This window comes from Thermomonas sp. LB-4 (assembly GCF_036409385.1).
In the GTDB taxonomy this organism is placed as follows: Bacteria; Pseudomonadota; Gammaproteobacteria; order Xanthomonadales; family Xanthomonadaceae; genus Thermomonas.
In genome coordinates, this window is sequence record NZ_JAXOFT010000003.1 from 1 (window position 1) to 56577 (window position 56577).

The 56577-nt window shown below is 71.0% G+C and carries 48 protein-coding genes and 1 other RNA gene (1 of these 49 only partly in view); 23 read left to right on the plus strand and 26 right to left on the minus strand.

Annotation, left to right across the window (positions count from 1 at the left end; genetic code table 11):
• Positions 1-173 precede the first annotated feature (173 nt).
• Positions 174-1781, plus strand: coding sequence for an NAD(P)/FAD-dependent oxidoreductase (locus SPK54_RS03295; protein ID WP_330946505.1), 1608 nt, complete (start codon positions 174-176; stop codon positions 1779-1781).
• Between the two features lie 194 nt (positions 1782-1975).
• Here the strand turns inward: SPK54_RS03295 and SPK54_RS03300 are convergent, their stop codons facing one another.
• Complete coding sequence (locus SPK54_RS03300) at positions 1976-3463, minus strand: AAA family ATPase (RefSeq protein WP_330946506.1); 1488 nt, start codon at positions 3461-3463, stop codon at positions 1976-1978.
• A gap of 44 nt (positions 3464-3507) precedes the next feature.
• On the opposite strand from SPK54_RS03300, the gene glnE reads away from it, so the two are divergent.
• Positions 3508-6291, plus strand: a complete 2784-nt coding sequence (gene glnE, locus SPK54_RS03305) for a bifunctional [glutamate--ammonia ligase]-adenylyl-L-tyrosine phosphorylase/[glutamate--ammonia-ligase] adenylyltransferase (RefSeq protein ID WP_330946507.1) — start codon at positions 3508-3510, stop codon at positions 6289-6291.
• A gap of 100 nt (positions 6292-6391) precedes the next feature.
• Here glnE and SPK54_RS03310 read toward each other — a convergent pair whose 3' ends face one another.
• Complete coding sequence (locus SPK54_RS03310; protein ID WP_330946508.1) at positions 6392-7360, minus strand: mitochondrial fission ELM1 family protein; 969 nt, start codon at positions 7358-7360, stop codon at positions 6392-6394.
• Positions 7361-7452: 92 nt separating this feature from the next.
• On the opposite strand from SPK54_RS03310, the gene SPK54_RS03315 reads away from it, so the two are divergent.
• The 6 genes from SPK54_RS03315 to SPK54_RS03340 all read left to right on the plus strand — a co-directional run bounded on the left by SPK54_RS03315 (position 7453) and on the right by SPK54_RS03340 (position 12236).
• Positions 7453-8043 carry a malonic semialdehyde reductase gene (locus SPK54_RS03315; protein WP_330946509.1) on the plus strand — a complete coding sequence of 197 codons (591 nt, stop codon included), beginning with the start codon at positions 7453-7455 and terminating at the stop codon, positions 8041-8043.
• 40 nt (positions 8044-8083) lie between these two features.
• Positions 8084-8794 carry a YceI family protein gene (locus tag SPK54_RS03320; RefSeq protein ID WP_330946510.1) on the plus strand — a complete coding sequence of 237 codons (711 nt, stop codon included), beginning with the start codon at positions 8084-8086 and terminating at the stop codon, positions 8792-8794.
• 4 nt (positions 8795-8798) lie between these two features.
• Positions 8799-9506, plus strand: a complete 708-nt coding sequence (locus tag SPK54_RS03325) for a pirin family protein (protein ID WP_330946511.1) — start codon at positions 8799-8801, stop codon at positions 9504-9506.
• 81 nt (positions 9507-9587) lie between these two features.
• Positions 9588-9791, plus strand: coding sequence for a zinc-finger domain-containing protein (locus tag SPK54_RS03330; protein WP_330946512.1), 204 nt, complete (start codon positions 9588-9590; stop codon positions 9789-9791).
• Positions 9792-9807: 16 nt separating this feature from the next.
• On the plus strand, positions 9808-10917 hold the full coding sequence (locus SPK54_RS03335; RefSeq protein ID WP_330946513.1) for a glycosyltransferase: 1110 nt from the start codon (positions 9808-9810) through the stop codon (positions 10915-10917).
• Entirely contained in the window at positions 10914-12236 is a 1323-nt protein-coding gene (locus SPK54_RS03340; RefSeq protein ID WP_330946514.1) for an O-antigen ligase, read from the plus strand. The genes SPK54_RS03335 and SPK54_RS03340 overlap by 4 nt, the downstream gene beginning before the upstream one ends.
• On the opposite strand, the gene lpxL is transcribed toward SPK54_RS03340, so the two are convergent.
• A complete protein-coding gene (lpxL, locus tag SPK54_RS03345; protein ID WP_330946515.1) occupies positions 12227-13135 on the minus strand; it encodes an LpxL/LpxP family Kdo(2)-lipid IV(A) lauroyl/palmitoleoyl acyltransferase in 909 nt (302 codons plus the stop codon). The two genes, SPK54_RS03340 and lpxL, sit on opposite strands and share 10 nt — an antisense overlap.
• 198 nt (positions 13136-13333) lie before the next feature.
• Here lpxL and waaA point away from each other — a divergent pair, with 198 nt between their 5' ends.
• Positions 13334-14632, plus strand: a complete 1299-nt coding sequence (waaA, locus tag SPK54_RS03350; protein WP_330946516.1) for a lipid IV(A) 3-deoxy-D-manno-octulosonic acid transferase — start codon at positions 13334-13336, stop codon at positions 14630-14632.
• A gap of 263 nt (positions 14633-14895) precedes the next feature.
• Here the strand turns inward: waaA and SPK54_RS03355 are convergent, their stop codons facing one another.
• From SPK54_RS03355 to SPK54_RS03365, 3 genes are all read right to left on the minus strand, one after another.
• Complete coding sequence (locus tag SPK54_RS03355; RefSeq protein WP_330946517.1) at positions 14896-16227, minus strand: TolC family outer membrane protein; 1332 nt, start codon at positions 16225-16227, stop codon at positions 14896-14898.
• A gap of 19 nt (positions 16228-16246) precedes the next feature.
• A complete protein-coding gene (locus SPK54_RS03360) occupies positions 16247-16900 on the minus strand; it encodes a protein-L-isoaspartate O-methyltransferase (RefSeq protein ID WP_330946518.1) in 654 nt (217 codons plus the stop codon).
• Positions 16901-17047: 147 nt separating this feature from the next.
• On the minus strand, positions 17048-17692 hold the full coding sequence (locus SPK54_RS03365; protein ID WP_330946519.1) for a TetR/AcrR family transcriptional regulator: 645 nt from the start codon (positions 17690-17692) through the stop codon (positions 17048-17050).
• 147 nt (positions 17693-17839) lie between these two features.
• Here SPK54_RS03365 and SPK54_RS03370 point away from each other — a divergent pair, with 147 nt between their 5' ends.
• The 3 genes from SPK54_RS03370 (at position 17840) to SPK54_RS03380 (ending at position 25011) form a co-directional block, all read left to right on the plus strand.
• Positions 17840-18862: an efflux RND transporter periplasmic adaptor subunit gene (locus SPK54_RS03370; protein WP_330946764.1), complete on the plus strand. Its 1023-nt coding sequence runs from the start codon at positions 17840-17842 to the stop codon at positions 18860-18862.
• 3 nt (positions 18863-18865) lie between these two features.
• Positions 18866-21991, plus strand: a complete 3126-nt coding sequence (locus tag SPK54_RS03375) for an efflux RND transporter permease subunit (protein ID WP_330946520.1) — start codon at positions 18866-18868, stop codon at positions 21989-21991.
• A gap of 80 nt (positions 21992-22071) precedes the next feature.
• Positions 22072-25011: a diguanylate cyclase gene (locus tag SPK54_RS03380; protein ID WP_330946521.1), complete on the plus strand. Its 2940-nt coding sequence runs from the start codon at positions 22072-22074 to the stop codon at positions 25009-25011.
• Here the strand turns inward: SPK54_RS03380 and SPK54_RS03385 are convergent.
• Positions 25008-25892, minus strand: coding sequence for a LysR family transcriptional regulator (locus SPK54_RS03385; protein ID WP_330946522.1), 885 nt, complete (start codon positions 25890-25892; stop codon positions 25008-25010). The genes SPK54_RS03380 and SPK54_RS03385 overlap by 4 nt on opposite strands.
• Positions 25893-25989: 97 nt before the next feature.
• Between SPK54_RS03385 and leuC the strand changes: the two genes are divergently transcribed.
• Together leuC and leuD are read left to right on the plus strand one after the other, a co-directional pair.
• Entirely contained in the window at positions 25990-27411 is a 1422-nt protein-coding gene (gene leuC, locus SPK54_RS03390) for a 3-isopropylmalate dehydratase large subunit (RefSeq protein ID WP_330946523.1), read from the plus strand.
• Positions 27408-28052: a 3-isopropylmalate dehydratase small subunit gene (leuD, locus tag SPK54_RS03395; RefSeq protein WP_330946524.1), complete on the plus strand. Its 645-nt coding sequence runs from the start codon at positions 27408-27410 to the stop codon at positions 28050-28052. Before leuC ends, leuD begins: the two co-directional genes overlap by 4 nt.
• Before the next feature lie 85 nt (positions 28053-28137).
• Here leuD and leuB read toward each other — a convergent pair whose 3' ends face one another.
• The 6 genes from leuB to ilvC are packed head-to-tail and all read right to left on the minus strand — an operon-like array spanning position 28138 to position 34848.
• On the minus strand, positions 28138-29229 hold the full coding sequence (gene leuB, locus SPK54_RS03400) for a 3-isopropylmalate dehydrogenase (RefSeq protein WP_330946525.1): 1092 nt from the start codon (positions 29227-29229) through the stop codon (positions 28138-28140).
• Positions 29230-29261: 32 nt separating this feature from the next.
• A complete protein-coding gene (locus SPK54_RS03405; RefSeq protein ID WP_330946526.1) occupies positions 29262-30803 on the minus strand; it encodes a 2-isopropylmalate synthase in 1542 nt (513 codons plus the stop codon).
• On the minus strand, positions 30800-31903 hold the full coding sequence (locus SPK54_RS03410) for a threonine dehydratase (RefSeq protein ID WP_330946527.1): 1104 nt from the start codon (positions 31901-31903) through the stop codon (positions 30800-30802). The genes SPK54_RS03405 and SPK54_RS03410 overlap by 4 nt, the downstream gene beginning before the upstream one ends.
• Positions 31900-32133, minus strand: coding sequence for an ACT domain-containing protein (locus tag SPK54_RS03415; protein ID WP_330946528.1), 234 nt, complete (start codon positions 32131-32133; stop codon positions 31900-31902). Before SPK54_RS03415 ends, SPK54_RS03410 begins: the two co-directional genes overlap by 4 nt.
• Positions 32117-33856, minus strand: a complete 1740-nt coding sequence (gene ilvG / locus SPK54_RS03420) for an acetolactate synthase 2 catalytic subunit (RefSeq protein ID WP_330946529.1) — start codon at positions 33854-33856, stop codon at positions 32117-32119. Before ilvG ends, SPK54_RS03415 begins: the two co-directional genes overlap by 17 nt.
• The gene (gene ilvC, locus SPK54_RS03425) at positions 33856-34848 is read right to left on the minus strand and encodes a ketol-acid reductoisomerase (RefSeq protein WP_330946530.1); all 993 of its coding nucleotides are present in this window, start codon (positions 34846-34848) and stop codon (positions 33856-33858) included. Before ilvC ends, ilvG begins: the two co-directional genes overlap by 1 nt.
• Positions 34849-35221: 373 nt before the next feature.
• Between ilvC and ilvD the strand changes: the two genes are divergently transcribed.
• A complete protein-coding gene (gene ilvD, locus SPK54_RS03430; protein ID WP_330946531.1) occupies positions 35222-37063 on the plus strand; it encodes a dihydroxy-acid dehydratase in 1842 nt (613 codons plus the stop codon).
• A gap of 9 nt (positions 37064-37072) precedes the next feature.
• Here ilvD and rpiA read toward each other — a convergent pair whose 3' ends face one another.
• From rpiA to SPK54_RS03465, 7 genes are all read right to left on the minus strand, one after another.
• On the minus strand, positions 37073-37720 hold the full coding sequence (gene rpiA, locus SPK54_RS03435; RefSeq protein WP_330946532.1) for a ribose-5-phosphate isomerase RpiA: 648 nt from the start codon (positions 37718-37720) through the stop codon (positions 37073-37075).
• Between the two features lie 158 nt (positions 37721-37878).
• On the minus strand, positions 37879-38349 hold the full coding sequence (locus tag SPK54_RS03440) for an EVE domain-containing protein (protein ID WP_330946533.1): 471 nt from the start codon (positions 38347-38349) through the stop codon (positions 37879-37881).
• A 10-nt stretch (positions 38350-38359) separates the two neighbouring features.
• Positions 38360-38965: a 5-formyltetrahydrofolate cyclo-ligase gene (locus tag SPK54_RS03445; protein WP_330946534.1), complete on the minus strand. Its 606-nt coding sequence runs from the start codon at positions 38963-38965 to the stop codon at positions 38360-38362.
• A 39-nt stretch (positions 38966-39004) separates the two neighbouring features.
• Positions 39005-39187: non-coding RNA, 6S RNA (ssrS, locus tag SPK54_RS03450), on the minus strand.
• A 62-nt stretch (positions 39188-39249) separates the two neighbouring features.
• The gene (locus SPK54_RS03455; RefSeq protein ID WP_330946535.1) at positions 39250-39546 is read right to left on the minus strand and encodes a cell division protein ZapA; all 297 of its coding nucleotides are present in this window, start codon (positions 39544-39546) and stop codon (positions 39250-39252) included.
• Complete coding sequence (locus tag SPK54_RS03460) at positions 39543-39764, minus strand: TIGR02449 family protein (RefSeq protein WP_330946536.1); 222 nt, start codon at positions 39762-39764, stop codon at positions 39543-39545. Before SPK54_RS03460 ends, SPK54_RS03455 begins: the two co-directional genes overlap by 4 nt.
• Positions 39765-39773: 9 nt before the next feature.
• Entirely contained in the window at positions 39774-42074 is a 2301-nt protein-coding gene (locus SPK54_RS03465) for an EAL domain-containing protein (RefSeq protein ID WP_330946537.1), read from the minus strand.
• 86 nt (positions 42075-42160) lie between these two features.
• On the opposite strand from SPK54_RS03465, the gene SPK54_RS03470 reads away from it, so the two are divergent.
• Entirely contained in the window at positions 42161-42703 is a 543-nt protein-coding gene (locus SPK54_RS03470) for a UPF0149 family protein (protein WP_330946538.1), read from the plus strand.
• Between the two features lie 5 nt (positions 42704-42708).
• Positions 42709-44031, plus strand: coding sequence for an aminopeptidase P N-terminal domain-containing protein (locus tag SPK54_RS03475; RefSeq protein WP_330946539.1), 1323 nt, complete (start codon positions 42709-42711; stop codon positions 44029-44031).
• Between the two features lie 127 nt (positions 44032-44158).
• Here the strand turns inward: SPK54_RS03475 and pepQ are convergent, their stop codons facing one another.
• The 6 genes from pepQ to rph form a co-directional block, all read right to left on the minus strand.
• Positions 44159-45478, minus strand: a complete 1320-nt coding sequence (pepQ, locus tag SPK54_RS03480) for a Xaa-Pro dipeptidase (RefSeq protein WP_330946540.1) — start codon at positions 45476-45478, stop codon at positions 44159-44161.
• Between the two features lie 54 nt (positions 45479-45532).
• On the minus strand, positions 45533-45877 hold the full coding sequence (locus SPK54_RS03485; protein WP_330946541.1) for a PilZ domain-containing protein: 345 nt from the start codon (positions 45875-45877) through the stop codon (positions 45533-45535).
• The gene (locus SPK54_RS03490) at positions 45867-48095 is read right to left on the minus strand and encodes a DUF1631 family protein (protein ID WP_330946542.1); all 2229 of its coding nucleotides are present in this window, start codon (positions 48093-48095) and stop codon (positions 45867-45869) included. Before SPK54_RS03490 ends, SPK54_RS03485 begins: the two co-directional genes overlap by 11 nt.
• A 104-nt stretch (positions 48096-48199) precedes the next feature.
• Positions 48200-49351 carry a radical SAM family heme chaperone HemW gene (gene hemW / locus SPK54_RS03495; protein WP_330946765.1) on the minus strand — a complete coding sequence of 384 codons (1152 nt, stop codon included), beginning with the start codon at positions 49349-49351 and terminating at the stop codon, positions 48200-48202.
• Between the two features lie 85 nt (positions 49352-49436).
• Positions 49437-50018 (minus strand): RdgB/HAM1 family non-canonical purine NTP pyrophosphatase, encoded by a 582-nt coding sequence (gene rdgB, locus SPK54_RS03500; protein ID WP_330946543.1) that lies wholly within the window; start codon positions 50016-50018, stop codon positions 49437-49439.
• 92 nt (positions 50019-50110) lie between these two features.
• Positions 50111-50851 carry a ribonuclease PH gene (gene rph / locus SPK54_RS03505; RefSeq protein ID WP_330946544.1) on the minus strand — a complete coding sequence of 247 codons (741 nt, stop codon included), beginning with the start codon at positions 50849-50851 and terminating at the stop codon, positions 50111-50113.
• 66 nt (positions 50852-50917) lie between these two features.
• Here rph and SPK54_RS03510 point away from each other — a divergent pair, with 66 nt between their 5' ends.
• From SPK54_RS03510 to recG, 6 genes are all read left to right on the plus strand, one after another.
• Positions 50918-51781, plus strand: a complete 864-nt coding sequence (locus SPK54_RS03510; RefSeq protein ID WP_330946545.1) for a YicC/YloC family endoribonuclease — start codon at positions 50918-50920, stop codon at positions 51779-51781.
• Positions 51782-51787: 6 nt separating this feature from the next.
• The gene (gene gmk, locus SPK54_RS03515) at positions 51788-52405 is read left to right on the plus strand and encodes a guanylate kinase (protein ID WP_330946546.1); all 618 of its coding nucleotides are present in this window, start codon (positions 51788-51790) and stop codon (positions 52403-52405) included.
• 207 nt (positions 52406-52612) lie between these two features.
• Complete coding sequence (rpoZ, locus tag SPK54_RS03520) at positions 52613-52912, plus strand: DNA-directed RNA polymerase subunit omega (RefSeq protein WP_330946547.1); 300 nt, start codon at positions 52613-52615, stop codon at positions 52910-52912.
• 101 nt (positions 52913-53013) lie between these two features.
• Positions 53014-55185: a bifunctional (p)ppGpp synthetase/guanosine-3',5'-bis(diphosphate) 3'-pyrophosphohydrolase gene (locus SPK54_RS03525; RefSeq protein WP_330946548.1), complete on the plus strand. Its 2172-nt coding sequence runs from the start codon at positions 53014-53016 to the stop codon at positions 55183-55185.
• 77 nt (positions 55186-55262) lie between these two features.
• Positions 55263-55643, plus strand: coding sequence for a RidA family protein (locus SPK54_RS03530; protein ID WP_330946549.1), 381 nt, complete (start codon positions 55263-55265; stop codon positions 55641-55643).
• A 110-nt stretch (positions 55644-55753) separates the two neighbouring features.
• A protein-coding gene (recG, locus tag SPK54_RS03535) for an ATP-dependent DNA helicase RecG (RefSeq protein WP_330946550.1) crosses the window boundary here: on the plus strand, positions 55754-56577 show its start. Its footprint extends 1267 nt past the window's final position; only the first 824 of its 2091 coding nucleotides appear in the window; its start codon is at positions 55754-55756; its stop codon lies beyond the right edge, outside the window.

The window sequence follows — 56577 nt, forward strand, 5'->3', positions numbered from 1 at the left end:
GAGCCGGCAATGCCGGGCGGCGGCGGCATGGGCGGCATGGGCGGCATGGATTTCTGATCCGTCCCAACTGCACCAGTGCACCGGAAGGCCCGCGAAAGCGGGCCTTCCGTTTTTCCGGCCGGGCGCGGATCATCGGCGGATCGTTCCGGATCCGGTGGGTGCTCGTGCGCGACATGCAGCAGGACGTTCTCATCATCGGCGGCGGCCACAACGGCCTGGTCTGCGCCGCCTACCTCGCCGGCGCCGGCCTGAAGGTGCGCGTGCTGGAGCGCCGCCACCTCGTCGGTGGCGCGGCGGTCACCGAGGAGTTCCATCCCGGTTTCCGCAATTCCGTGGCCAGCTATACGGTCAGCCTGCTCAACCCGGCCGTGATCCGCGAGCTGCGCCTGCACGAACACGGGTTGCGCGTGGTCGAGCGCCCGTATTCGAACTTCCTGCCGCTGCCGGACGGGCGCAGTTTCCGGCTGGGCGGCGAGCACACCCAGGCGGAAGTGGCGCGGTGGTCGGCGCGCGATGCGCAGCGGCTGCCCGGGTACTACGCGATGCTCGACCGCATCGTGGTGGTACTGCGCGAGCTGATGCGCCGCACGCCGCCGAACGTGTCTGATCGCTTCGTGCTGGCGGACTGGCTCCACTCCGCAGCGGTGGCGAAACAGCTGAAGTCGCTGGACATGCGCGGCCGGCGCGACCTGCTGGACCTGTTCACCAAGTCCGCCGGCGAGCTGCTGGACGACTGGTTCGAGGGCGAGCCGCTCAAAGCGGCGCTGGGCTGGGATTCGGTGGTCGGCAATTTCGCCAGCCCGTACACGCCGGGCAGCGCCTACGTGCTGCTGCACCACGTGTTCGGCGAGGTCAACGGCAAGTCCGGCACCTGGGGTCACGCCATCGGCGGGATGGGGGCGATCACCCAGGCCATGCGCAAGGAATGCGAGGCGCGCGGCGTCGTCGTCGAAACAGACGCCGAAGTCGCGCGGCTGCTGGTGGAAGGTGGCAAGGCGGTCGGCGTGGCGCTGGCCGACGGGCGCGAGCTGCGCGCGGCGACCGTTGCCAGCAACCTCAACCCGAAGCTGCTCTACACGAAGCTGCTGGAACCGGGCCAGCTCGACGACGACACCGCCCAGCGCATCCGCCGCTACCGCTGCGGCTCCGGCACCTTCCGCATGAACGTGGCGCTGTCCGAGCTCCCGGATTTCAGCGCGATGCCGGGAACGCAGCTGCAGCCGCACCATCAGAGCGGCATCCTGATCGGGCCGTCGCTTCAATATTTCGAGCAAGCGTATTTCGATGCGAAGTCGAAGGCGCACAACGCCGGGTGGGCGCGCAAGCCCATCGTCGAAGTCGTCATTTCCTCGACGCTGGACGACACGCTCGCGCCGCCCGGACAGCATGTCGCCAGCCTGTTCTGCCAGCAGGTGAACCCGGAGGCTGACGGCGGCTGGGACGCGCACCGCGATACGGTGGCGAAGCTGATGATCGATACAGTGAACGAGTACGCGCCCAACTTCGCCCGCAGCGTGCTGGGCTATGAGGCGTTGAGCCCGCTCGACCTGGAGCGGCGCATCGGCCTGGTCGGCGGCGACATCTTCCACGGCGCGCTGGGGCTGGACCAGATGTTCAGCGCGCGCCCGCTGCTGGGGCAGGGTGCCTACCGCGGCGCGTTCCGCGGGCTGTACCTGTGCGGCTCTGGCAGCCATCCCGGCGGCGGCGTGACCGGCCTGCCGGGGCGCAACGCCGCACGTGAAATCCTCAAGGATCTGGGCCGGTCGCCGCGCCCCGATTGACGGGGGATTCGTGAACCGGTTGGTTCTCTTTTGCAGTGCAGCGTGCAACACCCCTCACGAATCCTTCACGATCGGCTCGCGTCCCGACGTGGGGGAGGGAGCAGGCCCGCAGAGACTCCGGTCGAAGCGGGCTTTTTTATGCCTGCGATTCGGCCAGGGGCCGCCTGCGCCCTCGCGTGGAGGTGACGGGTGGCTCAATCCGCCGGCACGGTGCGCGGCAGCGCCCATTCGCGCAGCGCCTGCACCTGCTCGGCCATCAGCACCGACAGCGGGCGGGTATCGCGGATCGCCTGCATCAGCGCGTGCGTATCCAGCCCGGCCTGGGCGGCATGCGCCGCGTACAACGCGCTGACGATGACCTGTTCGATTTCGGCACCGGAATAACCATCCGCCGCCGCGGCCAGCGCCGACAGGTCGATGTGCTCGCGGGCCAGCTGGCGCCGGTCCAGGTGCAAGGCGAAGATCTCGGCGCGGGTCGCGGCATCCGGCAGGTCGACGAAGAAGATTTCGTCGAAGCGGCCCTTGCGCAGCAGTTCCGCCGGCAGCTGCTGCACCTGGTTGGCGGTGGCGACCAGGAACACGCGCGCCTTGCGCTCGGCCATCCAGGTCAGGAGGTAGCCCAGCACCCGCCGCGACAGCCCGCCGTCGCCGTCGCCGCCGTCGGTCGCCAGGGCCTTCTCGATCTCGTCGATCCACAGCACGCAGGGCGCGAGCTGTTCGGTGGACGCGAGCGCGGTGCGCAGGTTCTTCTCGGTTTCGCCGTGGAACTTGTCGTACAGGGTGCCGAAGTCCAGCCGCACCAGCGGTACGCCGAAGCCGCCGGCCACCGCCTTGGCCAGCAGCGACTTGCCGCAGCCCTGCACGCCCAGCAGCAGCACGCCGCGCGGCGGCGGCAGCCCGGCCGGGGGCGGGTCCTGCACGAAGGCGGCGCGCCGTTGTTCCACCCAGCGCTTCAGGCGCGCTGCGCCGCCCACGTCGGAAAAGCGCGCGGTGTCGTACTCGTAGTGCAGGTGGCCGCTCTTGTTGAGCAGCTCGAACTTCAGCCGCGCCAGCTCCGGCAGGTCGTCGGCGCCCAGCGCGCCGTCGCGCCAGATCAGGTGGCGGGCGATCCGGCGCGCGTCGGTCAGGGTCAGGCCGTGCAGGTTGCGCACGATCTGCCGGACCGCGTCGGCGTCGGCTTCCACCCGGCGGCCGCCGTTCTGCGCGGCATAGTCGCGGGCCTCGTCCTTGACCAGCTTGAGCAGGGCGTTGGCGTCCGGCAGGCGCAGCGAGAAGCGCGCGGCGAACGGCGCCAGCGCTTCCGGCAGTTCGATCTTCGTGCCCACCAGCACGATCACGTGCGGCTGGCTGCCGCGGCGCTGGATGAGGTCGCGCAGCGCGCGCTGGTAGCTGGCGTAGCCGAGGTAGGGGGTGGCGTCCATCAGCAGGTAGACGCCGCGCTGGCTGGCCTCGCGCATCGCGTTGAGGGTGGCGCTGAGGTCGGGCGCAAGCCCGCTTTCGTCCTCGCCGTCCATGTCCACCCGGCGCAGGCCTTCGGTCACGCTCCAGCGGTACAGCGCGCGCCAGACGTGCATCAGCGACTGCCGGAACAGCTCCATCACCCGCGCTTCGTCGGGCGTTTCGATCACCAGCAGCGGTGTTTCCGCGCGGATCAGCGCGGCCAGGTCCAGCAGTTCACTCATGGATCGGCACGATAGCGGCGCGTCGGCGATGCCACAATCGGCGCATGGACTACGTGTATTCCGCCGAGCTGCAGGCCCTGTCCGCGCGCGCCCTGCAGCGCCTGCGCGCGGCCGGCTGCGCGATTGCCGACGAAACGGCGCTGGCGCGACTGGCGCTGGCCAGCGACTTCGCCATCGATGCGCTGGTCCGGCAGCCCGAGCTGCTGGGCCAGCTGCAGGCCGATGCGTCGGCGCCGGTGGCGGTGCCGATGCTGGAGGCGGCCAATCAAGCGGAGTGGGCGCGCCTGCTGCGTCGCTACCGGCAGGCGGAATCGACCCGGTTGGTCTGGCGCGACGTGGTCGAGGGCGCTGACGTCGACGAGATCCTCGCAGGCAGCAGCGCGCTGGCGGAAACCTGCCTGCGGTTGGCGCTGGATGCGCTGGAGGCGGACTTCGCGCGGCGATTCGGGGTGGTGCGCGATGCCGCCGGCGCAATCCAGCGGCTGGTGGTGTTCGGCCTCGGCAAGCTGGGCGGACGGGAACTGAATTTCAGCTCCGACATCGACCTGGTCTATGCCTACGAGCACGAAGGCGAATCCGACGGTGCGCGCAGCCTGCACGCGCAGGACTATTTCGCGCGGCTGGGCCAGCAGCTGGCGAAGCTGCTGGACGAGGTGACCGCGGACGGCTTCTGCCATCGGGTGGACCTGCGCCTGCGCCCGTTCGGCAACGCCGGGCGGGTGGCGCTGTCGTTCGCGGCGATGGAGCTGTATTTCCAGCGCGAGGGCCGCGACTGGGAGCGCTATGCCTGGCAGAAGGCGCGCTGCGTGGCCGGCGATGTCGCCGCCGGCGAACGCTTCCTCGAGACGCTGCGGCCGTTCGTGTACCGCCGCTACCTCGACTATGGCGCGCTGGACGGGCTGCGCGCGATGAAGGCGATGATCGCCGCCGAAGTGGCGCGCAAGGACATGGCCGGCGACATCAAGCGCGGGCCGGGCGGCATCCGCGAGATCGAGTTCCTGGCGCAGGCGCTGCAGCTGATCCGCGGTGGCCGCGAGCCGGCGCTGCGCCGCCGACACCTGCTGGCGACGCTGCAGGCGCTGGCGCAGGCGGGGCACATGGAAACCGACGCGGCATCGGCACTGGCGGTGGCATACCGTTTCCTGCGCCGGCTCGAGAACCGCCTGCAGATGCTGGCCGATGCGCAGACCTATGCGCTGCCCGAGGACGGGCTGGCGCGCGCGCGCCTCGCCGCCGGGCTGGGTTATGCGGACTGGCAGGCGCTGGATGTCGCGCTGGCGGCGCAGCGGGCGAAGGTGGCGGAGGAGTTCGGCGCGTTGCTGGCGCCGCGCCGTCGCCGCATCTCCGGTGGCGACGAACTCGCCAGTTACTGGCGGGCGCTGCCCGAGCACGGCGAAGCCGCGCAGCTGGAGGCGGTCGGCTTCGAGCATGCCGCCGAGCTGCACGCCAGCCTCTGCGATTTCGCCCGCACGCCCGGCGTGCGCGACCTCTCCGACGCCGCGCGCGCGCGCCTGGATCGGGTGCTGCCGGCGCTGCTGCAGCACGCCGCCGCTTCCGATACGCCCGATGCGGTGTTGCGCCGGGTGCTGCCGCTGCTGCACACCATCCTGCGCCGTGCCAGCTACTTGGCGCTGCTGGACGAGCAGCCGGCGGCACTGGCGCGGCTGGCCAGCGCGCTGGCGCGCAGCGCCCTGCTGGGCGAGCGCCTGGCCGCCTATCCGCTGCTGCTGGACGAACTGCTGGACGTGCGCGTGGGCGGCGAACTGCCGGATCGCGCGACCATGCAGGCCCAGTGCGCGGCGGCGCTGCGCGACAACGACATGGAGGCGTCGCTGGATGCGCTCAACGAAGTGCGGCAGGCGCTGAGCTTCCGCTTCGCGCTGGCGCTGCTGGATGGCCGCATCGATGCGCAGGATTGCGCCCGCCACCTGGCGTGGCTGGCCGATGCGGTGGTCGCCTGCGTGCTGCAGCTGGCCGACGACGAACTGCGCGGCGCGCACGGCCGCGTCGACGGCGGCCGCTTCGCCGTGCTCGGCTACGGCACGCTGGGCGGCGAAGAGCTGGGTTTCGGCTCCGACCTCGACCTGGTGTTCCTGTTCGATGCGCCCGCGGACGCCACGTCCAACAGCGCGCGGCCGCTGGATGCGCCGCGCTGGTACGCGCGGCTGGGGCAGAAGATCGTCTCGCTGCTGGGCGTGCGCACCGGCGCCGGCCGGTTGTTCGACGTCGACGTGCGGCTGCGTCCCGACGGTGCCAAGGGGTTGCTGGTATCGAGCTTGGCCAGTTTCACCGACTACCAGCGCAACCGCGCGTGGACATGGGAACATCAGGCGCTGGTGCGCGCCCGTGCGATCGCCGGCGACGCCGCGCTGGCGGGGGCCTTCGACGCCCTGCGCGCGCAGGTGCTGGCGCAGCCGCGCGATGGCGGCAAGCTGGCCGAGGATGTTTCCGCGATGCGCCGCAAGATGCGCGCCGAACTGGACCGCAGTGATGCTGCCATGCTCGATCTCAAGCAGGGCGACGGCGCGCTGGTCGATCTGGAGTTCCTGCTGCAGTTCCTGGTGCTGCGCGATGCGGGTGCGAGCCCCGGATTGCTGGCGCCGCGGGCCACCAGCGCCCTGCTGGAAGCCGCGCTGCAGGGGGGCATTCTGGACGCGGCTACCCACGCCGCGCTGCGCGAGGCGCATGCCGCGCTGCTGGACACCGGCCTGCGCTGCACCCTCGACCGCCGTCCCCGCCGCGCCGCGCGCGACGAACGCATCGAGCGCGCCTGCGCTGCGATCGTGGCGGCGGTGCAGGCGCAGGGGCTGGCGTTCGACGCGGCGTAAACCGAATCCATCCCCCAGATTCGTGGGAGCGCACTGAAAGGGCATGACCGCTCTCGCGGGATCGGAATCGTGCAAGGCGCGTCGCGCCCCTGCGGTGCGCCTACATGCCCAGACGCTGGCGGATCTCCCGCGCGACGCGCGCGGTTTCCCGCAGCGGCTCGGCGGCGAACGGTGCCAGCGCATCGTCCAGCGCGCGCGCGCGCGCGCTTCCGATGAGTGCATCGAGGAAGGCCCGCGGGCGCCCCTGCAACGCCTGCGGCGACCACACGTACAGCGGCGCGCGGGTGGCCGCGGCTTCGCTGAGCATGTTCACCGAGTCCGGCGTGCAGACGATGCGGTCGGCGCAGGCCAGCAGCCCGGCGTAGGGATTGGCGCCGTCGCCGGTGTCGCGCCAGCGCAGGCCGGGCAGGTGCGGATCCACGCCCGCCAGCGCGTGGCGCCAGGCCACGGGCGTGCGCCGCGAGGCGACAGCGCTGAAGCTGCCGCCTTCGGCCCGTGCCTGCGCGGCCAGCCGCTGCAGCAGCGCCGCGAAGTCGGCATCGTCCAGCGGCGCGTGGCGGGTCGGGCCGCCCACCAGCAGCACGCTGTGCGGGGTGGGCAGCGCGGCCAGCGCGGGAAAGGCGGCTATCGCGCACAGCAGGTAGTCGTCATCGACCGGATGCAGGCTGCCGAGCGTGGCGATGACGTTGGCCCCGTGGAGGCCATCGTGCGCGGGCGCCACCACGATGTCCCAGTGCCGGCTGGCGATGCGCGGATCGAGGATCTGCACCGCCTTCGCGCCGCGTGCGCGCAGCAGGCGGGTGGCCAGCGCCGCCTGCCGGCCGCAGCCGATCGCCAGCGTCGGTGGCGCGCTGCAGGCGCCATGGAGCCCGGAGCCGAACGCGGCCGTTGCAGCGGGCAGTCGTCGCGGCGCCAGCCAGCGCCAGGGCGCGCGTGGGGCCAGCAGGAGTTCGCCGGGGCGGCTGTCCAGCGCATGCGCCAGCGCCAGCGCCTGGCGCGCGTTGCCGGCGCGGCCGTCGTGGATCGCCAGCGTGGCCGATGGGATTGGCGCGGCGGGGAGTCGTTGCATGGTTGGCATCTATTCGTTCCGAATATGCTGCATTACATGCGCCCGTGGAACCATACACTGTGCGCCATCACCTTCACGATACAGAGATTGCCATGTCCCAGCCGCTCCCCGGTACCGCGCTCGACCAGCTGTTCCGCACCGCCCGTACCTACAACGCCTTCAGCGGCGAGGTGTCGGACGACACCCTGCACCAGCTCTACGAGTTGCTGAAATTCGGACCGACCGAGGCCAACACCACGCCGGCGCGGATCGTGTTCGTGAAGTCGGCCGAGGCCAAGGCCAAGCTGGCCCCGGCGCTGTCGGAAGGCAACCTCAAGAAGACCATGAGCGCGCCGGTGGTGGCCATCGTCGGCTACGACATGCGCTTCTTCGACAAGCTGCCGGTGCTGTTCCCGCATACCGACGCCAAGCCGTGGTTCGAGCACCGCGACGAGGCCAACCTGGCCTGGGTGGCGATGCGCAGCAGCGCGTTGCAGACCGCCTACCTGATCCTGGCGGCGCGCGCGCTGGGCCTGGACTGCGGCCCGATGACCGGCTTCGACAACGCCAAGGTCGACGAGGCCTTCTTCGCCGGCACCCCGATCCGCTCCGGCATCCTGGTCAACCTCGGCCATGGCGATCCCGACAGCATCTTCCCGCGTTCCCCGCGCCTGGGCTTCGACGAAGCCTGCCGCATCGCCTGACCGACATCTGCCGCCGCCCTTTCCCCACCGGAACCCCGCCATGAAGACCACCCTCCGCACCCTGCTGTTGCCGCTCGCCATCGCTGCCGCCGTCGCCGCCTGCAGCCAGCCGGCCGAATCTGCCGCCAGCGCCGCAGCGCCGGCCGATGCCGCGGTCGCGGCGCCGGCCGAAGCCGCGCCTGCCGTCGCCGCGATCACCGCGGTGTCCGGCACCTACCAGCTGGACCCCACCCACACCGACGTGCTGGCGCAGTGGACCCATTTCGGCTTCTCCCAGCCCAGCGCGCATTTCGGCATCAGCGAGGGCACCCTCGTCTTCGACGCCGCCGACGTGGCCAAGTCCAGCGTGCAGGTCACCATGCCGCTCACCGCCATGAACAGCTTCGTCGACAAGCTGGACGAGCATCTGGCCAGTGGCGATTTCTTCGACGCCGCCAAGTTCCCGAATGCCACCTTCAAGAGCACCAGCGTGGCCGCCGCGGGCACCAACAAGCTGACCGTCACCGGCGACCTGACCATCAAGGACATCACCAGGCCGGTGACCCTGGACGTGACCCTCAACGGCGCCGGTGAATACCCGATGCTGAAGAAGCAGGCGATCGGTTTCTCCGCCACCGCCACCATCAAGCGCAGCGACTTCGGCGTGGGCGCCTATGCGCCGAACGTCAGCGACGAGGTGCAGCTGCGCATCACCACCGAAGGCACGCTGGCCGATGCGCCGGCGGCCGATGCCGCGCCCGCGCAGGGCTGATGCCATGATCGTCGAACGCCCTGCCGGCGCCCGCGGCGAAGTGGACATGGGGTGGCTGCACAGCCGCCACACGTTCTCGTTCGGGCATTACTACGACCCGGCGTGGATGGGCTTCGGCGTCCTGCGCGTGATCAACGACGACACCGTCGCCCCCGGCGGCGGGTTCGCCCCGCACCGCCACGCCAACATGGAGATCATCAGCGTGGTGCTGGACGGGGCGCTGGCGCACAAGGACAGCGCCGGCAACGAAGGCGTGATCCGCGCCGGCGACGTGCAGTGGATGAGCGCCGGCCACGGCATCGAGCACAGCGAATACAACGGCTCGGACGCCGCGCCGGTGCATTTCCTGCAGGTCTGGATCCAGCCGGCCCGGCTCAACCACGCTCCGGCCTACGACCAGAAGCATTTCGCCCCGGACGCACGCCGCGGGCGCTGGGTGCTGCTGGCGTCGCCGGATGGCGCCGACGGCAGCATCGGCATCCGCCAGGACGCCAGCCTGCGCGCCACCCGGCTGCTGCCGGGCGATGCGCTGGACGCGGCGCTGGACCCGGCCCGCCGCTACTGGCTGCACGTGGCCACCGGCGAGGTCGCGGTGGGCAAACGCGTGCTGGCCGCCGGCGATGCGCTGGGACTCTCCGGTGAAGGCGCTGTCCTGGCGCTGCGTGGCATCGGCGCCGCCAGCGACGTGCTGCTGTTCGACCTTCCTGCCTGACCGTGCCCGCCATTCCCGCGACAGCGGGGATGGCGGATGCGCGCTAAACTGGCGGGGTTCCCGCAACCCGTTGCATTCGCCATGGCACAGTCCGCTTCGCCCGCCCCCGCGTCCGCCCGCGCCCAGCAGACCTACGAGGTGCATCGCGCCGAGTTGCCGCTGAGCTGCCCGCTGCCGTCGATGGCGGTGTGGAACGAGCATCCGCGGGTGTACCTGTCGATCGTCGAGGATGGCGGGCGCAGCCAGTGCCCGTACTGCGGCAGCGTCTACGTCCTCGTCGACTGAGCCCGCGGCGCCCGCGATGCGCCGCCTGACCGTGGTGCAGCTGTTGCCGGCGCTGGAGGCCGGCGGCGTCGAACGTTCCACCCTGGAGATCGCCGACGCGCTGGTGCGCGCCGGCCATCGCGCCGTGGTCGTATCCGCCGGCGGCCGGCTGCTGCCGCAGCTGCAGGCGCTGGGCGCCGAGCACATCGCGCTCGCCATCGGCAGCAAATCCCCATTGAGCCTCAGTCACCTGCCGGCGCTGCGCCGCGTGCTCGCGGGCGCCGACATCGTGCATGCGCGCTCGCGGTTGCCGGCATGGCTGGGCTGGCTGGCGCTGCGCGCGCTGCCGGCCGCGGCGCGCCCCCGTTTCGTCACCACCGCGCATGGCCTCAATTCGCCCTCGCGCTACAGCGCGATCATGACCCGCGGCGAGCGCGTGGTCTGCGTATCGCGCACGGTGCGCGACTACCTGCTGCGCCACTATCGCGGGATCGATCCGGCGCGGCTGGTGGTGATCCCGCGCGGCATCGATCCCGCCGCGTTTCCGCGCGCGCCCGCGCCGGACCGCGCCGCGCGTGCGCAGGTCGCCGCGCTGCATCCGCAGCTGGGCGGCGCGGGCCCGCTGCTGCTGCTGCCGGGGCGCGGTACGCGGCTGAAGGGCCATGCCGATGCGATCGCGCTGCTGGCGGCGCTGCGCGCCGATGGGGTGGATGCGCGGCTGTGGATGCCCGGCGCGCTGCAGGCCGGGCGCGAGGCGTACATCGCGGGTTTGATGGCGCAGGCGCGCGCCGCCGGGGTGGATGCGGCGCTGGCGATGAGCGCGCCGACCGCGGCGATCGCCCAGGCCTACGCGGCCTGCGACCTGGTGCTGCAGCTGTCGCGCAAGCCGGAGTCGTTCGGGCGCACCGTGATCGAGGCGCTGTCGGTGGGCCGGCCGGTGCTGGGCTGGGCGCACGGCGGCGTCGGCGAGCTGCTGGCCGAGCTGCAGCCGGCAGGGGCGGCTGCGGCATTCGAAGCCGACGCGCTGGCGATGCGCGCGCGCGCGCTGCTGGCGGCGCCCCCATCGCCGCCGGCGACGATGCCCTATACGCTGCAGGCGATGCAGGAGGCGACCTTGACGCTGTACCGGACGATGGTGGACGCATGAACGCACGGACGATGCCGCCCGGCGGCGTGGCCGAATGGCGCTGGGCGCCCGCCTGGGTGCTGACGTTCGTCGCCCTGTGGCCCGCGCGCGGAATTGCCGAGACCGTGCTGGTGCTGGGGGCGCTGGCGGGGCTGGTGCGGCTGGTCGGCAGCCGCTTCCGCGGCGGCGGCGCGCTGCTCAGCGGCCCGGCGTGGGCGCTGACCTCGGTGCTGTTCGCCGCCTACTGGCTGCCCGAACTCATCGCCGCGATCGATGCGCGCGAGCGCCTGCATGCCTTCGGCGAGGTGCTGGCCGACCTGCGCTACCTGCCGTTCCTGTGGGTGGCAGCGGCGGCGGTCGCCAGCGATGCCGGCCGCCGCCGCACGTTCGGCGGGCTGGCGGTCATCGCGCTGGCGTGGACGCTGGATGCGCTGATCGAGGCAGCCATCGGCACCAGCCCGCTGTTCTGGATGCTGGACCAGGCCAAGCATGCGGTCAGCGGCCACGGCATGTGCACGGCCAGCGAAGTGGAGGCGGCCGACCGCTTGGCCGGCGTGCTCGGCCCCTGCAACCTCAAGTTGGGCATCGTGCTGGCCAGCCTGTCGCCGTTCGCGCTGGCGGCAGCGCGGCAGCGGCTGGGCCAGCTGGGCTGGTTGGCCGCGGCGTCTGCCATCGGGCTGGCGGTGATCCTGGCCGGGTCGCGGGCGTCCTGGTTGACCTATGGGCTGGTGCTGCTGTGGACCGGCTGCCGCGCGCTGGGCTGGCGCAAGCTGATGGCGGTGTTCGTGGCCGGCGCCCTGATGCTGGCGACGGCCAACGCGCTGTCGCCGCAGGTGCATGAGCGCGTGCAGCGCACCACGCTGGCGCTGACCGCGCAGCCGGGTGGCATGGACGCGGCGCTGTCCGGACGCGGCCGGATCTGGTCGGCGGCGCTGTGCATGGCGCGCGAGCACCCGTTCAACGGGGTGGGCCCGCGCGCTTTCCGCGACCAATTCCCCGCCTGCGATCCGCAGCCCGGCACGCAGGCGGCGTGGGGAACGGGTGTTGCCCTCCATGCCCACCAGATCGTGCTGGAGATACTCAGCGAAACCGGCGTCATCGGCCTGCTGCTGTGGCTGGCCGGTTCCGCGCTGGGCTGGCGGGCCTGGCGCTACGCCGACGCCGGGGCGCGCGAACGCGCACGCCCGGCGATGCTGGCGCTGGCAGTGAGCGTGTTCCCGCTCAATACCCACCTGGCCGCGTATTCGACCTTCTGGGGCAGCGTGCTGCTGCTGCTGGCGGCCCTGTACGCCGGCAGCCTGTGGGGCCGCGAGACCCCGGCTGCGCCGCCTCAGTCGTAGCGCGAACGGCCGTCCGGCTGGCGCTTGAAGCGCCGGTGCAGCCACAGGTACTGGCTGGGCGCCTGCCGCACCATCGCCTCGATCGCCGCGTTGACCGCGGCGGAGTCGGCCACCGCGTCGTGGCTGGGGAACGGCGCCAGCGGCTGGCCCACCTGCAGGACGTAATGCGCGCCTTCGCGGCGGTGGAAGAACGGCACCACCGCACAGCCGGTCATGCGCGCGAACTGGTGGGTGGCGGTGATGGTGGCGGCGGGGATGCCGAAGAACGGCGCGAACACCGTGTCCTTGCCGCGCATGTCCTGGTCCGGTGCGTACCACAGCACGCCGCCGCGCTTGAGGTGGCGGATCGCCGCGCGGGTGTCGCCATTGCCGAACATCGCGCTGGCGTAGCGCAGGCGCCCGCGCAGCACCGCCCATTCCATCACCGGGCTGCGGTGCCTGCGGTACATGCCGGCCAGCGGCACGTGGTCGCACAGCAGGCGTCCGCACATCTCCAGGGTCATGAAATGCCCCGACACCAGCAGCACGCCGCGGCCTTCCGCCTGCAGGCGCTGCAGGACGTCCACGCCCTCGATGCGGGCGGAGGCACGCATCGGCGCGACATCGCCCCACCACGCGCGGGCGAACTCGAACAGGCCGATGCCGACATCGCGGAAATTGGCGCGCAGCAGCGCCTCGCGCGCGCCGGCGTCCAGCTCCGGCAGGCACAGTGCGAGGTTGGTGCGCGCGGCCTCGCGCCGGTCCGGCAGCAGCCGCAGCGCCAGCCAGCCGACCGCGGCACCCAAGCTGCGCTGCACGTGCCAGGGCAGGCGCGCCAGCGCCATGCACAGGCCTACGCCCAGCCAGACCGGCCAGTGGCGCGGGGCGAACGACGGGCGGTCTGGGGAAGCGGAGGCCATGCGCGGATTCTACCGGGCGCTGCCGCTACGGCCCGCAATGCCCGGCGCTGAGCCTTGGAGACTGGGCTGTGTTGCCGCGTTCGCGTCTGCGAAATCAAGGAGGAGATGCCGGCCGCAGGACGGCATCGGGGGACATTCGCGGACGCGAACGCGGCAACACGGCGCGCGCGGAGTCTCCGCCATGGCTATCCTGTGCGCATGCAGGCCGATCTCACCGAACGCGTGCTGCGCGGCCTGTATTCGGCCGCGCTGTACCTGCTTGTGCCGGTCACGCTGTACCACCTGGTCTGGCGCGGCTTCCGCCAGCGCGCCTACCTGCAGCGCTGGGACGAGCGCTACGCCAGTTATCCGCAGGCGGTGCCGGTGGCGCCGCTGTGGCTGCACGCGGTGTCGGTGGGCGAAGTCAACGCCGCGGCGCCGCTGGTGAACCGGCTGCGCGCGCTGCGCCCCGACCTGCAGCTGGTGGTCACCACCATCACCCCGACCGGCTCGGAGCGCGTGCGCGCGCTGTGGGGCGACGCGGTCACCCACGTGTACCTGCCGTATGACCTGCCCGGTGCGGTGGGGCGCTTCCTCGACCGCTTCCAGCCGGTGATGGCGCTGATCGTGGAGACCGAGCTGTGGCCGAACCTGCTGTTCGGCTGCCGCGACCGCGGTATTCCCACCTACATCCTCAATGCGCGCCTGTCGGCGCGTTCGCTGCGCGGCTATCGCGTGCTGGGGCCGCTGATCCGCCGCGCACTGGGCAGCGTGCACCGGGTGGCCGCGCAGTCGGAGGACGATGCGCGCCGCTTCCTCGAACTGGGCGCGCTGCCCGAGCGCATGCAGGTCACCGGCAACCTGAAGTTCGACATGGCGGCGGTGGATACCGGCGCCTTCGTCGAAGGATTCCGTACCGCGCTCGGGGCGGCGCGGCCGGTATGGATTGCGGCCAGCACCCACGAAGACGAGGAAGCGGCCGTGCTCGACGCCCATCGTGCGCTGCGTGAAACCCATCCGGACGCGCTGCTGCTGTGGGCGCCACGGCACCCGGAACGCTTCCGCGCTGCCGTCCAGGGCGCGCGCGAGGCCGGCTTCGCGGCGGCTTCGCGCAGCGAGGACGGCTGGCCGGGGGCGGATACCGGGGTGTTCGTGATCGACACCCTGGGCGAACTGCTGCGCTTCTATGCCTGTGCGCAGGTGGCCTTCGTCGGCGGCAGCCTGCAGGCGATCGGCGGGCACAACCTGCTGGAGCCTGCGGCCACCGGCACCGCCATCCTCAGCGGCCCGCACCTGCACAACTTCGCGGACATCGCGCGGCGCCTGCGCGAGGCCGGGGCGATGCGCATCGTGACCGATGCCGGGACGCTGGCCGCGGCGCTGCGCGTGCTGTTCGACGACGAGGATGTGCGCCGGCGGCTGGCCGACAATGCGGCGCGGCTGCTCGAGGATGGACGCGGCGCGCTGGCGCGCACGCTGGCGCTGATCGAACCGACGCTGCCGGCCCGGATTCCGTAGGCGCACGGAACGGGCGCGAACGCTCTGTGCGGGATCACGCTAAAAGCATCGCGCCCTTTCAGTGCGCTCCTGCAAAAACAACCGCCGGCAACGCGCCTCTGTAGGCGCACCGCAGGGGCGCAACGCATTTGGCGTGGTGTCGCGAACGCGTTCGCGCCGGTTCCGTGTCCTCCTGGGAGGAGTGCGCACATGCGAAGAGCGGGGACATGCCCCGCTCTCCGGATTTCAACGCAGGGCTGCGGGCTTGGCCCGCCACGGATCGCTCAGCGCGCCGCCAGCGTCTGGTCGAGGGCCTTGTCGGTGGTCAGCAGGCGGTTGATGTCCTCCACGTCGGAGACATCGAGGGTGCCGGCGGACTGCTCCAGCAGCAGCCGGCTCTGCAGGAAGTTGTACTTGGCCTGCGCATAGGCCTGCTGCGCGGAGAACAGGGTGCGCTGGTTGTTCAGCACGTCCAGCACGGTGCGCGTGCCCACTTCCAGGCCGACCTGCGAGGCGTCGTAGGCGCTCTGCGCGGACACCAGCGCCAGCCGGCGCGCTTCCACTTCGCTGATGCCGGCCACCACCGCCTGGTAGGCGCCACGGGTGCTGCGCTCGATCGCGCGGCGGCTCTGCTCCACCGCGTCGGCGGCGCCGTCGCGCTGGGCCAGCGCGGTGCGCACGCCGGACTGGGTGGCGAAGCCTGCGAAAATCGGGATGTTCAGGGTCACGCCGACGCTGGTATTGGCGTTGTTGGCGCCGGTGAAGGCCGGGTTGTCGTACAGGCCGGGGATCGCCTTGCCGTAGCTCGCCTGCAGGCCGAGCGTGGGGTAGTGGCCGGCGCGCGCGGTCTTGACGCCGGCCTCGGCCGCTTCCAGGTTGGCTTCCTGCGCCTTCAGCGACGGGTTGTTGGACAGCGCGTCGCCGACGAAGGCATCCACGCCCTTTTCCGCCGGCAGCACCGGCTTGAAGTCGTCCGGCAGGCCCTTGAGGTTGGCGACCGGGGTGCCGGTGATTTCCACCAGCGCCTGGTAGGCGTCGCGCACCGCGTTGCGGGCGAGGATGCTGCTGGCGCGCGCGCCGTCGTACTGGGCGCGGGCTTCGTGCACGTCGGTGATCGGCGCCAGGCCCACTTCCAGGCGCTTGCTGGCGAAGTCGAACTGCTTCTTCAGCGCGGCTTCGGCGGCTTCCGCGGCGGCCAGCGTTTCCAGCTGCACCAGCACGTTGAAGTAGGCTGCGGAGGTGCGGGTGATCAGGTTCTGGCCCGCGGCTTCCAGGTTGTAGCCGCCGGCGCGGTCCTGCGCCTTGGCGCCCTGCAGGGCGCTGTAGTTGCCGAAGTTGAACAGCGACTGGTTGAGGCTGAGGCCCCAGCTGCCATTGCTGGAGTCGCCGTTGCCGCGGTCGACCCGGTTGCTGCTGACCGAGCCGCCGATGCCCGGCAGCAGGTTGGCGCGGGCCTGCACCGGCCGCTCGGCGGCGACGGCGCGGGTGGATTCCGCGGCGGCGTACTGGGGGTCGCTGCTGCGCGCGTTCTGGTAGCTCTGGAGCAGGTCGTCGGCCTGCGCCGCGGCGGGCAGCAGGACGAGGGCAAGGGCGAGGGCGAGCGGGCGACGCAGCATGGCGGGGTCCTTGGCGGCTTTACAGGGTGAACGCGGGCACCGGTTCGGCGCCTGCAAGGTAGGGGAGGTCGGTTTCGAACAACGATTCGACGCGGCTGCCGTTGACCGTGCGATGCACCAGCGCCGCTTCCATCGCGGGCGAGCGGCCGTGCACCACGAACATGCGGCCGCCCGGGTTGAGCCATTCGACGAACCGCGCCGGGATCGTCGCCACCGCGGCGCCGACGCAGATCACGTCGAAGCTGCGGCCGGGGTTCCAGTCGAAGGCGTCGGCGGCGCGCACCGTGGCGTTGCCGAAGCCGTGCGCCGCCAGCCGCGCCTGCGCGGCTTCGGCGAGGTCGGGGTGGCGTTCGATCGCCACCACCTCGCGCGCCAGCCGGGCCAGGCAGGCGGTCAGGTAGCCGCTGCCGGCGCCGACGTCCAGCACGCTCTCGGTCGCGGTGGGCAGCAGGGCCTGCAGGATCCGGCCTTCCAGCACCGGCTTCAGCATGGTTTCGCCGTGGCCCAGCGGCAGCGCGGTATCGGCATAGGCCAGCCCGCGCAGCGATTCGGCGACGAACGCCTCGCGGGGCATCCGGGCAAGGGTGTCGAGCACGCGCACGTCCAGCACGTCCCAGGGACGGATCTGCTGTTCCACCATGTTTTCACGGGCGCGGGCGAAGTCGATGCTCATGCGGGGATAAATCCGTTGCGGGGAACCGTGCATTGTAGTACCGCCAGCCCCGGTCTGGCGGGCAGTCTGGCCGTACCGGTACACCAGCACGCAGTGCCGGAAGTCACCGCCACCAAGGGCAGGGCGGCGTTGCGTTCAGGCGGCCGGTCAGCGTTTTGCATAGGCGCGCAGGAACATGTCCACCACGCCCGCCACGTGCGCCTGCGGCGTGTCGTGCCGCGCGCCGCAGCTGTAGCCGAACACGGCCTGGGCGTGCGGTTCGCCCTTGAGCAGGGTGAAGAACTGGCTGGCGGCGCGGGCAGGGTCCTCGATCTCCAGCTCGCCGGCGGCGATGCGCCGCTCCAGCAGTGCGGTGAAGCCGTTCTGCACGCGCTGCGGCCCCGCCTCCCAGAACATCGCCGGCATGTGGCTGCCGGTGATCTGCGGCGAGCACAGGATGCGGTGCCCGACGATCGCCTCGGGGGTCATGATCATGGCGAAGAACGCCTCGCCGATATCGGTCAGGCGCTCGCGCAGCGGCACATCCGGATCCGGCTCGAACAGGCGGGTGGGCATGCCCAGTTCGCAGTGCGCGCGCACCGCCTCCGCGAACAGGCCGTCCTTGTCGCCGAAGTGGCTGTAGACGGTGAGTTTGGACACCCCCGCTTCGGCCGCGATCTGGTCCATGCTGACGCCGTCGAACCCCTGCAGCACGAACAGGCGCTTGGCGGCATCGAGGATCGCCGCGCGCTTGGCCAGGTCCTTCGGCCGGCCGGGACCGGCGGGCTTGCACTGGGGAATGTTGCGGATCATGCCTTGGATAGTGGACTGCAGAGTTCGGCAACTATACCATACCCGCCAGTTCAATATAGGGCGCAAGCCGACGGAGCGGGCATGGAGCTGAACGGGAAGAAGCTGCGCGACAGCCGGACGCTGCGTTCGCTGGCCACCGGCGCACTGATGGCGCTGACCCTGGGCGCCTGCGGGCGCGACCCGCAGCCTGCGGAGGCGGTGCGCACGGTGCTGGTGGTACAGCCCGGCGCTGCGGCCGGGATGGCGGCGGAGGCGTTCGCCGGCGAGGTGCATGCGCGCCAGGAAAGTGCGCTGGCGTTCCGCGTCGGCGGCAATCTGGTGCGGCGCCTGGTCGACGCCGGCGAGGAGGTGAAGCGGGGCCAGCTGCTGGCCGAGCTGGACCCCGGCGATGCGCGCCTGCAGGCCAGCGCCGCGCAGGCCGACATGGTGCGGCTGGGCGGCGATCTGGAGCGTTACCGCACCCTGCTGGCGCAGAAGCTGATCAGCCAGTCGGCCTTCGATGCCCAGCAGGCGGCCTACCGCGCGGCCCGCGCCAAGTACGAGTTGATGCGCAACCAGGACGATTACACCCGCCTGCGGGCGCCGCGCGACGGCGTGATCGCCAGCCGCCAGGCCGAGGCCGGGCAGGTGGTGGCGGCCGGGCAGCCGATCTTCCTGCTGGCCGCCGACGGCGGCCGCGAGGTCGCCATCGGCCTGCCGGAAGCGCGCATCCGCGATTTCCATACCGGCCAGCCGGCAGTGGTGGAACTGTGGAGTGCGCCCGGCAGGCGCCTGCCGGGGCATCTCCGCGAGATCGCCGCGGCCGCCGATCCGCAGACCCGCACCTACGCCGCGCGCGTCGCCCTGGATGGCGCGATGGCTGCGGACGCCGGGCTCGGCCAGAGCGCGCGGGTGTTCATCACCGACGCCCCGGGCGGCGGCCTGCGCCTGCCGCTGGCGGCGGTGCAGCGCGGCGACGGCGGCGCCACCGCGGTGTGGGTAGTGAAGGACGGCAAGGCCCACCAGCGCCCGGTGCGGCTGGGCGGCTACGGCGAGGACAGCGTGCCGGTGCTGGAGGGCGTCGGCGTCGGCGACTGGGTGGTGGCCGCCGGCGGCCATCTGCTGCGCGAAGGCGAGGCGGTGAAACCGGTGGACCGGCGCAATCGCCCGGTCGCGGCCGGGACGCGCTGAGCCATGGGCGGCTTCAACCTGTCGGAATGGGCGCTGCGCAACCGCGCGCTGGTGCTGTTCCTGATGATCGTGCTGGGCCTGGTCGGGGCCTGGTCGTACCGCCAGCTGGGCCAGTCGGAAGACCCGCCGTTCACCTTCAAGGCGATGGTGGTGCGCACGCTGTGGCCGGGCGCCACCGCCGAGCAGGTGTCCAGGCAGGTCACCGAGCGGGTGGAGAAGGCGGTGATGGGCACCGGCAAGTACGAGTTCGTGCGCTCGTACTCGCGGCCGGGCGAATCCCAGGTCATCGTGATGGCGCGCGACTCGATGAAGTCGAAGGACGTGCCCGAGCTCTGGTACCAGGTGCGCAAGAAGGTCGGCGACATCCGCGCCACCCTGCCCGCCGAGGCCATCGGGCCGTTCTTCAACGACGAGTTCGGCGACACCTTCGGCAACATCTACGCGCTGACCGCGCCGGGTTTCGACTATGCGCTGATGAAGGACTACGCCGACCGCATCCAGCTGGAGCTGCAGCGGGTGCCGGACGTCGGCAAGGTCGAGCTGGTCGGGCTGCAGGACGAGAAGATCTGGATCGAACTGTCCAACACCAAGCTGGCCACGTTGGGGATCCCGCTGGCGGCGGTGAAGCAGGCGCTGGACGAACAGAACGCGGTGGCGCAGGCCGGCTTCTTCGAGACCGGCAGCGACCGCGTGCGCCTGCGCGTGGACGGGCAGTTCGATTCGGTGGAGCAGATCCGCGCGTTCCCGATCCGCGCCGGCGACCGCACCCTGCGGCTGGGCGACATCGCCAGCGTCCAGCGCGGCTTCGCCGATCCGGCCGCGCCGAAGATGCGCTTCATGGGCCAGGACGCGCTGGGCATCGCGGTGGCGATGCGCGACGGCGGCGACATCATCCGCCTGGGCCGTACCCTGGAGGCGGAGTTCCAGCGCCTGCAGAAGACCCTGCCGGTGGGCATGCAGCTGGGCAAGGTGTCGGACCAGCCGCAGAGCGTGCACGAGGCGATCGGCGAATTCGTGCGGGTGCTGGCCGAAGCGGTCGCGATCGTGCTGCTGGTCAGCTTCTTCTCGCTGGGCCTGCGCACCGGCATGGTGGTGGCGGTCAGCATCCCGCTGGTGTTGGCGATGACCTTCGCCGCCATGCACGTGTTCGGCATCGGCCTGCACAAGATCTCGCTGGGCGCGCTGGTGCTGGCGCTGGGCCTGCTGGTGGACGACGCGATCATCGCGGTGGAGATGATGGCGATCAAGATGGAGCAGGGCTATTCGCGGCTGAAGGCGGCCAGCTTCGCCTGGCAGTCCACCGCCTTCCCGATGCTGACCGGCACGCTGGTGACCGCGGCCGGCTTCCTGCCGATCGCCACCGCGGCGTCGAGCACCGGCGAATACACCCGGTCGCTGTTCCAGGTGGTGGCGATCGCGCTGTGCGTGTCGTGGGTGGCGGCGGTGCTGTTCATCCCGTGGCTGGGCGACAGGATGCTGCCGGACCTGCACGACGCGCACCTGCGCCCGACCCTGGTGCAGCGCCTACGGCAGCGTTTCGGCGGCGCGCCGTTCGAACCCGCCGCCGCGCATGCGCACGATCCTTACGACAGCGGCTTCTATCGCCGCCTGCGCGGCTGGCTGGAGTTCTGCCTGCGCCACCGCTGGCTGGTGATCGGTGCCACCGTGGCTGCGTTCGCGGCCTCGATCGCGTTGTTCCGCTTCGTGCCGCAGCAGTTCTTCCCGGATTCGGTGCGGCCGGAGCTCATGGTGGATCTGGAGCTGGCCGAAGGCAGCTCGCTGCGGTCCACCGATGCGCAGGCGCGCAAGCTCGAGGCGCTGCTGCAATCGCGCGAGGGCATCGCGAACTACGTGGCCTACGTCGGGACCGGCTCGCCGCGCTTCTACCTGCCGCTGGACCAGCAGCTGCCGGCCGCCAACTTCAGCCAGTTCGTGGTGCTGGCCCGGGACCTGAAGGCGCGCGAAGCAACCCGCAGCTGGCTGATCGAAGAGGTCGCGCCGCAGTTCCCGGAACTGCAGCTGCGCGTCACCCGGCTGGAGAACGGCCCGCCGGTGGGCTACCCGGTGCAGTTCCGCGTGTCCGGCGAGGACATCGGCCAGGTGCAGGCCATCGCCCGCCAGGTGGCCGGCAAGGTGCGCGCGGACCCGGACGTGGCCAATGTCAACCTGGACTGGGGCGAGCCCAGCAAGGTGGTGCGGCTGCGCATCGACCAGGACCGCGCCCGCGCGCTGGGCGTGAGCAGCGCGCAGCTGGCGCACTTCCTGTCCGGCTCGCTGTCGGGGTTGCCGGTCAGCACCTACCGCGAGGACAACGAGCTGATCGAGATCCTGCTGCGCGGGACCCGCGACGAGCGCGTGCATCCCGAGTTGCTGGGCAGCCTGGCGGTGCCCACGCCCGGCGGCAGCGTGCCGCTGGCGCAGATCGCCACGCTGGAGTACGGCTTCGAGGACGGCATCATCTGGCATCGCAATCGCCTGCCCACGGTGACCGTGCGCGCCGACATCCGCACCGACGCGCTGACCCCGCCGACGGTGGTGGCGCGGATCCTGCCCACCCTGGCCGGCATCCGCGCCGCTCTGCCGGAGGGCTACCTGCTGGAGACCGGCGGCACGGTGGAGGATTCCGCGCGCGGGCAGAACTCGATCAAGGCCGGCCTGCCGCTGTTCCTGCTGGTGGTGACCGCGCTGCTGATGCTGCAGCTGCGCAGCTTCCCGCGCACCGCGCTGGTGCTGCTGACCGCGCCGCTGGGGCTGATCGGGGTGGTGCTGGCGCTGCTGCTGTTCCGGGTCCCGTTCGGCTTCGTGACGATGCTGGGCACGATCGCGCTGGCCGGCATGATCATGCGCAACTCGGTCATCCTGGTCGACCAGATCCAGCAGGACATCGATGCCGGCCACGACCGCTGGCACGCGATCATCGACGCCACCGTGCGCCGCTTCCGCCCGATCGTGCTGACCGCGCTGGCGGCGATCCTGGCGATGATCCCGCTCTCGCGCAGCGCCTTCTATGGCTCCATGGCGGTGGCGATCATGGGCGGCCTGACCGTGGCCACCCTGCTCACCCTGTTCTTCCTGCCGGCGCTGTACGCCGCCTGGTTCAAGGTGCGCGCGGACGAAGCCCGGTCCTGAGGCCGGCCGTTGCGGCCGTCGCGATGCTAGATTGGCAGCGGGCAGGCGCAGGCCTGCCCGTTGCCGCAACAGGGGGAAGCTTGCCGATCCGACATGCCGGAAACCGCGGCATCAACATGCTGCGCGCGTGGCTGCAGCGCCTGCTGCCGGGGTTGCTGTGGCTGCTGGTGCAGCCGGTGGCCTGGGCGACGCCGGGCGCGCCTCACTACACGGTCAGCGGCTGGACCATGGAAGACGGCCTGCCGCATCCGCTGGTGCATGTGGTGGCGCAGGACCGGGAGGGCTTCCTGTGGGCGGGGACCTGGGAAGGGGCGGTGCGCTTCAACGGCCGCGACTTCACCCTGTTCGATCGCCAGAACACGCGGGGCATGGAGCTGGCGGGCGTTTACAGCATCCTGCCGGAGGCCGACGGCGGCGTGTTGTTCGGCACTGCCCGCAACGGCATCGTCCGCTACCACCAGGGCGCCTGGCAGCGCGTGGGCGGCGAGGCGACGCGCACGCTGGCGGTTTCGGCGCTGCGGCGCGGCAGCGACGGCGCGCTGTGGTTCGCGTCCGGCCGGCGCCTGATGCGGCTGGACGGCCACGGCCTGCAGGACGCCGGCAGGCTGGCGGGCCTGCCGGTGGGGGAAGTGCTTGCGTTGGCGCAAGACCGCGACGGCGCGCTGCTGGTGGCGGGCGAAGCCGGGCTGCACCGCATCGTGCACGGGCGCGCGCAGCGCTGGGGCGCGGATTGGGTGGCGCCCGGTGCGGTGACCGCGTTGCTTGCCGATGGCCGCGGCGGCTGGCTGGCGGCGCACCACCGTGGCGTGCATTGGCGGCATGCCGATGGCCGGTTGGAACGCATCGACGTGGGCAGGCGGGTCAGCGCGATGGTGCTGGACGAGCGCGGCGCGCTGTGGATGAATCTGTCCGACGGCCAGCTGCTGCGCCGCGACGGCGACGGCAGCCAGTGGCCGATGGAGGTTCCCGGTACGGTCAACAAGGCCCTGCTGTTGGACCGGGAGGGCCTGGTCTGGGCCGGCAGCAGCGACGGCCTGTTCCGGGTTGCCGACGGCCAGGCCAGCGGGCTGACCCGGCGGGACGGGTTGGGCAGCGACTATGTCCGCACGGTGCTGGAGGACGACGCCGGTGCCTACTGGATCGGCCATGCCGACGGCCTGTCCCGCTGGTCGCAGGGAAAGATGCAGGGCATCCGGCTGGGCGAGGGCAACGGGGCGCATGACACTTCGGTGCTGTCGCTGGCCCGGCACCAGGGCCGGCTATGGGTTGGCACCTACGACCTGGGCGTGCTGCAGCTCGATCCCCAAGGGCGGGTGCTGCAGCGCCTGCGCCTGGGCAACGGCCTCCAACCGGTGGTGCGTGCGCTGCTGCCGGAAGCCGATGGCAGCCTCTGGATCGGCGGCAACCATGGCCTGGTGCACTGGCGCAATGGCCAGCCGCAGCCGTATCTGGGCGGCGCGGGCCAGCCTGACCTGGTCGTGCAGGCGCTGTATCGCGACCCGGTCGGCCCGCTCTGGATCGGCACCAACCACGGCATGGCCATGCTCGATGCGCACGGCCGGCTGCGCCGCTGGGAGCCCGATCGCGACGTGCCCGCGCAGTATTTCTTCGACTTCCTGCGCGACCCCGGCGGCGACCTGTGGATCGCAAGCGACCGTGGCCTGCTGCGGCTGCGCAACGGCCGCTTCACGGTCTACGACCACCGGCGGGGACTGCCCCGCGACAAGCTGTTCCGGATCCTCGACGACGGCGCCGGCAGCCTGTGGCTGTCCAGCAACATGGGCATCTTCCAGGTGGCGCGGCGCGAACTGGACGAGATCGATGCCGGCACCCGCAGGCAGCTGGCCGTGCAGGTGCTCGACCGCAGCGACGGCATGCCGGGCAACCAGAGCAACGGCGCCAGCCAGCCCGCCGGCTGGTTGACCCGGCAGGGGCGGCTGCTGTTCCCGACCTCGGGCGGCCTGGCGGTGATCGAGCCCGGCGAGGCGGCGGGCGGCCGGGCCGGCGCGCCGCCGGTGGCATTCGAGCGGGTGACCGTGGATGGGCAGGCACAGCCGCTGCGGCCGCTGCTGACCCTGCGGCCGGGGGCCAACCGGTTGGCCGTCGGCTACGCGGGAATGAGCTTCCGCGCGCTGGACAAGCTGCGCTACCGCTATCGCCTGCACGGCTACGACCAGGACTGGGTGGGCGCCACCGCCGGCAACGAGGCGGTCTACACGCGCCTGCCGCCGGGCGACTACCGGCTGGAAGTGCAGGCGATGGCGATGCCGGTGGACTGGTCGCGCAGCGACCGCGTCGGCAGCGCGCAGATGCGGATCGAAGTGGTGCCCGCGGCCTGGCAGCGCCCATGGGTGCGGGCCCTGGTCGCGCTGGGCGTGGTGGCTGTGGCGGCGATGCTGGGCTGGTGGCACACCGCAAGCCTGCGCCGTCGCCAGCACCAGCTGAACCGGATCATCGCCGAGCGTACCGAGGAGCTCAGCGAGAAGAATCGCCAGCTGGAGGTCGCCGGCTACCGGCTGCAGCACCTGGCCACCCACGACGCGCTGACCGGGCTGCCGAACCGCCGCGCCGGCGATGCCCAGCTGGTCGCCGCGGTGGCGCAGGCGCTGGGCGAAGCCAGGCTGCTCAGCGTCGCCCTGCTCGACATCGACCACTTCAAGCAGATCAACGACCGCCACGGCCACGCTGCGGGCGACGCGGTGCTGCAGGCGGTCGGCGCCGCGCTGGCCGAATTCGTGGCGGAGTGGGGCCTGTTCGCGGCGCGCTACGGGGGCGAGGAATTCATGGTCTGCATGGAAGAGCTGCCGCTGGCGGACGGCGCGGCGCGGATGCGCGAGCTGCTGGCGCGCATCCGCGCGCTGCCGGTGGCAACCGAGGAGGGCGGCGAGCTGCACTGCACGTTCAGCGCCGGCGTGGCCGAACTGGTGCCCGGGCAGACGCCGCACGCCCTGCTGGCACTGGCCGATGACCGTTTGCGGGAGGCCAAGCAGCAGGGCCGCAACCGCGTCGTCGCCGGCTAGGACTTCGCCGCCCGTCCGGCGCCGGCATCCAGCAGGGAGATGAACGCCTGCGCCGCGCGCGACGGCGTGCGCCCGGCGTGGGTGACGCAGCCCAGCTGGCGCGACAGCTGCACGCCGCCGACCGGCAGGACGCGCAGGCTGCGGTCCAGCATGGTCCGCGGCAGCACGCCCCAGGCCAGCCCCACCGAGGCGAGCATCTTCAGCGTCTCCATGTAGTTGCTGGTCATCCGCAGCCGCAGCGGCAGGCCGCGGCGGGCGAAGGCGTCGGCGACGATGCGATGGGTGAAGGTATGCGGTTCCGGCAGCACCGCCGGATGCGCCGACAGCTCGGCCAGCGTGGGGCGCGCCCGCTGCGCAAGCGGATGCCCGGGTGCGGCCACGAAGCACAGCGGGTCGTCCCACAGCGCCGTTGCCCGCAGCGGCGGCGTGGCCGGCCCGAGGGTGGTCAGCGCCAGTTCGATCCGGCCCTGCAGCACCTCGCTCCAGGCCTGTTCGGAATCCAGGAAGCGGAGATCCAGCTCCACCTGCGGGTGCCGGGCCACGAACCTGCGCAGCAGCGGCGGCAGCCGGTGCAGCCCGATGTGGTGGCTGGTGCCCAGGCGCAGCAAACCGCCCACGCCCTCGCTCACTTCGCGCAGCGCCCGCCGCGCGTCGTCGGCGGCGTCCAGCAGCCGGCGCGCGCGTGGCAGCAGCGTGCGCCCGGCCTCGGTGGTCACCACCTGCCGGCCCAGTCGGTCGAACAGGCGGGCGTCCAGCGATGCCTCCAGCTGGGCGATGCGCTTGCTCACCGCCGGCTGGGTCAGGTGCAGCTGCTCGGCCGCGGCGGAAAAGCCGCCGTGCTCGGCCACGGCGACGAAGGCGGCAAGACTGGCGAGATCCATGGCATTCCCTATAGGAATCGAATGGATGAAAAATATCCATTTGAGTCATCGAAGGAAAGCCGGCAGTCTGGCCGCAGATACGCCGCGAGACGCGCCGATGGCCGGCAAGACCCTGTACGACAAGCTGTGGGAGATGCACGAGGTCAGCCGCCGCGACGACGGTTCCTCGCTGCTCTACATCGACCGCCACATCCTGCATGAGGTGACCTCGCCGCAGGCGTTCGAGGGCCTGCGCCTTGCCGGGCGCACGCCGTGGCGTGTGGGAGCCAACATCGCCACGCCCGACCACAACGTGCCGACCACCCGGGCCGAGCGGGCTGGCGGCATCGACGCCATCGCCGACGCCATCTCGCGCACCCAGGTGCGCACGCTGGACGAGAACTGCGCGGATTTCGGCATCCTGCAGTTCCCGATGAACGATGCGCGCCAAGGCATCGTCCACGTGGTCGGCCCCGAGCAGGGCGCGACGCTGCCGGGGATGACCGTGGTCTGCGGCGATTCGCACACCTCCACCCACGGCGCGTTCGGCGCGCTGGCGCACGGCATCGGCACCTCGGAAGTCGAGCACGTGCTGGCCACCCAGTGCCTGGTCGCGCAGAAGATGAAGAACATGCGCGTGCGCGTGGAGGGCGAGCTGCCGCCGGGCGTGACCGCCAAGGACGTGGTGCTGGCCATCATCGGCCGCATCGGTACCGCCGGCGGAACCGGCCATGCGCTGGAGTTCGCCGGCAGCGCGATCCGCGCGCTGTCGATGGAGGGCCGGATGACGGTCTGCAACATGGCGATCGAAGCCGGCGCGCGCGTGGGCATGGTGGCCGTCGATGACAAGACCATCGACTACGTGCAAGGCCGCCCGTTCGCGCCGAAGGGCGAGCAGTGGAAGGCGGCGGTGGCGCTGTGGCGCACGCTGGTCTCGGATGACGACGCGGGTTTCGACGCCGACATCGAACTGCAAGCCGCCGACATCAAGCCGCAGGTGAGCTGGGGCACCTCGCCGGAAATGGTGCTGGCGGTGGATCGCAACGTGCCCGACCCGGCGAACGAATCCGATCCGGTCAGGAAGGATTCGATCGAGCGCGCGCTGAAGTACATGGGCCTGCGCGCCAACCAGCCGATCACCGACATCCGGCTGGATCGGGTCTTCATCGGCTCCTGCACCAATGCGCGGATCGAGGACCTGCGCGCTGCGGCGGCGGTGGCCAAGGGGCGCAAGGTCGCGGCGACGGTGAAGCAGGCGCTGGTGGTGCCGGGCTCGGGGCTGGTGAAGGCGCAGGCCGAACGCGAGGGGCTGGATCGCATCTTCCTCGACGCCGGCTTCGAATGGCGCGAGCCCGGCTGCTCGATGTGCCTGGCGATGAATCCGGATCGGCTGGAACCCGGCGAACACTGCGCCTCCACCTCCAACCGCAATTTCGAGGGCCGGCAGGGCGCGGGCGGCCGCACCCACCTGGTCAGCCCCGCGATGGCCGCCGCCGCTGCGATTGCCGGCCATTTCATCGACGTGCGGGAGTTGCAATGACGCCTTTCACCACGCATACGGGGCTGGCCGCGCCGCTGGACCGCGCCAACGTCGACACCGACCAGATCATCCCCAAGCAGTTCCTGAAGTCGATCAAGCGCAGCGGCTTCGGGCCCAACCTGTTCGACGAGTGGCGCTACCTCGACGTCGGCCAGCCGGGCCAGGATTGCGGCGCGCGACCGCGAAACCCCGACTTCGTGCTCAACCAGCCGCGCTACGCCGGCGCCAGCGTGCTGCTGGCGCGCGCCAACTTCGGCTGCGGCTCCTCGCGCGAGCATGCGCCGTGGGCGCTGGCGGAATACGGCTTCCGCGCAATCATCGCGCCGAGTTTCGCCGACATCTTCTTCAACAACAGCTTCAAGAACGGGCTGCTGCCGATCGTGCTGAGGGGCGACGAGGTGGATGCGCTGTTCGCCCAGTGCGAGGCGAGCGAAGGCTACGCGTTGACCATCGACCTCGCCGCGCAGACCGTGACCCGGCCCGACGGCGTGCAGTGCCGCTTCGACGTGGACGCCTTCCGCAAGCATTGTCTGCTGCACGGGCTGGACGACATCGGCCTGACCCTGCAGCATGCCGATGCGATCCGTGCATTCGAAGCCCGCCACCGCGTCGCGCAGCCATGGGTATTCGCGACGCCGTAGCCGCGCAGCGGGGCGATGCCCCGTTCTACCGCGGTGTGTTCGATGACGTGTAGAGCCGGGCATGCCCGGCTCGCGTCGCGCGCTATCAGTCGCGCAGTTCCATGACGTGGCAGGGCAGCTCCAATTGCTCCAGCACCGCATCGGTGACGGCGCTGGTGCCGACGGCGCGCGTGCGGTCGCCGGTCAGATCCGCGGTGAACACGCCGGCGTCCAGCGCGCGCGACACCGCCAGCTCCACGCACTGCGCCTCGCCGTCCAGGCCCAGCGCATGGCGCAGCAGCATCGCCGCGCTGACGATCGCCGCATAGGGATTGGCGACGCCCTTGCCGGCGATGTCCGGCGCGCTGCCGTGGATCGGCTCGAAGATTCCGCCCCGGCCTTCGCCCAGCGAGGCGCTGGGCAGCAGGCCCAGCGAGCCGGCCAGCATCGAGGCTTCGTCGGTGAGGATGTCGCCGAACATGTTCTCGGTGACGATCACGTCGTATTCGCGTGGACGCGCCAGCAGGTGCATCGCCATCGAATCGACCAGCTGGTGCTCCAGCTGCACGTCCGGGAATTCCTCGCGCACGATGCGTGTCGTCACGTCGCGCCACAGTCGCGAGGTTTCCAGCACGTTGGCCTTGTCCACCGAGGTCAGCTTGCCGCTGCGCGTGCGCGCAAGCGTGGCGGCGTGGCGCACCACGCGCTCGATCTCGACAACCGTGTAGCGGCACAGGTCGCTGGCGTCATTGTCGCTGCGGGTCTTGTCGCCGAAGTAGATGCCGCCGGTCAGTTCGCGCACCACGACCAGGTCCACGCCTTGCAGCAGGTGCGGCTTGATCGGCGAAGCGCCCAGCGTGGCCGCGTGCGGCTTCACCGGGCGCAGGTTGGCATACAGGCCCAGCGCCTTGCGGATCGCCAGCAGGCCCTGTTCGGGGCGCACCTTGGCGTTCGGGTCCGACCATTTCGGGCCACCAACCGCGCCGAGCAGGATCGCGTCGGCAGCACGCGCCGCCGCCAGCGTGTCGTCGGGCAGCGCGCTGCCGGTGGCGTCGATGGCGGCGCCGCCGATCAGCTGTTCGCGGAAACGGAAGTCGTGGCCGTAGCGTGTGGCCACGGCGCGCAGCACTTCGGTCGCGGCGGCGGTGACTTCGGGGCCGATGCCGTCACCCGGCAAGACGACGATGTTGGCGTGCATGTGGAAGAGTCCGAAAAATGGAAAGGAAAAGGTCAGGCGTTGGCGGCGAGGCGCGGCGACGCGCTGGCGCGCAGCAGGCGATTGGCGATGTCGAGCCAGGCGATGGCGCTGGCTTCCAGCACGTCGCGGCTGGTGCCCTGGCCGCTGAGGATGTCGCCGTCGATGCGTGCGCTGAGGTTGGCTTCGCCGCGCGCATCGCGGCCCACGCCCATGCTGTGCACTTCGTAGCTTTCCAGTTCGAAGTCCATGCCGATGGCCTGCGCCAGCGCGGCGAACAGCGCGGCGATCGGGCCGTCGCCCTGCGCGTCCTGGCAGACGCGGCGGCCGTCGGGGTCGGACAGTTCCACGCGGGCGCGGGTGTGCTGTCCTTCGTCGGTCAGGTGCATCGCGGCGACGCGCCAGCCGGGGCCGAAGCGTTCGCCTTCGACCAGCCGCAACAGGTCGGCGTCGCCGATCACATGCTGGGTATGGGTCAGCGCTTTGGCGTCGGCGATCACGCGATCCAGCTGTGCATCGTCCAGCACGTGGCCCAGCGCGCGCAGGCGGTCGGCCACCGCCGCGCGCCCGCTGTGCCGGCCCAGCACCAACTGCGAATCGGGCCAGCCCACGTCCTGCGGATGCATGATTTCGTAGGTGCCGCGGTTCTTCAGCATGCCGTGCTGGTGGATGCCGGATTCGTGCGCGAAGGCATTGAGACCGACGATGGCCTTGTTGCGCTGTACCTGGATGCCGGTGATCCGCGACAGCAGGCGCGAGGTGTCCAGCAGCTTGGGCGTGGCGATGCGGGTGTCCACGCCGTACCAGCCGCCGCGTACCTTCATCGCCATGACGAGTTCTTCCAGCGCGGCGTTGCCGGCGCGCTCGCCGATGCCGTTGATGGTGCATTCCACCTGGCGCGCGCCGCCTTCGATGGCGGCCAGCGAGTTGGCCACGGCCAGCCCCAGGTCGTTGTGGCAGTGCGCGCTGAACACCACGCCGTCGGCGCCCTTCACGTTGGCGCGCAGGAAGCGGAACAGGTCGCGGATTTCCTCCGGCGTGGCGTAGCCCACGGTGTCCGGCACGTTGACGGTGCGCGCGCCGGCCTTGATCGCGGCCTCGAACACTTCGACCAGGAACTCGCGCTCGGTGCGGAACGCATCCTCGGCGGAAAACTCCACGTCATCGACGTGCTTGCGGGCCAACTCGACGCCCATGATCGCGCGCTCGATCACCTGCTCGCGGCTCATGCCCAGCTTGTGTTCGCGGTGCAGCGGGCTGGTGGAGATGAAGACGTGGATGCGCGGCGCGGCGGCGGTCTCCAATGCGCGCGCGCAGGCTTCGATGTCGCCGGCGTGGCAGCGCGCCAGCCCGGCGATGGCCGCGCCGCGCACTTCGCGGGCGATGGTCTGCACGGCGCCGAAATCGGCCGGCGAGCTGTTGGGGAAGCCGGCCTCGATCACGTCCACACCCAGGTCGGCCAGCGCGTGGGCGAAGGCGATCTTCTGCGCGGCGCTCATGGTGAAGCCGGGCGACTGTTCGCCGTCGCGCAGGGTGGTGTCGAAGATGCGTACGTGATCGGGGGAAGAAGCGTTCATGCGGGAAGGGTCTCGATGGGGTCGATGCGCGCGCTGCGCGGCGCTGGAGTGACGTGGAAAGCGGAAGGAGAAAGGCCGGCAGGAGGCGGGGGCGTCTTCGCTGCCGGCAATGGAAGTCGTTCCTGCCGTCGCTGCCGCGGCTTGCGCGGCGGGCGCGGGCGCACGTCCTGCAGTAGCGTCGCCAGCACGCCGGCGTCGAGGTTGCCGCCGGACACCACCGCGCACTTGCGCTTGCCGGCCACGCGCTTGCCGGCGGCCAGCGCCAGCGCGCCAGCGCCTTCGGCGATCAGGTGTTCTTCCAGTGCCAGTCGCACCAACGTCTCGCGCAGCTCGGCCTCGCGCACGATCACCACGTCGTCCAGCAGCGCCTGCAGCACCCGCCGGGTGAGCAGGCCCGGCACCTTCACGCGCACGCCGTCGGCCAGCGTCGCGGTCGGTTCGATGATGGCGTCGTCGCCCTTCAGTGCGCGTGCCATCGCGTCCACGCCCTCGACCTGCGCGCCGATGATCTTCACGCCCTGCGCCTTCAGCGCCAGCGCCACGCCGGAGGCCAGGCCGCCGCCACCGATCGGCACCAGCACCACGTCGGGTTCCAGCGCGGCGGCGATTTCCAGCCCCACCGTGCCCTGCCCCGCGATCACGTCGGGATCGTCGAACGCGGACAGCAGGCGGTAGCCGTTCTGCGCGGCCAGATCATTGGCGAACGCCTTGGCCTCGTCGTAGGTCTCGCCGTGCAGGCGCACGGTCGCGCCCCAGTGGGCGACGCCGGCGATCTTGGTTTCCGGCGCGGTCTTCGGCATCACCGTGATCGCCTGCATGCCCAGCCGGTACGCGGCCCAGGCCAGCCCCTGCGCGTGGTTGCCGGCGGAGGCTGCGATGGTGGGGCGCAGGTCGCCGCGTTCGCGCGCCGCCAGCAGCGCATTCATCGCGCCTCGCACCTTGTACGAGCCGGTGCGCTGCAGGTTCTCGAGCTTCAGCCAGCAGCCGGAGCGTTCGGCATAGTGCAGCGGGGTGGGATTGAGGTAGCGGCGCAGCCGCGCCTGCGCCGCCAGCACGTCGCTGGCGGTCACGGATACTGCGCTGGCTACGTCGGAGCTCATGCTTCCCGTACGTCCACGGCCAGGCAGTCATACAGCTTGGCCAGCTGCTGCTGCAGGCCTTCCGGTTCGCGCGTGCCTTCCACGGTCATGCGCAGGTGCCAGCGGTCGCCGTCGTCGTGGGCTTCGCCATCGACGCTGAGTGGCTGGAAGCCGCGTCGTTCCGCGGTGCCGAGCACGCGCGCCAGCGCGCCTTCGGCGCGGCGCAGGGTGAGGTCAAGCCGGTAGCGCATGGGGCGTCTCCGTGGGCGTGCGGGCAGGGGCGGCCGCTTCGTCGAGGGCGGGGTCGAGCATCTGCGCGTTGTTGCGGTTGGGCGGCACCAGCGGCCAGACGTTGGCGGCGGTGTCGATGGCGACGTGCAGCAGGGCCGGGCCGGGCGCGTCCAGCAGCACCTGCAGCGCGGCATCGACGCCTTCGGCCTTGTCCACGTGCAGCGCGGTGATCCCGAACGCGGCGGCGACGGCGGCGAAGTCCGGGTTGTCCGACAGGTCGACCTCGGAATAGCGCCGATCGAAGAACAGCTCCTGCCACTGCCGGACCATGCCCAGCGCCTGGTTGTCCAGCAGCACGATCTTCACCGGCGAGCGGTAGCGCTTCAGCGTTGCCAGCTCCTGGATGTTCATCATGATCGAGCCGTCGCCGCTGACGCAGATCACGCGCGCACCCGGATGGGCTTCCTGCGCCCCCAGCGCCGCCGGCAGGCCGAAGCCCATCGCGCCGAGGCCGCCGGAGGTCAGGTGCTTGCGCGGATGGTCCAGGCGCCAGTGCTGCGCCACCCACATCTGGTGCTGGCCGACGTCGCAGGCCACGGTGGCGTCCGGCGCCAGCTCCGACAGCCGCTTCAGCAGCGCCGGCGCATACACGCCGCTGCCCGGCGCGTCGTAGCGCGCGGCGAATTGCTGCGCGCGCTGCCTGCACTGCGCGCGCCAGGCCTTGCGCGCGGCGCCGTGGCGGCCGTGCAGATGGGCGGCGCAGGCGAGGGTCAGCCGCGTCAGCGTGGTGCAGATGTCGCCGCGCACGCCGGCGTCGGCGTGGCGCAGCTTGCCGATCTCGCAGGCGTCGATGTCCATGTGGACCACGCGGGCCTGCGGCGCGAACTCGGCCAGCTTGCCGGTGGCGCGGTCGTCGAAGCGCGCGCCCACCACGATCAACAGGTCGGCTTCCTGCACCGCGAGGTTGGCGGCGCGGCTCCCATGCATGCCCAGCATGCCGAGGTTGAGCGGGTGCTGCGTGGGCAGTGCGCCCAGCCCCTTCAGGGTCAGTACGGTGGGGATCTGGGTGGCGTCGACGAAGGTGCGGAACGCGGCCACCGCATCGCCCAGCGCGATCCCGCCGCCGCCGTACAGCACCGGCCGCTGCGCCTGCGCGATCAGCGCCAGCGCGGCGTGCAGCGAGGCGTCCGTCGGCGCTTCCGGTGCATCGGTGCCCGACGAGACGTGCGCCGGCAGATGCGCGGCGTCGGCGACCTGCACGTCCTTGGGCAGGTCGATCAGCACCGGGCCGGGCCGGCCGCTGCGGGCCAGCCGGAACGCCTCGCCGACCATCATCGGCAGGTCCTCGACGCGCCGCGCGATGAAGCTGTGCTTCACCATCGGCATCGTCATCCCGAACACGTCCAGCTCCTGGAACGCATCGGTGCCCATCAGCGTGGTCGGCACCTGGCCGGTGATGACCACCATCGGCACCGAATCCAGCATTGCATCGGCGATGCCGGTCACCAGGTTGGAGGCACCGGGGCCGGAGGTTGCCACGCATACGCCCACGCGCCCGCTGGCCCGCGCATACCCGTTCGCCGCGAACGCCGCGCCCTGCTCGTGGCGGGGCAGTACGTGCCGCAGCTGCGGGGTGTCGTGCAGGGCGTCGTAGAAGGGCATGATCGCGCCGCCCGGATAGCCGAACAGCGTGTCCACGCCTTCGGCCACCAACGCCTGCGCCAGCCAGCGGGCGCCGTTCATCACGCGGCCTCGCTCTGCGCTTGCGCCGCCGCCGGCTGCGCCGCCAGCCACTTCATGTTGGCGCGCAGCTTCCTGCCGGTGGCCTCGATGGGATGTTCCAGGTCGGTCTGTTTCATCGCCTTGTAGTTGGCGTTGCCGGCGGCGTATTCGGCGATCCACTGGCGGGCGAAGGTGCCGTCCTGGATTTCCGCCAGCACCTTCTTCATCTGCGCGCGGGTGTTGGCATCGACCACGTAGTCGCCGCGGGTCAGGGCGCCGTACTGCGCGGTCTCGCTGATGAACTCGTGCATGCGGGTGATGCCGCCTTCGTAGAACAGGTCGACGATCAGCTTCAGCTCGTGCAGGCATTCGTAGTAGGCGACTTCCGGCTGGTAGCCGGCTTCCACCAGGGTTTCCCAGCCGGCCTGCACCAGCTTGGTGGCGCCGCCGCACAGCACCGCCTGCTCGCCGAACAGGTCGGTCTCGGTCTCTTCCTTGAAGGTGGTCCTGATCGCGTTCTGGCGCGCGCCGCCGATGCCGGCGCAGTAGGTCAGCGCGAGCTGCTCGGCGTTGCCGGACTTGTCCTGGTGCACGGCATAGACCGACGGCACGCCGCGGCCGATCTCGTACTCGCGGCGCACCAGCGCGCCCGGACCCTTCGGCGCGACGAGGACGACGTCGAGATCCTCGCGCGGCGTGATCTGGCCGTAGTGGACGTTGAAGCCGTGCGCGAACAGCAGGCAGGCGCCCGCGTCCATGTTCGGCTCGATGACTTCGCCATAGAGCTGCGGCTGGACCATGTCGGGGGTGAGCACGGCGACGATCTGCGCGCCCTTCACCGCTTCGGCCGGCGTCTTCACGGTGAAGCCATCGGCCTTGGCCTTGAGTTCGGTGGGGCCGCCGGGACGCAGGCCGATGGTGACGTCGAAGCCGGAGTCGCGCAGGTTGAGCGCGTGCGCGCGGCCCTGGCTGCCGTAGCCGACGATGGCGATGCGGGGGGTGCTGCTGGTCATTGCGGGAGTTCCTGAGAGGGAGGGTTGTTGGCTTTCGGGAAGGCCAGAAACGAAAAACCCCGCACCTTGCGGTGCGGGGTTTTGCGATTCGGGCGTTGGTTTGTTGCTTGCTTACACGCCGGATCGTCCCGCACCTGTGGGCGAGGTAATAAGTACGAGGACGAGGATGGACGCCGCCTGGGAGGCGGTCCGATGGGTCGGCAGTGGCGTGTGGCGCTGCAACATGTTTTTCAGGAAAGCACGCCCTCGATGGGGCTGTCAACAGTTTCATTCATGCCGATTTCGCATGAGAGAAAGTTGCAGCCGAAACCGCGCAAACGCAGCAGAATCAGGGCATGCAGCGCTTCCCCCACGGCGCGCGACCTTTCCCACGATGCCCGACTACCGCTCCAAGACCTCCACCCACGGCCGCAACATGGCCGGCGCCCGCGCGCTGTGGCGCGCGACCGGCATGGTCGATGCCGACTTCCACAAGCCGATCGTCGCGGTCGCCAATTCCTTCACCCAGTTCGTGCCCGGCCACGTGCACCTGAAGGACCTTGGTCAACTGGTCGCGCGCGAAATCGAGCTCGCGGGCGGCGTCGCCAAGGAGTTCGACACCATCGCCGTGGACGACGGCATCGCGATGGGCCACGACGGCATGCTGTATTCGCTGCCCTCGCGCGAAGTGATCGCCGATTCGGTCGAATACATGGCCAACGCGCACTGCGCCGACGCGCTGGTGTGCATCTCCAACTGCGACAAGATCACGCCCGGCATGCTGATGGCCGCGCTGCGGCTGAACATCCCCACGGTATTCGTGTCCGGCGGGCCGATGGAGGCGGGCAAGACGAAGCTGGCCGAACACAAGCTCGACCTGGTCGATGCAATGGTGATGGCCGCCGATGCAACGGTGAGTGACGAACAGCTGGCGGCGGTGGAGCGCAGCGCCTGCCCGACCTGCGGTTCGTGCAGCGGCATGTTCACCGCCAATTCGATGAACTGCCTGACCGAGGCGCTGGGGCTGTCGCTGCCCGGCAACGGCACCGTGCTGGCGACGCACGCGGACCGCGAAGCGCTGTTCAAGCGCGCCGGCCGCCTGATCGTCGAGCTGTGCCACCGCTGGTACGGCGCGGAGGATGCGCGCGCGCTGCCGCGCGGCATCGCCACGTTCGAGGCGTTCGAGAACGCGATGGCGCTGGACATCGCGATGGGCGGTTCCACCAACACCATCCTGCACCTGCTCGCCGCGGCGCAGGAAGCGGAAGTCGCCTTCGGCCTGCGCGACATCGACCGGTTGTCGCGCCGCATCCCGCAGCTGTGCAAGGTGGCGCCGAATTCGCCGAAGTACCACGTGGAGGACGTGCACCGCGCCGGCGGGATCATGGCGATCCTGGGCGAACTGGCGCGCGGCGGGCTGCTGCACGTGGACACCGCGACCGTGCATGCGCAGACACTGGGCGAGGCGATCGCGAAGTGGGACATCGCCACGGTTGATGACGACGCGGTGCGCATGTTCTACAAGGCCGGTCCCGCCGGCATTCCCACCCAGACCGCCTTCAGCCAGTCCACCCGCTGGCCCACGCTGGATCTGGATCGCGTCGAGGGCTGCATCCGCAGCGTCGAGCACGCCTATTCGCAGGAGGGTGGACTCGCCGTGCTGTACGGCAACCTCGCGGTCGATGGCTGCGTGGTGAAGACCGCCGGCGTGGACGAGTCCATCCACGTGTTCGAGGGCCGCGCGCGCGTCTACGAAAGCCAGGACGCGGCGGTGGCCGGCATCCTCGGCGACGAGGTGAAATCCGGCGACGTGGTGGTGATCCGCTACGAGGGGCCGAAGGGCGGGCCGGGCATGCAGGAGATGCTGTACCCGACCAGCTACCTGAAATCTAAGGGCTTGGGCAAGGCCTGCGCGCTGCTCACCGACGGGCGTTTCTCCGGCGGCACCTCGGGGTTGAGCATCGGCCACGTGTCGCCGGAAGCGGCGGCCGGCGGCGCGATTGGCCTGATCCGCGACGGCGACCGCATCCGCATCGACATTCCCGCGCGCGCAATCGCGCTGCTGGTCTCCGACGAAGAGCTGGCCAGGCGTCGCGCCGCCCAGGACGCGCAGGGCTGGAAGCCCGCGCAGCCGCGCGCCCGCAAGGTCAGCGTGGCGCTGAAGGCCTACGCGCTGCTGGCGACCAGCGCCGACAAGGGCGCGGTGCGCAACCGGGAGCTGCTGGACGGGGCGTGACGCCCCGGCTCAGAACACCTGCGGCGGCTGCCCGCCGACGATCACCACGTCGGCCGGGCGGCGCGCGAACAGGCCCACCGCGACCACGCCGGGGATCTGGTTGAGCTCGCGCTCCATCGCCACCGGATCGACGATGGCCAGGTTGTGCACGTCGAGGATGACGTTGCCGTTGTCGGTGGTGACGCCATCGCGCCAGACCGGCTGGCCGCCGGTGATCCGCACGATCTCGCGCGCCACCAGGCTGCGCGCCATCGGGATCACCTCCACCGGCAGCGGGAACCTGCCGAGCACGTCCACGCGCTTGCTGGGGTCGACGATGCAGACGAACTTCGCGCTGGCCTCGGCGATGATCTTCTCGCGCGTCAGCGCCGCGCCGCCGCCCTTGATCAGGCGCTTGTGCGGATCGCACTCGTCGGCGCCATCGACGTACAGCGACAGCGGCCCGGCGGCGTTGAGGTCGATCACCTCGATGCCGTGCGACTTCAGCCGCGCGGTGCTCTGTTCGGAGCTGGACACCGCGCCCTGGATGCGGTCCTTCCAAGCCGCCAGCGCATCGATGAAATAGGCGACGGTGGAGCCGGTGCCGACGCCGACGATCATGCCGTCCTCGACGTATTCGATGGCTTTTTCGGCGGCGAGTTTCTTTGCGTCGGACATGGCGGTTCCTGCGATGGGATGGGAGTGCGGTCTGTAGGAGCGCACTGAAAGGGCGCGAACGCTTTTTCCGGGGCAGCAGCATCGCGCCCCTGCGGTGCGCTCCTGCACAAGTGAAGCAGCGAGCCCTTTCAGTGCGCCCCTGCGGAGAGCGGGCGAGGTTATTCGAGGGAGAGCAGCAGCTTCCATTGCGCGGCGGTCACCGGGAACACCGACAGCCGGCTGCCCTTGGCGGTCAACGCGAAGCCTTCGCCCAGCGCATCGGCGTGCTGCTTGATTTCCTCCAGCGGGATCAGCCGCTTGAGCTTGCGCTCGAAGGCGACGTCGACCAGGAACCAGCGCGGCGTTTCCGGGGTGGCCTTGGGGTCGTGGTAGTGCGACTTGGGGTCGAACTGGGTGGGATCCGGATACGCGGCGCTGGCGACCGTGGCCAGGCCGGCGATGCCCGGCACCTTGCAGTTGCTGTGGTAGATCATCACGCCGTCGCCGAGGCGCATGCCGTCGCGCATGAAGTTGCGCGCCTGGTAGTTGCGCACGCCGTTCCACGGCTCGGTGCCGACCCGCGCGAGGTCGTCGATGGAGAACGCGTCGGGCTCCGACTTCATCATCCAGTAGCGCTTGCGCGTGCTCATGCGGCGGCTCCTATCCGGCAGGGTGGGCGAGCAGGGTGTCGTCTTCGCAGCAGACCGCGTCCAGGCGCACGTCCCAGGCTTCGCGCGGCAGCGCGTCCACGCGCTGCGCGGCGAAGGCGGCGCCGACCAGCCACGGCGGGGCGGGGCGCTGGTGGCGGAAGGCCAGGCTGCGGTCGTACCAGCCGCCGCCCATGCCCAGCCGGTGGCAGTCGGCGTCGAAGCCGACCAGCGGCATCACCAGCACGGCCATGTCCTCCGCGCGCAGCGCGCCGGCCGGGGTGACGTCCGGTTCGGGGATGCCGTAGCGGTTGGTCACCAGCGCATCGCCCGCGCGCCAGGGCGCGAAGCGCAGCGTGTCGTCGTCGTGCAGCAGCGGCAGGCAGTAGATGAGCGGGGCGGGCAGGCGCAGCTGCAGTGCGTGCAGGCCGATCTCGCCGTCCATCGCCCAGTAGCCGGCCACGTAGCCGGAAGCGGGGAGGAACGGCAGCGCCAGCACGCGTCCGGCCAGCGCCTCGGCGGCGGCGATGCGCTGCTGCGGCGAAAGGCTGCGGCGGCGTTCGCGCAGTGTCTTGCGCAGTGTCTTGCGCAGCGCGGCGCGGTCGGTTGGCGGGCTCACGCGGGATCGGCCGGCTGCGGAAGTGAAGACGTGGAGAAAATGTCTCCGCTGTGGCGATGCATGCGAAACGACCTTGAACCCGGGGTTCAAGTGGGAACGCTCGGCGGCCATCGGGCTTTCCGCTCGGGGCGGACTTGCACTCCCGGCTGCCTTCGCGCCCCCGCGGTCGTCATTAAGGGACAAGGCGAATGTTGCGCACGCCGTCGCTCACAGCAGAGGACGCGGCCAGTATAGCCGTTCGGTTGCGGCGAGGAAGCGATTCGTCGCGCCGCGACGCGGCGGATTCAGCTTTGCGCCAGCAGCGCGTCGAGCCGGCGATTGGCCTCGTCGATCAGGCGCAGGGCATCGCCGTCCGCCGCCGCGGGCACCGCCTTCGCGCTGTGCTGCTGCAGCTCGTGGGCGAGGTTCAACGCGGTCAGCACCGCCAAGCGGTCGGGTGCGACCATCCTGTTGCCGCCGCGCAGTTCGCGCATGCGCGCATCCAGCATGCGCGCCGCCGAGGCCAGCCCGGCGCGCTCCTCGTCGCTGACGCCGACGGTGTATTCGCGGTCGAGGATGCGGACGGTGACCGGTTCGCTCATGTGTGCTGCTCCAGCGACTTCAGCCGCCCGATCATCGCCTCGACGCGGCTGCGCGCCTGTTCCTGCTTGGACAGCAGCTGGGCGCGTTCGCCCGCCATCTGCTCCACCTGCTGGCGCAGGCTGCGGTTTTCCTCCTGCAGGCGCTGCATGCGCGCGCCGAGCAGGTCGATCCGCGCCAGCAGCTTGTGCAGTTCGCCTTGCGGGTCGCGTTCGTCCATCCGCGCACCTTAGGCAGGCGCCGTGCCGGGGTCAAGCCGCGCGCCGGCACGCGCCTGCGCGCGCAGCAGGAAGTCCAGGCAGGCCGCTTCCGCCAGCGGCCGGGAGATCCAGTAGCCCTGCGCGATGTCGCAGGCACTGTGCTCCAGGAAGGCCAACTGGCCCGCGGTTTCCACCCCTTCCGCCACCACCTGCAGGCCCAGCGTGCGGGCCATCGCGATGATGGTGGCGGTGATGGTGGCGTCCTCGTGGTCGTCCGGCGTGGCCAGGCCGTCGATGAAGGCCTTGTCGATCTTCAGGGTGTTGATCGGCAGCCGATGCAGGTAGGCCAGCGATGAATAGCCGGTGCCGAAGTCATCCACGGCGATGGACACGCCGAGGCGTCGGAAGGCGTGCAGGCGCTCGCTGGCGACCTCGGCATTGCCCATCAGCACGCTTTCGGTGAGTTCCAGTTCCAGCGCGGATGCAGCCAGGCCGCTGTCGCGCAGGGCCGCTTCCACCGCGCCCGGCAGGCCGCTGCGCAGCAGCTGCAGCGCGGAGACGTTGACAGACACCTTCAGGCGCGGGTCCACGCCGGCGCGATGCCAAGCCGCGAGCGTCCGGCAGGCCTCGCGGAGCACCCATTCGCCGATCGCCACGATGGTTCCGCTTTCCTCGGCCAGCGGGATGAATTCGTCTGGCGCGACGCTGCCGTATTCGGCGCTGTTCCAGCGCAGCAGCGCCTCGACTGCGCCGAAGCGGCCTTCGGTCAGCACCAGTTCCGGCTGGTAGACCAGCGACAATTCGCCGCGTTCGATCGCCCTGCGCAGCGCGCCGATCAGGTTGGCGCGGCGGCGAATGTCCCCGTCCATCGCGTCGGCATAGCGCAGGAACGCCCGCTTGCCGGTGCCTTTCGCCTTGTACATGGCGGTGTCGGCGTGCTTCAGCAGGTCGGTGGGGACCTGCGCATGGTCGGGGAACAGGCTGATCCCGATCGACGGCGAGATGGTGAATTCGTAGCGGTCGTCCAGCCGCAGCGGCGCGTCGAACGCGGTGATGATGCGCTGCGCGCAGTGGTCGGCCTCGGAAGGATGGGCCAGGCCTTCCAGCACGACGGCGAATTCGTCGCCGCTGATGCGGGCGACGGTGCGCTCCGCGCCCGCCACTTCCTGCAGCCGCTGGGCGGCAGCGCGCAGCACGCGGTCGCCGGTGGCATGGCCCAGCGAATCGTTGACGTCTTTGAAGTTGTCCAAATCGAGGAACAGCAGTGCCAGCCGGTTGCCTTGCCGGCGTGCCTGCACGATCGCCCGCGACAGCCGTTCGGCCAGCAGGGTGCGGTTGGGCAGGTTGGTCAGCGGATCGTAGTTGGCGAGGTAACGCAACTCGTGCTCGACGCGGCGCCGTTCGGTGATGTCGCTGGCCACCAGCACGAACAGCTGCCGCTGGGTGGTGGGTTCGCGCAGCGGACTGCACTGCATGGCGCACAGGAAATCGCTGCCGTCCTTGCGGCGCAGCCACATCTCGCCATTCCAGCCGTCCTGGGCGTGGATGGCGCGCCGCGCCTCCCCGTAGAACGCCGGTTCATGGCGATCGCCGTCCAGCAGGCTGGTGTCGCGGCCGAGCACTTCCGCCTCGGTATAGCCGGTCATGCGGCTGAACGCGGGATTGACCGCCACGAAGCGGAAGTCGGCGTCCAGCACCGCCACCGACTCGGCCATGGAACGCATGACCTCCGCGGCGACCTGGCGCTGGTTCTCCATCTCCCGCAGCGAATCGATGTTGCGCGCGGTGCCGGCAATCCGCGACACCCGGCCGTCGGGGCCGTGGCCGACGGCGCGGCCGCGCACCCGCATCCACTGCCACTCCCCGTCCTCGCCGCGCATGCGGTGTTCGGACAGGAACACCGGCACTTCCCCGCGCAGGTAGGCCCGCAGCTGGCGCAGCACGCCCCGGCGGTCGTCGTCGTGGAACCTCGGGTTGCGCTCGATGCTGGCCTGCATGGCCAGCCGGTGCTCGCCTTCCGGGGTCACCCGGATCACCTCCAGCTCGCGGCTGCGCAGGTCGTATCGCCAGAACATTTCGTTCGAGGCCCACAGCGACAGCCGCCACTGCTGCGCGCGTTCGTCCTGCTCGCGCTGGTGGGCGCGCTGCTCGCGCTCGCGGCGCCGGTGACTGGCCAATGCGAGCCAAGCCATCAGCAGCACCAGCAGCGACAGCAGCAGGGCCAGCGACGTCCCCGCCGGCAGCCTATCCTCCATCGCGAACGCAGGCAGGGGCGGCAGCAGCGCGCCGCAGGCAAGGCCCAGTTGTGTCGGAACGACGCGATCCCCCATTGGCGGAGTGTAGGCATGCGCGCGTGGCGGCAACAAGCGGCGCACGATTGCTAAACTGCCGGAATCCCCGCATCCGAGAATCCCGCGTGAGCGAAACCGAGTTGCCGGTGTGGGCCGAGGTGGCAGCGGCCGCCGACCGCCTGGCGCTGGCCAGCAGTCCCGCGGAACTGCATGGCGCCCTGTGTGGCTGGCTGGCCGCGGGCGGCGCGGACGCCGCTGGCTGGCCGGCGCTGGTCATGGCCGATCCGGCCCTGCCCGTGCCGGCGCCGGGCGATCCCCTGGACCGCCTGCGCGGCGCCAGTGCCGCGCAGCTGGGCGACCCGGAATTCGGCTTCCAGCTGCTGCTGCCCGAGGGCGGCAAACCCATAGACCGTGCCGGGGCGCTGTTTGCGTGGTGCCGCGCCTTCCTTGGCGGGTTCGGGCTGGCCCTCGACGGCAAGCCGATGTCGGAAGAGGGGCAGGAGGCGCTGCGCGACCTCGCCAATCTCGGCGCCGCGCAGATCGACGAGGCCGACGACGGCAGCGACGAGGAAGCGCTGGCCGAGATCGAGGAATACCTGCGGATGGCGGTACTGCTGCTGCACGCCGACTGCGCGCTGGGGATGCAGCACCGCCAGCGCCTGCACTGACCGCCATGCAGCCGCTCACCGCCCACTGGCGCAAGGCGCTGGCGCGCCGCCGCCGGCAGCTGATGCAGGCGGCCGGCGATGGCGCGATCCTGGTGCTGCCGGCCGCGCCTGAACGCATCCGCAGCCGCGACACCCACTACCCGTACCGGCAGGATTCCGACTTCTGGTACCTGACCGGCTGCGACGAGCCCGACGCGGTGCTGGTGCTGGTGCCCGGCCGCAAGCACGGCGAGGCGATCCTGTTCTGCCGCGAACGCGATCCGGAGCGCGAAGGCTGGGATGGCCCGCGGCTGGGGCCGGAAGGCGCGGTGGAGGTGCTGGGGCTGGATGATGCGTATCCGGTGTCGGATATCGACGACATCCTGCCCGGCCTGCTGGAAGGCCGCCGCCGCGTGCACTACCACCTGGGCCGCGACGCCGACTTCGACCTCAAGCTGATCGGCTGGATCAACCGCGTGCGCGCGCAGGCCCGCCAGGGCGCGCAGCCGCCGCAGGAGTTCCTCGAACTGGGGCACCTGCTGGACGAGATGCGGCTGTTCAAGTCGGCCGACGAGGTCGCGCTGATGCAGAAGGCGGCCGACATCAGCGTGGAAGCGCATCGCGCGGCCATGCGCGCCGTGCGCGCCGGCATCCACGAATACGAGCTGCAGGCCGAGCTGGAATACGTGTTCCGCCGGCACGGCGCGCAGCCTGCCTACGCCAGCATCGTCGGCGCCGGCGCCAACGCCTGCGTGCTGCACTACCGCGCCAACAGCGCGAAGGTCCGCGCCGGTGAGCTGGTGCTGGTGGATGCCGGCGCCGAATACCGCGGCTATGCCGCCGACATCACCCGCACCTTCCCGGTGGACGGGCGCTTCAGCCGCCAGCAGCGCGCGCTGCACGACCTGGTCTGCCGGGCGCAGGCGGCGGCGCTGGCGCAGGCCAGGCCGGGCCTGCCCTACGAGGCCGGGCACACCGCCGCGGTGGAGGTGCTGGCCGATGGGCTGCTGTCGCTCGGCCTGCTGCAAGGCACGCTGAAGGCGGCGCTGGCGGACGGGACCTACAAGCGCTACTACCGGCACAAGACCGGGCACTGGTTGGGGCTGGACGTGCACGACGTCGGCGAATACCGCCTCGACGGTGCCTCGCGGCTGCTCGAGCCGGGCATGGTGTTCACCATCGAGCCCGGCCTCTACATCCCCGCCGACGATGCCGCAGTGCCGGCGAAGTGGCGCGGCATCGGCATCCGCATCGAGGACGACGTGCTGGTCACCACCGACGGCCACCGCGTGCTGACCGGCGCGCTGGAGCGTAGCGCGGACGAGGTGGAAGCACTGGTGGCGGGGTGATCGCGCCGCCCGGCCGGCATGGCGCCACCCAGGCTTCGCGTCCGGCTACGATTCGCGGCCGCGCGCCATCCATGGCGAGCTCGATCACCTTCCCCCGCCATGCCGGCCGGGCGATGCGGCAATTCCGCTAGGCCGCCGCGAACGCTTCGCGCGTGAGGTTGATCGGGGCGTCGTCCGTGCACACGACATCGTCCTCGATGCGGATGCCGCCATAGGGCTTGAACATTTCCACCCGCTGCCAGTCCACGGCATCGCCCAAGCCCTTCTGCTCCAGTTCGTCCAGCAGCATGTCGATGAAGTAGATCCCGGGCTCGATCGTCACCACCATGCCGGGTGCCAGCGTGCGGGTGAGGCGCAGGTAGGGATGGCCGTCGGGCTTGGCGATCGTGCCGCCGGCATCGGAGGCGGCGAAACCGGCCACGTCGTGCACCTGCAGGCCGATGCCGTGGCCGATGCCGTGCGGGAAGAACGCGCTGCTCACGCCGCGGGCGACGGCTTCTTCCGGCGATACCCGGATCACGCCGAACTCGCGCAGCACGCCGGCCAGGCGCAGGTGGGCGTCGAGGTGGATGCGCGCGTAGTCGGTGCCGGCGCGCACCTGGTCGCACAGCGCCAGCTGCGCGGCATCGACGGCGCCGATCATCGCCGCGAACTCGTCGTCGGCCGCGGAGTAAGTGCGGGTGATGTCGGCGGCATAGCCGCCGAAACTGGCGCCGGCGTCGATCAGGAAGCTGCGCGAGGGCTTCGGGGGCAGGCGGTCGCGGTTCGTGTAGTGGAGCACCGCGCCGTGTTCGTTGAGCGCGATGATGTTGCCGTAGGGCAGGTCGTTTGCGTCCTGCCCGGCGGCCTGGCAATAGGCCAGGTGGATGCCGAACTCGCTGCTGCCGGCGCGGAAGGCGCGCTCGGCGGCGCGATGGGCGCGCACGCCGATGCGGCTGGCGCCCCGCATCATCTCGATCTCGTAGGGCGTCTTGAAGGCGCGGTGATATTCCAGGTACTGGAGCACCGGCTCCGGGTTGTTGGGGACGTAGCTGCCGAGCGCGCTCTGCGGCTCGCCCAGGATCGCGCAGCGGAAAGCCGGCGGCAGCAGGCGCATGGCCTCCTCCGCGGTGCGGATCACCTCGATGTCGAAATGCTCCACCCAGTAGCCGCTGGGCATCTCCGGCACCACGTGCCAGTAGTCGTGCGGCTGCAGGAAGAGCAGCTTCGGCCGCTGCCCCGGGGTGACCACCAGCCAGCTGCCGGGTGCCTGCGTCAGCGGCAGCCAGGCCTTGAACTGGGGGTTTACCGCATACGGATAGTCGCGGTCGTCGAAGACCTGGTAGTGCAGGCTGCCGCTGGGAATGGCCAGGTGGTCGAAGCCGCCGCGGCGCAGCGCTTCGGCGGCATGCGCCTGCATGGTGGCTAGGTGCTGCGGGAACAGGGACGACAGGAGGGCGTTCGACATGGCGGATCCGGGCAAACGGGGGAGCCCGATTGTCGCGCATCCAGGCGCTGCAGGTCAGTCGTCCGCCTGCGCCGCCCAAGCGCGCAACCGGACCGTGGCGTCCGGCGACAGTCCGAGGAAGCGCAGCCCGATCCAGGACTGGCCCGGCGCGCCGGCCTTGTCCTGCCAGAGCACGTGCGCACCCACCTCCAGCGGCTGCGCGGCGCCGATCCCGTCCGGCAGGTGGAAGCGGAACTGGAACAGCGCATCATCCGGCAGGCTGCGGTTGGCCATCATCAGCATGCCGCCGGCCGAGAGATTGCCCAGGTAGCCCACCGGCTCCTCCAGGATGACATCGAAGACTTCAACCCGGCCCGGCACCGCGCGGCGCGGTTGGCGACGGCGAGGATCATTGCTCATGGCCGGGCTCCCTGGCGTGCGTGGCCTGCTCCGGCGCGATGCGCTGCAGGCTGCTGATGGTGGCGTCCCAGGCCGCCGTGGCCGGCGCGGCGTGCCGCTCCAGCAAGCGCAGCCGGCCGGCCGCGAGCTTGCGGGCGAGGGTGTCCAGGTTGTCGTTGCCGGCACGCAACCCGCGCCGGTTGACCAGCAGCGCCTGGTCGGTATGTGCGCTGATCCAAGCCAGCCGCCGCCGCTGCGGGCCCTCCTGGCCGTCGTCGTCGATCTCCACCCACATCGGCAACGGCAGCGAGCGCAGGCGTTCATAGGCGGCCTGCTCCGCGGGCGTTCGCGGCGGCAGGACCGGCGGCGCGTCGGTTACGGCGGTGCTGTCCTCTCCCAGGCGCCCGCGTGCGCGCAGCTGCTGCAGCAGTTCGGTGCGGGAGGCCGGGTCGTCGTCTTCCCCGTGGCCGTGCGCCAGCTGCGCGGCGATGGCGTCGGCGTCCTCGGCGTGGTAGCCGACCTGTTCAAGGGCCGCCCGGATCCGCTCCGGCAGCGCCGGATCGGCTGCCCGCGCGGCCGGATCGGCGCCGGCGTCAACGATGCCGGCGGTGACATCGAGCAGCTGCCGCCAGGCGTCCGACTGCTCGCCGCTGCGCAGGTGGGCCAGCGACAGGACGTCGGTCCAGGTCTGTTCCAGCAGGGTGGCGTGGAAGCGCGGCAGGTCGCGGCCTTCGCGCAGGCGGCGGATTTCCTGGTCGGCGCGCTGCCGGGCCAGCTCCAGCTTCTCGCGCCCGCGGGCGGCTTCCACCTGCCGGCGCTCGGCCATTTCCGCCTTGCGGTCCAGCGCCTGCAGGCCGGATTGCAGGGTCCGGTTGGCCTCGGCGAAGGACTCCGTGGTGCCGCTGGCGTCCTGCTGCACGTGCGAGGCGGCACGCTGCAGCAGCCCCAGCCACTGCGCATCCAGGTCATCCTCGGCCAGCCACTGCGCACCGGACAGCGAGATGGCGTCCACCAGCTGGCGTGCGGGGTGGGCGGCATCGGTGAAGAACCCCTGGTCGCGCAGCGCCAGCTGCGTGAGCGGCAGCCGCAGCCGCTCCAGCATGGCTTCGCCCGGGCTGGTCCGGCGCAGTTCACGCTGCAGCTGGCCCATGAACAGCCCCAGCAGGTCGAAGGCGTCGCTGTCGACATCGGACAGCGCGACGCCGTGGCCATGCGCCTGGCGCGACTGCGCCAGCAGGATGCGGCGGTAGTCGGCCAGCGTGTCGGCCTTGTCGGTGCTGGCGCGCATCCGCTGCAGCGTGGCCAGGACTTCGTCGTGGGGCACCGCGTCGAGCACGCGTTCCTCGCGCTTGCCGGGCCGGAGCTTGCTGAGCAGGCTGCGCCGCTGTTGCAGCAGCGACTGCAGGGCGGCGAAGCCGGCCGCGATGGACGCCGGCGCGGCGTCCCCGGAAGCGAGCCCCCCTGCGGGCTGGCCGCTGCCCGGGGCGGCCCCGCCGGGGCCGGCAGCGGTGGCCTCCAGACTGCCGCCCGCCCCCGCGCGCACCCGCATCGGCACGAAGCTGAGGTGGGGCAGGATGCCATCCTCGACCAGGCGGTCGTTGAAGGCTTCGAGCATCGCCGGATACGCGTCCATCAATGCCCGTTCGAACTGCTGGAACAGCTGGATCCGCGCGTAGCGCGAGAGCCGGAGCTGGTCGGCCGAATGCGCCACCGCCGCGCACAGGGCGCGGGGCGCGAGCGGCAGGGTGTCGGCGTCGAACGCGGGCGCGCCGGCCAGCACGCCGAAGCGCTGGCCGAGCAGCTGCAAGCCCAGGCTGTTGCGCGCCTCGATCCGGCTGGCCATGGTGTCGAGCACGAACTCGTCGCTCACCACGTCCTCTTCCAGCAGGCTCAGCGTCAGCACCGGCGGCGTGTCGGGCGCGTCCGCGTCGCGGCGTGCGCTCTGCAGCCCGGCCAGCGATGCCTCGATGTTCGCGAGGAAGCTGCGGACGAAGGCGGGCCCGCCGCCGCCGAGGCTGCGCATGGATGCAAGCCGCGCCTGCTCCAGCAGGGGATCGCTGCCGGCCGGGGTGCGGGCCAGCGCGAGTTCCGTTTCATGCAGGAGTTGCGGCAGCTGCTGTTCCAGCACCGGGCGCAGGTCCGCCAGCAGGTGCTCCAGCGCCTGGCGCGTGCGGCGCGGCAGCCGGGCGTTGGCCAGCCCGGCAGGTGGCGCATTGCTTGTAGGTGCGGACGAGGACACGGCGCGTAGGCGCCCCCTGGCGCGTTGGCGATCCAGCCATGGTATGCGGCAACCGGGATCGCCTCAATCCACGCGGTCCGATCGGGATGGCCCGAGGGGTGGTGCTAGTCCAGGAACAGGCCGATCACGTCGTTGGCGAAGCGCCGCCCCAGCTCGGTCGGGCGGAGCCAGCCGGGGTCCGCCTCCAGCCAGCCGCGCGCGCGCGCCAGCGCCACCCGGTCGGCAATGGCGGCGGCGGGCAGTCCGGTGCGCGCCTCGAACATCGCCATCGGCACGCCTTCGTTCAGGCGCAGCGCGTTGAGCATGAAGTCGAACGGCAGCCGCTGCTCGGTCAGGTATTCGTCGCCACCGATCGCCGCGGCGGTGCCGGCCTTGGCCTGGTAGTCGGCGGGATGCTTGAGCTTGCAGCGCCGCAGCACCTGCTGGCTGGCGCCGAGGGTCAGCTTGCCGTGCGCGCCCGCACCGATGCCGAGGTAGTCGCCGAAGCGCCAGTAGTTGAGGTTGTGCCGGCACTGGCGGCCGTCGCGCGCGTAGGCGCTGATCTCGTACTGGCCGAAACCGGCATCGGCCAGGAGCGCCTGGCAAGCCTCCTGCATGTCCCACGCGGAATCCTCGTCGGGAATGCCGGCCGGCACCCGCGCGGCGAACACCGTGTTCGGCTCCAGCGTGAGCTGGTAGTGGCTGAGATGGGTCGGCGCCAGCGCGATGGCCCGCTCGACGTCGTCCAGTGCCATCGCCAGCGTCTGCTGCGGCAGCGCGTACATCAGGTCGAGGTTGAGGTTGTCGAAGCCGGCATCCTGCGCCGACTTCACCGCGCGCTCGGCGTCGCCGCTGCCGTGGATGCGCCCCAGCCGCTGCAGGCAGCCGTCGTCGAAGCTCTGCACGCCGAAGCTGAGGCGATTGACGCCGGCCGCGCGGTAGCCGGGGAAGGGGCCGTGCTCCACCGTGCCGGGATTGGTCTCGAGGGTGATCTCCACCTCGGGCGCGAAGCGCAGCCGCGCGCTGGCCTGCTGCAGGAAGCGGTCGATCGCTTCCGGCGGGAACAGCGAAGGCGTGCCGCCGCCGAAGAACACGCTGTGCACGATGCGGCCCCAGGCCAGCGGCAGGTCGAAATCGAGGTCGGCCAGCAGCGCGTCGATGTAGGCGTCCAGCGGCAGCGCGCCCTTAGCCGCGTGCGAGTTGAAGTCGCAGTACGGGCATTTGCGCACGCACCACGGCAGGTGCACGTACAGCGAGAGGGGCGGCGGAGTGAGCATGGTGGCCATATTGTAGGAGCGCACCGCAGGGCCGCGATGCGCTTTGCATGATCCTGCGAAAGCATCCGCGTCCCTGCGGTGCGCTCTACGCAAGCAGCGTCCGCAGCCTTGCCAGCGCGATGCCGCGGTGGCTGTCGCGGTTCTTCACCTCGGCCGGCAGCGCCGCCGCGCTGCAGCCATGTGCCGCCGAGAAGAACACCGGGTCGTAGCCGAAGCCGCCGCCGCCGCTGCGCGCATGCAGGATGCGGCCTTCCCAGCGGCCTTCGGCGATCAGCGGCATGGGGTCGTCGGCGTGGCGCACCAGCGCCAGCACGCAGACGAAGCGCGCGCCGCGGGCGTCGTCGGGCACGCCGGCAAGCGCGCCCAGCAGCTTGTCGATGTTCGCATCGCTGTCGCCGTGGCGGCCCGCATAGCGGGCGGAGTACAGGCCGGGCTCGCCGCCCAGCGCGTCCACGCAGAGGCCGGAATCGTCGCCGAGGGCGGGCAGTCCGGTGGCGCGGGCGGCGTGGCGGGCCTTGAGGATGGCGTTCTCGATGAAGGACAGGCCGGTTTCCCCGGCGTCGCCAACGCCGAATTCGGACTGCGCGTGCAGCTGGAAACCGGCTCCCAGCAATTCGCGCAGCTCGGCGAGCTTTCCGGCGTTGGAGGAAGCCAATAGCAGTTCCATGCAAGCCTCGTTTTCTGTCCCCGTAGGAGCGCCGCAGGTGCGCGATGCGTTTCGCGGGGTTCCGCGAAAGCCTTCGCGCCCCGCTGGCGCGCCTACAGGGAGAGCGCCGCCCGCTGCGCGGCAAACAGTTCGGCGCAGCCCTTCTCGGCCAGCGCCAGCAGCGCGTCCAGCTCGTCGCGACGGAACGCATGGCCCTCGGCCGTGCCCTGCAGCTCGATGAAGCCGCCGCCGTCGTTCATCACCACGTTCATGTCGGTATCGCAGCCGCTGTCCTCGGTGTAGTCGAGGTCGAGCACCGGCACGCCCTGGTAAATGCCCGCCGACACCGCCGCCACCGCGCCGACGATGGGCGAACGGTTGCACGAGGGCAGCTTGATGTCGCGTCGGTCGATCAGCCCCTGCACCGCATCCGCCAGCGCCACGTAAGCGCCGGTGATGGCGGCGGTACGGGTGCCGCCGTCGGCCTGCAGCACGTCGCAGTCCAGGGTGATGGTGCGTTCGCCCAGCAGCGCGCGGTCCACGCAGGCGCGCAGGCTGCGGCCGATCAGGCGCTGGATTTCGAGCGTGCGCCCGCCTTGCTTGCCGCGCGCGGCTTCGCGGTCGCTGCGGGTGTGGGTGGCGCGCGGCAGCATGCCGTATTCGGCAGTGACCCAACCTTCGCCCTTGCCGCGCAGGAAAGCCGGCACCTTGTTTTCCACGCTGGCCGTGCACAGCACGCGGGTGTCGCCGAAGCTCACCAGCACCGAGCCTTCGGCATGGCGGGTGAAGCCGCGCTGGATGGAAACGGTGCGCAGCTGATCCGCGCTGCGGCCGCTGGGACGGGCAAAGGCCATGGGGAAAACCGGAAATCGATGGGGCGCTAGATTACCATTCGCACTTTGCAGGCCCTGGATTCCCGCATGATCCGCAGCATGACCGCCTTCGCCGCCGGCGAGCGCAGCACCGAATGGGGCGTGCTCTCGGGCGAACTGCGCGCGGTGAACCACCGCTTCCTCGAGCTTGCCCTGCGCCTGCCGGACGAGCTGCGCGCGTTCGAGTCCGCGCTGCGGGAACGCGTGGCCAGCCGGGTGTCGCGCGGCAAGCTCGACCTGGTGCTGCGCCTGCGCACCACCCTCGCCGGCGATGCCCTGCAGGTGGACGAGGTGCTGGTGGAGCGGCTGGGCGCGCTGGTCCAGCGGCTGGCCGCCGGCTTCCCCAACCTGCAGGTGCAGTTCACCGAGCTGCTGCAGTTTCCCGGCGTGCTGCAGTCGCGCGGGCTCGATGGCGACGCCCTGCAGCGCGAGGCGCTGGCGGTGCTGGACGTGGTGCTGGACGATTTCATCGCCGCGCGCGAGCGCGAGGGCGGCAAGCTGGCGCAGGTGATCGGCGAGCGCGCCGAAGCGATCGCCAGGATCGCCGCCGAGGTTCGCACGCTGGTGCCGCAGATCCGCGCCGGCCAGCGCGCCAAGCTGGAGGCGCGGCTGGCCGACCTGTCGCAGCCGGCGGATCCGGGGCGGCTGGAGCAGGAGCTGGTGATCTGGCTGCAGAAGCTCGACGTGGACGAGGAGCTCGACCGCCTCGACAGCCACCTTGTCGAGTTGCGCCGGATCCTGAAGGGCGGCAGGGAGCCGGTGGGCCGCCGCCTCGATTTCCTGCTGCAGGAATTCAACCGCGAGGCCAACACGCTGGGCAGCAAGTCCGTCGATGCCCGCACCAGCAACGCCGCGGTCGAGCTGAAGGTGCTGATCGACCAGATCCGCGAGCAGATCCAGAACATCGAGTAACGGCCCATGCGCGGAACCCTCTACATCGTGGCCGCGCCTTCCGGGGCCGGCAAATCCAGCATCGTCAACGCGGTGCTGCAGCGGGATGCCAACATCCGCCTGTCGATCTCGTTCACCTCGCGCGCGCCGCGCCCGGGCGAGCGTCACGCCGAGCATTACAACTTCGTCAGCGCGGCGGAGTTCGAGGCGATGGTCGAAGCCGGCGATTTCTTCGAATACGCGCGCGTGCACGGCGACTGGAAGGGCACCGCGCGGCAGTCGGTGGAGCCGCTGCTGGGCGCCGGCCACGACGTGCTGCTGGAAATCGACTGGCAGGGCGCGCGCCAGGTCCGGGCCAAGGTCCCGGACGCGGTCAGCGTGTTCATCCTGCCGCCCTCGCGCGCTGCGCTGGAGGAGCGCATGCGCAAGCGCGGGCAGGACAGCGAGGACGTGATCGCCCGCCGGCTGGCCGCCGCCCGCGAGGAAATGAGCCACTACGGCGAGTTCGACTACCTGATCGTCAACGAGGTCTTCGAGGTCGCGGTGGCCGAGATGTGCAGCATCTTCACCGCCAGCCGGCTGCGCAAGGACGCCCAGGTGGCCCGCCACGCCCGCCTCATCACCTCCCTGCTGGTCGATCCGTAGCGCCGGACATTGCCCCGCTGGCCGCCGCGGTGTTCTCGCAGCGGGGCAATGCCCCGTCCTACGGAGATGGCGGCGGGTTCGCCGGTGTACGTTGGCTTGTCGTCTAAGCAATTGATTTTCAAGACCGCTGCTTGCGGTCCGGGGCCCGCGCGGCTACACTCCCCGGTTCTTTCGAACCCTTGCGCGGCCCATCGCCGCAGGACAGACATGGCCCGGATTACCGTCGAAGACTGCCTGCAGGTGGTCGACAACCGCTTCGAACTCGTGATGATGGCGGCCAAGCGCGCGCGCCAGCTGGCCGGCGGCGTGGAGCCCAAGCTGGACAACAGCGAAGCCAACGACAAGCCCACCGTGCTGGCACTGCGCGAGATCGCCGCGCGCGCCATCGACACCGACTTCATCGACGCGGTGGAGAAGGCCGAGCGCGAGCGCAAGGAGCGCGAGGCGCTGGAATGGGCGGCCGCGGAAGTGGTGGCCGGCGACGACGACATGAAGGGCGACGACTGAGCGCAGCCCGCGCCTTCGCCAATGGAAGCGGCCCTGCGGGGCCGCTTCCGCGTTGTGGGGAACCGTTTGCGGGCGTGGCGCGGCAAGGTTAGGCTCGAGCCATGACGCCCGGCGATCCCGCGCTTGCCCTGCACGACCCCGCGCCCGCCGCGGCGGCGGTGCCGGACTATGTGCAGGCGCTGGAGCGCGCCGCCTATTACCTAGACGATGCCCAGCGCGCCCAGCTGCGCCGCGCCTGGGCGGTGGGCGCTGCCGCCCACGCTGGCCAGACCCGCAAGTCCGGCGAGCCCTATATCACCCACCCGGTGGCGGTGGCGCAGGTGCTGGCCGAGCTGGGCCTGGACCTGGAGACGCTGGTCGCGGCGATCCTGCACGACACCATCGAGGACACGCCGCTGACCCGCGCCGACGTCGCCGCGCAGTTCGGCGAGACTGTGGCCGAACTGGTCGATGGCGTCACCAAGCTGGAGAAGGTGCGTTTCGCCGACAAGCAGGAGGCGGCGGCGGAAAGCTTCCGCAAGATGCTGCTGGCGATGTCGCGCGACCTGCGCGTGATCATGATCAAGCTGGCGGACCGCCTGCACAACATGCGCACGCTGGGGGCGAAGTCGCCTGACGCCCGTCGCCGCATCGCGGTGGAGACGCTGGAGATCTACGCGCCGATCGCGCAGCGGCTGGGCATGAACCTGGTCAAGGCGGAACTGCAGGATCTCGGCTTCAAGGCGCTGCATCCGTGGCGGCACGCTGTCATCGCCAAGCGCATCCGCAGCCAGCCGCTGGTGCGGCGCGAGGCGCTGGTGCAGATCGAGGCGCGGCTGGCGCAGCGGCTGGCGCTGGAGAAGCTGGAACACCGCCTGGTCGGGCGGGTGAAGACGCCGTGGAGCGTCTACACCAAGATGCGCGCGCAGCGCCGCAGCTTCGACCAGGTGATGGACGTGTTCGGCTTCCGGGTGGTGGTGGACACGGTGGCGGACTGCTACCACGCGCTGGGCGTGGTGCATGCGGTGTACAAGCCGCTGGACGGGCGCTTCCGTGACTTCATCGCCATTCCCAAGGCGAACGGCTACCAGTCCCTGCACACGGTGCTGTTCGGGCCGTACGGCTCGCCCATCGAGGTGCAGATCCGCACCCGCGAGATGGACCTGATCGCCGAGCGCGGCGTGGCCGCGCACTGGGCCTACAAGATCGGGGTGGAGTCCGCCGGCAACAGCGCCCAGAGCCGGGCGGCGGCGTGGATCGCCAACCTGGTGGAGACCCAGCGCGGCACCGGCTCGTCGCTGGAATTCCTGGAGAACGTCAAGGTCGACCTGTTCCCGGACGAGGTCTACCTGTTCACGCCCAAGGGCGACATCCTGTCGCTGCCGCGCAACTCCACCGCGCTCGATTTCGCCTACGCGGTGCACACCGACGTCGGCAACCACGCGGTGACCGCGCGGGTGGACCGCCGGCTGGCGCCGCTGCGCACCAAGCTGGTCAGCGGCCAGTCGGTGGAAATCATCACCGCGAAATCCGCGGTGCCGACCACCCAGTGGCTGGAGTTCGTGGCCACCAGCAAGGCGCGCACCGCGATCCGCCAGCAGCTCAAGCAGCTGGAGCACGAGGACGCGGTGCAGCTGGGGCACTACATGCTGGACCGCGCGCTGGGCGCGCAGGGCACCGCGCTGGACCGCATCCCGATGCCGCGGCTGGAGGCCTATCTGTCCGACAACCGCTATACGCGGCTGGAGGCCATGCTGGCCGATATCGCGCTGGGCAACCGCATGCCCTCGCAGGTGGCGCTGGCGCTGGCGCAGCAGCCGGGCGCCGATGCGCAGCCGGGCGCGCCAGCGCCGCAGGAGCGCATCCTGATCACCGGCGGAGAGCGCGGGGTGATCAGCTTCGCCCAATGCTGCCTGCCGATTCCGCGCGACGAGATCATGGGCTACCACAGCGCCGGCAAGGGCATCGTGGTGCACCGCATGGAATGCCCGAACCTGGCCGAACTGCGCAAGTCGCCGGAGCGCTGGGTGGCGATCGGCTGGGACCGCGAGGTGTCCGGCGATTTCAGCTCGGCGATCCGCATCGAGGTGGAGAACCGCCCGGGCGTGCTGGCGCAGGTGGCGGCGGCCATTGCGAATGCCGATTCCAACATCGACCGGGTGGAATACCTGGAGCGCGACAGCAACATCGCGGTGCTGCGCTTCGGCATCGACGTCACCGACGGCCGCCACCTGGCCGAAGTGATCCGCGGCGTGCGCCGGCTGCAGGTGGTGCAGGACGTGCAGCGCTGCTGAGGGCGTCGCGCGCTGGGCGGGCGCGGCGCGCGCGATACAATCGCGGCGCATTCCATCCATCCTCACACGGAGCCGCCATGTCCCGCACCCCGATCCATTCCGACGCCGCGCCCGCCGCCATCGGCCCGTACTCGCAGGCCATCCGCGCCGGCAACACCGTGTACCTGTCCGGGCAGACGCCGCTGGTGCCGGCCACCGGGCAGATGGCCGAAGGCGATATCGAGGCGCAGGCGCGGCAGGCGTTCGACAACCTGAAGGCGGTCTGCGAAGCAGCCGGCGGCTCGTTCGACAACATCGTGCGGCTGGGCCTGTACCTGACCGATCTGTCCGACTTCGCCCGCGTCAATGCGGTCATGGCGGACTATTTCAGCCAGCCCTATCCGGCCCGTTCCACCATCCAGGCGGCCGCGTTGCCGCGCGGCGCGGCGTTCGAGGTCGACGGAGTGATGGTGCTCTGAGGCGACATGCCGGTGGACGTCCGTGACGTGCCCTTGGCGCGGGCGATGCGCGTGGCCGCAGGCGGCGCCACGCGTCCGCCGGCCTGGCGCCGTTCGTCCCGGTAGCCGGTGTGCCTGCGGCCCCGCGTCCCGCTCTGGCAGGTGCCGATACCGGGCTTGCCGTCCTGCCCGGGGTCGGGCCGGTCCTGCGCGAAAAGCTGGCCGCGCGCGGGCTTTCCACCCTGCAGGACCTGTGGCTGCACCTGCCGCGCAGCTATGAGGATCGCACCCGGGTGACGCCGATCCGGCTGCTGCAGCCGGGTGTGGCGGCGCAGGTGGAAGGGCGGGTGGAAGCGGTGGAGCGCGGCTTCCGCTACCGGCCGATGCTGCGGGTGGCGCTGTCCGACGAAGGCCGCGGCACGCTGGTGCTGCGGTTCTTCCATTTCCGCGCGGCGCAGGTGGCGCAGTTCGCGGTGGGCGCGCGCGTGCGCGCCTACGGCACCCCGCGGCCCGGCCAGTACGGGCTGGAGATCGTGCATCCCAGCTACCAGGTGCTGGGCGGCGAGGTGGCGCTGGGCGAGACGCTGGATCCGGTGTATCCGGCCGTCGAGGGCATCGGCCCGGCCAGCCTGCGCAAGCTGGTGCTGCAGGCATTGCAGCGGCTGCCGGACGAGGCAGTGCTGGAACTACTGCCGCAACCGGTGCTGCGCGCGCTGCGGCTGCCGTCGCTGCGCGAGGCCATCCTGACCCTGCACATGCCGCCGCGCGATGCCGACCTCGCCGCGTTGCAGAGCGGCCTGCACCCGGCGCAGCGGCGGCTGGCGCTGGAGGAGCTGCTGGCCCACCAGCTGGGCCTGCGCCGGCAGCGGCTGGCGCTGCAGGCCGAAGGCACGCGCGCGCTGCACGGCGACGAAAAACTGGTGGCGAAATTGAGGAAGTCGCTGCCGTTCGCGCT

Excerpts from the sequence above, each read along its gene's own strand:
- SPK54_RS03325 (WP_330946511.1), top strand. The coding sequence starts at position 8,799 with ATGATCGTCGAACGCCCTGCCGGCGCCCGCGGCGAAGTGGACATGGGG.
- leuC (WP_330946523.1), top strand. The coding sequence starts at position 25,990 with ATGGCCGGCAAGACCCTGTACGACAAGCTGTGGGAGATGCACGAGGTC.
- SPK54_RS03485 (WP_330946541.1), bottom strand. The coding sequence starts at position 45,877 with ATGAGCAATGATCCTCGCCGTCGCCAACCGCGCCGCGCGGTGCCGGGC.
- SPK54_RS03375 (WP_330946520.1), top strand. The coding sequence starts at position 18,866 with ATGGGCGGCTTCAACCTGTCGGAATGGGCGCTGCGCAACCGCGCGCTG.
- SPK54_RS03320 (WP_330946510.1), top strand. The coding sequence starts at position 8,084 with ATGAAGACCACCCTCCGCACCCTGCTGTTGCCGCTCGCCATCGCTGCC.
- ilvG (WP_330946529.1), bottom strand. The coding sequence starts at position 33,856 with ATGAACGGCGCCCGCTGGCTGGCGCAGGCGTTGGTGGCCGAAGGCGTG.
- rpoZ (WP_330946547.1), top strand. The coding sequence starts at position 52,613 with ATGGCCCGGATTACCGTCGAAGACTGCCTGCAGGTGGTCGACAACCGC.
- SPK54_RS03455 (WP_330946535.1), bottom strand. The coding sequence starts at position 39,546 with ATGAGCGAACCGGTCACCGTCCGCATCCTCGACCGCGAATACACCGTC.
- rdgB (WP_330946543.1), bottom strand. The coding sequence starts at position 50,018 with ATGGAACTGCTATTGGCTTCCTCCAACGCCGGAAAGCTCGCCGAGCTG.
- rph (WP_330946544.1), bottom strand. The coding sequence starts at position 50,851 with ATGGCCTTTGCCCGTCCCAGCGGCCGCAGCGCGGATCAGCTGCGCACC.
- SPK54_RS03315 (WP_330946509.1), top strand. The coding sequence starts at position 7,453 with ATGTCCCAGCCGCTCCCCGGTACCGCGCTCGACCAGCTGTTCCGCACC.
- ilvC (WP_330946530.1), bottom strand. The coding sequence starts at position 34,848 with ATGACCAGCAGCACCCCCCGCATCGCCATCGTCGGCTACGGCAGCCAG.
- SPK54_RS03405 (WP_330946526.1), bottom strand. The coding sequence starts at position 30,803 with ATGAACGCTTCTTCCCCCGATCACGTACGCATCTTCGACACCACCCTG.
- hemW (WP_330946765.1), bottom strand. The coding sequence starts at position 49,351 with ATGCTCACTCCGCCGCCCCTCTCGCTGTACGTGCACCTGCCGTGGTGC.
- rpiA (WP_330946532.1), bottom strand. The coding sequence starts at position 37,720 with ATGTCCGACGCAAAGAAACTCGCCGCCGAAAAAGCCATCGAATACGTC.
- SPK54_RS03465 (WP_330946537.1), bottom strand. The coding sequence starts at position 42,074 with ATGGGGGATCGCGTCGTTCCGACACAACTGGGCCTTGCCTGCGGCGCG.
- SPK54_RS03525 (WP_330946548.1), top strand. The coding sequence starts at position 53,014 with ATGACGCCCGGCGATCCCGCGCTTGCCCTGCACGACCCCGCGCCCGCC.
- gmk (WP_330946546.1), top strand. The coding sequence starts at position 51,788 with ATGCGCGGAACCCTCTACATCGTGGCCGCGCCTTCCGGGGCCGGCAAA.
- leuB (WP_330946525.1), bottom strand. The coding sequence starts at position 29,229 with ATGCACGCCAACATCGTCGTCTTGCCGGGTGACGGCATCGGCCCCGAA.
- SPK54_RS03360 (WP_330946518.1), bottom strand. The coding sequence starts at position 16,900 with ATGAGCATCGACTTCGCCCGCGCCCGTGAAAACATGGTGGAACAGCAG.
- SPK54_RS03460 (WP_330946536.1), bottom strand. The coding sequence starts at position 39,764 with ATGGACGAACGCGACCCGCAAGGCGAACTGCACAAGCTGCTGGCGCGG.
- lpxL (WP_330946515.1), bottom strand. The coding sequence starts at position 13,135 with ATGGCCTCCGCTTCCCCAGACCGCCCGTCGTTCGCCCCGCGCCACTGG.
- SPK54_RS03310 (WP_330946508.1), bottom strand. The coding sequence starts at position 7,360 with ATGCAACGACTCCCCGCCGCGCCAATCCCATCGGCCACGCTGGCGATC.
- SPK54_RS03335 (WP_330946513.1), top strand. The coding sequence starts at position 9,808 with ATGCGCCGCCTGACCGTGGTGCAGCTGTTGCCGGCGCTGGAGGCCGGC.
- SPK54_RS03370 (WP_330946764.1), top strand. The coding sequence starts at position 17,840 with ATGGCGCTGACCCTGGGCGCCTGCGGGCGCGACCCGCAGCCTGCGGAG.
- glnE (WP_330946507.1), top strand. The coding sequence starts at position 3,508 with ATGGACTACGTGTATTCCGCCGAGCTGCAGGCCCTGTCCGCGCGCGCC.
- SPK54_RS03330 (WP_330946512.1), top strand. The coding sequence starts at position 9,588 with ATGGCACAGTCCGCTTCGCCCGCCCCCGCGTCCGCCCGCGCCCAGCAG.
- SPK54_RS03355 (WP_330946517.1), bottom strand. The coding sequence starts at position 16,227 with ATGCTGCGTCGCCCGCTCGCCCTCGCCCTTGCCCTCGTCCTGCTGCCC.
- SPK54_RS03510 (WP_330946545.1), top strand. The coding sequence starts at position 50,918 with ATGATCCGCAGCATGACCGCCTTCGCCGCCGGCGAGCGCAGCACCGAA.
- leuD (WP_330946524.1), top strand. The coding sequence starts at position 27,408 with ATGACGCCTTTCACCACGCATACGGGGCTGGCCGCGCCGCTGGACCGC.
- SPK54_RS03475 (WP_330946539.1), top strand. The coding sequence starts at position 42,709 with ATGCAGCCGCTCACCGCCCACTGGCGCAAGGCGCTGGCGCGCCGCCGC.
- ilvD (WP_330946531.1), top strand. The coding sequence starts at position 35,222 with ATGCCCGACTACCGCTCCAAGACCTCCACCCACGGCCGCAACATGGCC.
- SPK54_RS03530 (WP_330946549.1), top strand. The coding sequence starts at position 55,263 with ATGTCCCGCACCCCGATCCATTCCGACGCCGCGCCCGCCGCCATCGGC.
- pepQ (WP_330946540.1), bottom strand. The coding sequence starts at position 45,478 with ATGTCGAACGCCCTCCTGTCGTCCCTGTTCCCGCAGCACCTAGCCACC.
- SPK54_RS03385 (WP_330946522.1), bottom strand. The coding sequence starts at position 25,892 with ATGGATCTCGCCAGTCTTGCCGCCTTCGTCGCCGTGGCCGAGCACGGC.
- SPK54_RS03340 (WP_330946514.1), top strand. The coding sequence starts at position 10,914 with ATGAACGCACGGACGATGCCGCCCGGCGGCGTGGCCGAATGGCGCTGG.
- SPK54_RS03440 (WP_330946533.1), bottom strand. The coding sequence starts at position 38,349 with ATGAGCACGCGCAAGCGCTACTGGATGATGAAGTCGGAGCCCGACGCG.
- SPK54_RS03295 (WP_330946505.1), top strand. The coding sequence starts at position 174 with ATGCAGCAGGACGTTCTCATCATCGGCGGCGGCCACAACGGCCTGGTC.
- waaA (WP_330946516.1), top strand. The coding sequence starts at position 13,334 with ATGCAGGCCGATCTCACCGAACGCGTGCTGCGCGGCCTGTATTCGGCC.
- SPK54_RS03410 (WP_330946527.1), bottom strand. The coding sequence starts at position 31,903 with ATGAGCTCCGACGTAGCCAGCGCAGTATCCGTGACCGCCAGCGACGTG.
- SPK54_RS03300 (WP_330946506.1), bottom strand. The coding sequence starts at position 3,463 with ATGAGTGAACTGCTGGACCTGGCCGCGCTGATCCGCGCGGAAACACCG.
- SPK54_RS03365 (WP_330946519.1), bottom strand. The coding sequence starts at position 17,692 with ATGATCCGCAACATTCCCCAGTGCAAGCCCGCCGGTCCCGGCCGGCCG.
- SPK54_RS03415 (WP_330946528.1), bottom strand. The coding sequence starts at position 32,133 with ATGCGCTACCGGCTTGACCTCACCCTGCGCCGCGCCGAAGGCGCGCTG.